The sequence below is a fragment of the Acinetobacter pseudolwoffii genome (assembly GCF_002803605.1).
GTDB classification, from domain to species: Bacteria; Pseudomonadota; Gammaproteobacteria; order Pseudomonadales; family Moraxellaceae; genus Acinetobacter; species Acinetobacter pseudolwoffii.
Genome location: NZ_PHRG01000003.1, coordinates 1 through 57671 on the forward strand (window position 1 = coordinate 1; position 57671 = coordinate 57671).

Consider the following 57671-nt stretch of genomic DNA (forward strand, 5'->3'; position numbering starts at 1 on the left):
TCACAAGCCGTGATTTCACTCACCAAAGGGATTGAAGCCAAAACTTTTAGCTTCATGAGTGATATTATTCGGGAAGTATTGCCAGAAGTGCCTTATGGAGTGCTGTCCGGGCCGAATCTCGCCAAGGAAATTGTGGCAGGTCAGCCGGCAGGAACCGTGATTGCCAGCGAATCTGAGCTGGTACGTTATGCCGTACAGCAAGCCTTACATAGTGCCTTGTTCCGTGTTTTTGCCAGTGATGATGTACATGGTGTAGAACTCGGTGGTGCCTTGAAAAATATCTATGCCGTCGCGATGGGGATGGCAGCCGCGTATAACGTGGGTGAAAATACCAAGAGTATGATCCTGACCCGTGCACTGGCCGAAATGAGCCGTTTTGCGGTAAAATTGGGCGCGAATCCGCTGACTTTCCTCGGGCTTTCCGGTGTGGGTGATTTATTTGCGACTTGTAGCAGTCCGCTGAGTCGTAATTATCAGGTTGGTTTTGCCTTGGGCAAAGGCAAGACTTTGGAGCAGGCTACTACTGAACTGGGTCAAACTGCAGAAGGGATCAATACCATCGTACAGGTCAAGGCGCGTTCCGAAGAACTGGATGTCTATATGCCAATTACTTCTGCCTTGTATGATGTGATTTTTGAAGGTGCACCACCACTCAGCATTGCATTGTCATTGATGAAAAACGGTCATCGCAGTGATGTGGAATTTGTCTTGCCACATCATCAAGTCTGATCTATAACCCAAAGAGACTGTATGTGAATTGTCATATTGGCCAGTTATCATGCAGGCAAAAGAAAATAAGGAAACCCAATGCAACTGACTTTAGTGCGACATGGTGAGGCTGCTCCACCAGTCAATGGCAATGATAGCAAGCGTCCATTGACGGAGCGTGGTCATCAGCAGGCTGAGCAAGCCGCACAGTTCTTAAAAAATATGATTAAGCCTGAAGTATTTGTGGTGAGTCCCTTATTGCGTGCACAAGAGACCCTGGCTCATCTGCAGCAGTATTTTCAAGATGTACCCGTGGTGATCTGTAATGCGATTAAACCCGATGATGATGCCAAGGTCGCGGTTGAATGGTTGTCGCAACTGCCTTATGAATCAATTGCCGTGGTGTGTCATATGAATGTGGTGGCGCACATTTCTTCTATTTTGCTGGCGGAGTCTTTTCATCCCTATGCATTGGCAGAAGCACGTATCTATGCGCAGCCAGTCATTGCCGCGGGTTTGTCGACAACAGTTAAAAGTTTTATTCCTACATTATAAAAACCAATTAAAACGGTAGTACACAATCGATGTTGTATTTATGGATGCCTGAGGCCAATGGGGTTTGGCAATGGTCAACTGGGGAATTCTGGAACACTGCGGCCACACTTGAGCAGTTGATTCAGGAGATTCAGGCTCATCATGGCGAAGAAGCAGTAGTGTTTTTCCCGAGCCGTCATGTGCAAATTTTGCAGCAGACTTTGCCCAAGAGCCAATATAAAAAAATGGGCAATGAGGGCATCAAGTATCTGCTTGAAGAGTATGTGGTGCTGCCCGTCGATGCCATGAAAGTGCTGCATCATTTTCAGCAGCCTGATCAGGTCAGTATTATGGGGGTTGCGAATTCGACCCTCGAGACCTTGCAGTATTCTCTCAACTTGATTCCCGTCAAGCTGGCGGCTTTGCTGCCAGACTTTTTGGTGCTGCCGGTTCCTGAAGCCAATCAGCGGATGATTACCCAAATTGGTGGGCGCTTGTTGGTACGAGAAGCAGAATATATCGGCCAGTCACTGGATGATCTGAGTCTGTATCTGGATTATCAGCCCAAAGATTTGCATTATAAAGTCAGTAATCTGAGTCAGGATCAGTTAAGTAGCCTAGAAGCACTGGTCACACAGGAGCAGTTAGAATCTTTTCAGTATGTCCTTCCTGTATTGAAAAAACCTAAACAGCATGCGTTTAATGTATTGCCCAAAGCCAAATCTGAAGGTGCCATTTCCGGTTACTGGAAAGCATGTGCAGCTGTATTTCTGGGCATATTAGTCTTACAGTTTGGTTATGATGCGGTGCGCTGGTATCAATACAAAAAAGTGGCAAATCAGACCGCTGCACAGGCCGTTGATCAGTTCAAGTACTGGTTTGGGCAAAATTATCCGGTCACTGAGCAGAATATCAAAAGCCAGTTTGAAGGGCAGTTGCGTCAAAGCCAGATTGCCGATACACAGGCATTGCAGCTGATTAGCCGGGTGGGGCCAGTCTTGATGCAGAACCAGATTGTGGCACAACGGATCAATTATGATGCGTCTGTGTTGAGTATGGAGCTCAAGGCCAATTCATCAGATATGCTAAATGCATTGACCAAGCAATTGAGTCAGCAAGGCTTTAAAGTGGAGCTGGGGAATATTCAGGCCAGCGGAACAGGTGCCATTGGGCTGGTGAGGGTGCAATAATGAAAGCCATCGAAGCGCTACAAAATCGCATGGATCAGTCTTTTGAAAAACTGAGGGATTATCTGGACAGTCTCTCGGCACGTGAACGGGTATTGGTGATTTTTACCACTATTTTTGTAGTTGTGGCTGCGGTCAGTTCAGCACTCTGGTATATGCATCAGGCAGCAGACACCCAGCAGAAACGTTTAAATCAGCTGAAAGATACCATTGTCTGGATGCAAAGTAATGCAGTCACCATGAAACCTGCTGGAGACATGCAGCTGGATGCCGCAGAGAAAGTACAGCGGGTGGCACAGCAACAAGGTCTTTCGGTTGCATCGCAGCAAATAGATGGGAAAATTCAATTGGCAGTCATGCATGAAAATTATGCAGTATTGGCAAACTTCCTGACTCAACTGGCACAAATGGGTCTAAGTGTTGAGAAAATGGAACTAAATAATGAAGCAGGACAGATTAAATTAACCGCGACCGTGCAATAAACGGTAAAAATAAAGATTTGCAAAGCATGGTTTTTTTGTCAGCCTATGCCTATAATATGCCGACTTAAAAAGCAGTAGACTTTTCTAGATATGTTGTATTCTCTAGCCCGCCCTTTGTTGTTTTCTTTAGCACCAGAGCGTGCACATGAGCTGACACTATCACTATTAAAATCATCCCATAAAATGGGCTTGATGCGTCAAAATGTTGCTGCGAAACCTGTGACTTGTATGGGAATCGAATTTCCCAATCCAGTAGGTCTTGCGGCAGGTTTAGACAAAAATGGTGCTTATATTGACGCCCTTGCTGGTCAAGGTTTTGGTTTTATTGAAATTGGCACCATTACCCCGCGACCGCAAGCTGGCAATCCCCATCCGCGGTTATTCCGTTTGCCACAGGCCAAAGCCATTATTAACCGTATGGGTTTTAATAATGAGGGTGTAGATCAGCTGGTGGAAAATGTCAAAGCTGCCAAATTTAAAGGCATTCTCGGCATCAATATCGGTAAAAACGCTGATACTCCGGTAGAAAAAGCAGTAGATGATTACCTTATTTGTTTAGAAAAAGTCTATAATTATGCGTCTTACATTACCGTCAATATTTCTTCTCCCAATACCAAAAATCTGCGCAGTTTACAAAGTGGTGATGCGCTGACCGAACTGCTTGAAACATTGAAAAACCGTCAACTTGAATTGGCGCAGGAATACCAGCATTATGTACCTTTGGTCCTTAAAGTAGCGCCTGATCTGGACGAAACCGATATTGCCTTTATTGCCAAGCAGTTACTGCAATTCAAGATTGATGGTCTGATCGTGACCAATACCACACTGTCACGTGAAGGGGTGGAAGGTCTGGCGCATGCAGAGGAGGCAGGTGGTCTATCTGGCGCGCCAGTCTTTGAGAAAAGTACCGCATGTCTGGCTGCATTTGCTCAGGTGTTAAAAGGACAAATTCCCTTGATTGGTGTGGGTGGTATTCTTTCAGGCGCAGATGCTGTTGCCAAGAAACAGGCAGGTGCCAGCCTTGTACAAGTTTATAGTGGCCTCATCTATACTGGACCTGAACTTGTAAAAGATTGTGTAGACGCACTTTAAATCCTATGAATGCCATTGATATCTTTCTGCTGATTATCTTGCTCATTGGAGGGCTCAACGGTTTGCGTCAAGGATTTATTAAAGCCTTTGCGAACTTAGTGGGATGGATCTTTGCCCTGATTGTTGCGGCAAAATATTCAACGCTACTTGCGCCGTCTATGGTTGCTCTGAGTACAGATCCAGTCGTACAAAAGATAGCAGCCTTCGCCTTTATCGTCCTGTTAATTGTGGTTCTGACCTGGATCGTCACTGCGCTTTTAAACCGTATTTTAAAGAGTCTTAAACTGGGTCCGCTTAACCGTCTGGCAGGTGGTGTCTTTGGTAGCCTGAAAGGCTTGCTGATTGTGCTGATTACCATGCAAGGTATTGGCCCGTGGGTAGAAAGCTCACCGCACTGGAAACAGTCCAAGTTTATTCAAGCCTTATTGCCTTATGCGCCTTGGGCGACTCAAATGTCGAAAGACGCCGCGAATGGTGCACTACAACATATCAAGCCTGAAGGGACATCGAAACCTTCAGCTGTATCATCTGAAACATCGTCCAAATCTGGAGCTGCAGATGAGTCTACAAATAATCCTTTTTATTAATCCTAGCTTGTCTGCGAGGTTGCTATGTGTGGAGTAGTTGGTATAGCTGGTAAATCACCCGTTAACCAAATGTTGTTTGATGCATTAACGATGTTACAACATCGTGGACAAGATGCAGCTGGGATCGTGACATGTGATGAAGGGCGTCTGTTCCTTCGTAAAGACAATGGGATGGTGCGTGACGTATTCCATACCCGTCATATGCGTGCCTTGAAAGGAAATTACGGTATTGGCCACGTGCGTTATCCAACAGCCGGTTCATCGAGCAGTGCAGAAGCACAGCCATTTTATGTGAACTCGCCGTATGGAATTACCTTGGCGCATAACGGTAATTTGACCAATGCCGAAGAAATTCACGATGATCTGTTCAAAACTGACTTGCGTCATATGAACACGGATTCTGATTCAGAAGTGCTGCTAAACGTGCTAGCGCATGAATTGCAAAAACATGGCAAATTGGTGCCGACTTCGGAAGATATTTTCCATGCGGTAACACGTGTGCATGAGCGTTGTAAAGGCGCTTATGGTGTGGTAGCAATGATTACCGGACAAGGTCTGGTGGGCTTCCGTGATCCGAATGGTATCCGTCCACTGATTTACGGTTCACGTGAAACTGAACAGGGCATGGAATATATCATAGCTTCTGAATCGGTTGCGATTACTGCGCTGGGCTTCAAAGTTGAGCGTGATATTCAGCCAGGTGAAGCGGTATTTATCGATTTACAAGGTAATTTCTTTACCAAGCAATGTGCGACCAATCCTGAATATCGTCCATGTATTTTTGAATATGTGTATTTTGCCCGTCCGGATGCCATTATTGATGGAATCTCGGTGTATAAAGCACGTCTGAAAATGGGTGAGAAGCTGGCGCAAAAAATTCTGCGCGAGTGGGGTGAAGAGCATGATATCGATGTGGTGATTCCGATTCCGGATACTTCACGTACTTCTGCATTGGAACTTGCCAATATGCTGGGTGTGAAATTCCGTGAAGGTTTCATGAAAAACCGTTATATCGGTCGTACTTTTATTATGCCAGGTCAGCAACTACGTAAAAAATCGGTACGTCAAAAACTGAACCCGGTTGAGCTTGAATTTAAGGGTAAAAACGTACTATTGGTCGATGACTCGATTGTGCGTGGTACGACCTGTAATGAAATTATCCAGATGGCACGTGATTCTGGTGCGAAAAAAGTCTTCTTTGCTTCCGCAGCACCGATGGTGAAATATCCAAACGTGTACGGTATCGATATGCCGGCAAAATCAGAGCTAATTGCCTCAGATCGTAGCGTCGAAGAAATTCGTGAAATTATTGGTGCAGACCGTTTGGTGTTCCAGGATCTGGAAGATTTAAAAGATGCAGTTCGAACCACCAAAGTGCCAGATCTGAAAGATTTTGACTGTTCGGTATTTGACGGCGTTTATGTCGCGGGTGGTATTGATGCGCAGTATCTGGATGATCTACAGCAAAAACGTAGTGACAGTGCCATGAAAGAAGGGAATTACATCGATGTGAATATCGATGCAGCTTCTGTAGATTTAACTGGCGTACGTGAAGTCTAAGCGCTTAAAATCATCATGAAAAAGCGGGAATTTCCCGCTTTTTTGTTTTATGATGAACCCATTGAAAATAATCTTAACTAGGGTTCTACATTGCGCAACGTAGGATATGATTTTATAAAAAACAAGAATATCGTATTGCCTGTAAGCTTCTGCTTGATTGCTGTGCTGTTAACTATTTTTATTATCAATACCGTTGTTGGTCTATTCGTTTTTTATGTTGATTCTACCCAGTCTATTTTCTGGCATATGCTCAGTCCTTATCTGATTGCTTTGCTGTTATGTGCCATGATGATCTCGGTCATCTATGAATTTTATCTTTTCCGGAATGGCGGTTATTCGCTGGCAAAACAGATGGGTGCGCGCCGTCTCAGCCCGATGGAAAGTATTCCTGAGGAAAGTGTGGCACTGCAAATTACCCAGCAGCTGGCCGATACCTTTTTAATTGAACCTCCGGCGGTGTATGTACTGCCCGATGAAGTTGGAGTTAATACGCTGACGGCGGGTTTTAGCCCGCGAGATACCGCGATTATTCTGACCTGGGGTGCGGTACAAACTCTGGATAAAGTCGAGCTATATGGTTTACTCAGTCACGAATTTAATAAAATTCTGTCGGGTGAAACTGCGGAAAATACCCGCTTAAAAATTTTGTATAGCAGTTTAACCACCTTTAGCCAGTGGGGCAGCAAAATTGCCAAATCCGGTTTCTATCGAACTGGCATTCGACGTGAAAATAAGTTTGAAACCTTTTATGTCGCAATTGGCGCAGTAATCTGGCTGATTGGCAGTTTAGGTGTATTAATCACACGCTTTATTAAATATATTTCACTGGGTGGACGCACTTTTAAGAATGACCAGAAAACTCGCCGCCTGATTCAAAATGATGCCAATATCCAGACTTTACTCAGAATTCATGTGCATCATTCCGGTTCGCAAATCTATAGTGAATATGCCGAATCCATTTCCCATATGTGTTTTGCCAATTCCTTGAGTCCGCAAAACTGGTTGAATATTCACCCAAATATTAATCAACGAATTTATGAATTAAATCCTGCCCTGATTCAGGATTTGCAGCTCGAGAACTTGAAGAAACTCAAGAATCAGCCTTTATTCAGTTTATTTCGTTCTCTGGAAGAAGTGGTGCCCGAGACTGCGATGAGCTGGAGTTCGCCACAGCCTCTGCCGTTGTTGCGTCTGTCGCCAATCAGTTTTGCGATTAAGGATGCGATTAAACCGCTGAATCCGGAGCTGCGGCTGAGTATGCCGCGTCCGGAGTTGCTCGAACGTGCATTGCAGACGGCGACCGGCTCGCGTGAAGTCATGGTCGCCATTTTGATGATTCGTCAATATCGTGAATTTATTCCGACTGAGGCTGAAGTGAGCCGCGCCATTGTAGATTCACTGCTGAATCTGGATGGGCGGGTGCATATTTCGATTTTCCAGCAAGCCTGCAAGAATATTGGCGGGATGCCCACCACAGTTGCACGTCAGTTTTTGATGAAACTGGCACGAATTATTCAGGAAGATGGTGAAATTGGCTTGCTTGATGCCTTATTGCTGGAATGTGTCAAATATGAGCTGAATCTATTGTCTGCACATATTCCAACAGCTTTGGATGAAGTTAAGCCCCAGATTGTGCGTCTGATTGATGCCTTGTTGCATGTGCAGCAGATTAATAGCGGAAACCAGCTTGAGGTTCGCGAACGCATTTTAAGCCGGATTTTGTCGGCTCGAGAATTGGACTTATACAATGAAATTTCTGATGAGCCGATTGATCTGGCGGAAATTCTGAATGATATTGCGGGACTTTTACTGCGTGAACGTCTCGGGATTTTGGGTATCGCAGAAGCCTGTTTGTGGAGCGACCGTATTGTGACTCAGGACGAACTGGATGTGATGGAACTGCTTTATTGGCGCTTGGGTTTTGAGGCAGAGCAGATTATTCAACAAATGTTGAAGAAAAACAGTTTAACCATTATGTAAAAAAGAAGACAACAATTCACAGTTTGAAACTGCATCTGTTATAACAGAGGCAGTGATTTAATTGCGTATTAAAAGTACAGTTTTTAGCAGGCAGATCGACTTTGTATTAGAATCCATCAGGATAAAAAAGAAAAGCGGAAAAAGTTCGGCAAAGTAGAGGCAATCCGGCTAAAATGTTCAGCCTGAAATTGGTGATGATGAAAAGATGATAGGGCATCAGCGTGACATACTGGCAACATTAGGAATTGATCTCTGGATTCCTAGGGACAGCGCATGTCAGCCACATCAGGTCTCGATCTGGCGTGATCAGGCTGCACCAGAATTTCACAGTGACATTGTCTTGCCTCAGTCCAAGCAGCCCGAGGTATTTACAGATCTATCAATTCCTGAGCCGGTTATTCAGCCCGAAGCTGAAGTCATGCCTGTGGTATCAGTGCCCACGCCAGTACTGGTTCAGGAACAGCGTGAAATCATACAAATTCTGCCATTTAGTTTGCAGATTTTAAGTCTGGCCCATTGCAGTATTGTGATTGATGCGACTGCAATGACTGAAGAAACCCAGAATTTATGGACGAATATCCAGCGTGCAGTGGTCAGCGAGTTTTGTGAGCTGAACTGGCCATTTCCTTGGGCCAATGTTCAGGATGGGCGCGGTGTGGACTCTTATATTCAGGGTTTTCTCGATGGGATGAGTGCCGAGAAAAATATTATTTTTTTGGGAACTGTACCTTATATTTCAAATAGTAAAATAATCCAGTTGGCTTCTTTACAGGAAATGCTAGATCAGCCAATTCTGAAAAAACGTTTATGGCAGTTTATGCAAAATAGGTCTGCCAGCTTGAAATAATATGAGTTTGGAATAAAAAATATGAAACAAAAAGTGGTTGTATTTAGTCAGATCGATGCTGATATTCAAAATAAACTTGAACAACATTATGATGTCGCTTATATACAACCCAAGTTAGGCGATGTGAACCGGCAGCTTTTGCAGGAGGTTCAGGATGCCGATGGCATGATTGGTGCAGGTCGATTGCTGAATCGTGACAATCTGGCGACTGCCACCCGGCTTAAAGTCATTTCCAGTGTCAGTGTCGGTTATGACAACTATGAACTTGATTATTTAAATGAAAAAAATATCTATCTCAGCCATACCCCGCATGTACTGACTGAAACCACGGCAGATCTGGCTTTTACATTGCTGATGTCTGCGGCACGTAAAGTGGCCTATCTGGATCACTGGACCAAACAAGGACAATGGCAGCGTACTGTTGGTGAAGCACAATTTGGTCTGGATATTTTTGGAAAAACTTTAGGTATTATCGGTCTGGGTCATATTGGAGCTGCAGTTGCACGTCGTGGTTTTTATGGTTTCAATATGAATATTTTGTACCATAACCGCCGTGAAAAACCAGAATTGGCCCAAGGCCTGAATGCACAGTATTCTGACTTAGATGAACTATTACAGCGTTCCGACTTTGTCGTTATTGCGGTTGACTTAAATGCTGATTCCAAAGCGCTGATTACAGCGGTTGAGTTGGCAAAAATGCAACCACATGCGGTATTGGTGAATATTTCACGTGGCTCAGTCATTGATGAGCAGGCTTTAATTGACGCTTTAAAAGCCAAGCAGATTTTTGCTGCCGGTCTCGATGTCTATCAGAAAGAGCCTTTAAAAGAATCTGAATTATTTCAGTTGGACAATGTGGTTACATTGCCACACGTGGGTTCTGCGACGACTGCCACCCGTAAAAAAATGGCCGAATTGGCCTATCAGAATCTGGTGGATGCTTTAGAAGGGCGAGTGCCACGCTATGTGGTTAATCCTGAGTTTCAATAATATTAAATAACATTTTCTTGCGTATATGCCCATTTTTCAATGCTATATTCAAGGCAGCTTAGAACAATAGATTTAGAGATTTTTCATTGAAACGATTGGCGTTGGCGTGTGGCTTAACGATGTGCATGGTGACAGGGCATAGCTCTAGCCATGATTCTAATCAAGCGACTGCACACTTTTCTGTGCCTGATATTGGTACAGGCGTGGGTTTACTCGATCAGCAAAAAGAAAGAATGATCGGTGAAAAAGTCTATCGCGAAGTGCATAAGCAAATGCCAGTCATGCAGAATCCATGGCTGGAAGACCAGCTGCTGTCGGTATTTTCTCATATTCTCAGTCAGACTCAGTTACAACAGCCCATTGGTTTGCTGGTGATTAATGATCCACAAATTAATGCTTTTGCTGTGCCGGGAGGGCTGTTTGCTCTTAATGCTGGTTTAATCAATTCAGCCCGAAATATGGATGAAGTGGCGGGGGTGATGGCGCATGAAATTGCACATGTCACACAACGTCATTACAGTCGCTCTCAAGATGCTTTTAAAGGGCAGGGTTTACTGGCATTGGCCGGAATTTTGGTCGGGGCATTGGTGGCCTCTCAGGCGGATGGTGATGCGGGTGCTGCGGTGATGATGGGTTCGCAAGCCGCGTTGATGGATAAACAGCTGACTTATAGTCGTAATCAGGAGCGTGAAGCAGACCGAATTGGCATGCAATATATGTATCGTTCGGGCTATAACCCGCATAGTATGGCTGACTTCTTCGAAGTCATGCATCGCTCGACCAGTCGCTTAAGCTTCCTGCCGGATTTCTGGTTCACCCATCCACTGACGACTGAGCGTATGAGTGAAGCACGTTTGCGTGCCAATCAGCTGCCTGCGGTCAAACCTAAGCTGAATGATCAGGACTTTGAGATTATCAAATGGTATAGCAGGGTGCTGTCTCGCCAGACCAGTGAGGAGCAGCTCAGTTTGATGAATCGGCAGAATAATTTTGCCGGTCAGCTTGCTTTGGCTGCCTACCAGATACAGCAAAGTGATTTTCAGGCCGCACAGGCTGCTTTAGATCAGGCGAAAAAGCATAACCAGATGCATCCTTTATTGGTCTTGTTTCAGACTGATATTTACTTAGGTCAGAACCAGTTGAATGCAGCGCTGAAAAGTGTGGCTTCGGCAGCGCGGATCATGCCGGAAAATCGTGCGCTCAATTATAAATATGCAGAAGTCTTGATTCGTGCCCAGCAACCTGATCAAGCTAAACAGATTGTACAAAAGTTTTTGAATGCCAATTCCCGCGATGTGAGCGGCTGGCGACTGATGCAACTGGCGACCAATGCAGAGCCTGCATCGGCAATCAAGGCCGCCAATGTGCTGCGTTATCGTGCAGAAGTAGAATACTGGTCCGGTTATGAGGAAACTGCCATCAAGTCATTATTACATGCACAGCGTACAGCGAAAAATAATCAATCTTTATCGGCAACCATTAACCAACGCCTGAAACAGATGCAGCAGGCACGTCAATATAAAATTTAAGCCTTAGTCAGATTTTAAGCTTTTATATCAGGATGATATGGTCAGGATATACTGAATCGGGCTACAATCTTTTTTTAATGATCAGTGCGATTAAATCTGAAGCATGCTATGAAGAAAATATTATTGGGCATCTGTCTATTGGGGGGGAGTTATGCGGTATTTGCTGCGAGTGCAGTTGAATATGTAGAAGCGGTAGAGCGAATTAATGCGGATTATAAAAAGGAATCGCGTCAATTTTTAAGTGGTTTAAATCCACAGCAACAGGGATTTAGTCCTGAGCAGAATGCAAAATTTTGTGGAATTGTAGGACGTTATGTTGATCGTTTATATCAGGCCGCTGATCAGAATCGTGCTTATCTGGATCGTCAGTTTCAAAATATGAGTAAACAGGAGGTAATTGTAGACGTGAAATCGTCTAAAGAGATGCAATTACTCAAGCGTTATCAGGTCGATTGTAATTTGCAATAAGAATACGTCAAGAACTGTCTTTGATTAAAGGCAGTTCAACGTTAAAGAGGAAATGCTAGAGAGTAGGGATTAAGCAAGTTGCGCTTTGATTTTGGCGGAAACTTGTGCAGGATCGGCGCGCCCGGCTATGAGCGGACGCAGAGAATTCATCACCTTACCCATATCTTTCATGCTAGTAGCTTGTTGCGCTGCAATAGCTTGCGCAATCATGGAATCAAGTTCTTCCTCAGTCATAGCTTCTGGTAGAAACTGAGACAAAATCTCAATTTCGGCTTGTTCCTTACTAGCTAAATCATCTCGGCCAGCGCCTGCAAAGGCTTTAACCGATTCTTTACGTTGTTTAATTTGTTTTTCAATGACCGCAAGAACCTGAGCATCGTCAAGTTCTTTGCGCTCATCGACTTCGATTTGCTTAATTGCTGCCTGTAGACTACGAATGACCGTCAGCTTGGACATTTCTTTGGCACGCATTGTTGCTTTCAAAACATCCGTGATTTGGTCTTTTAAAGTCGTCATTATTTATTCCAGGCAATCAATCACAAATTAATCTTAGTAAAGGCGAGTCGTACGTACTGATTCACGCGCCAATTTCTTTTGGTAGCGTTTAACAGCAGCAGCTTTTTTGCGCTTACGTTCTTGAGTTGGTTTCTCGTAGAATTCACGCTTACGTACGTCAGCAAGAACACCTGCTTTTTCGCATGAACGTTTGAAACGACGGATAGCTACGTCTACTGGTTCGCCTTCTTTCAATTTAACTTGTGGCATGAAGAATCCTCATATCAGTTAGGGTAAGATCTCGGGCTGAATTGCCCTCAATCACAAGTGAAGGTCAGTATTTTACTCATTTACATCTCATACCACAAGTCTATAATAGTTGCTGCAATAGAATTGATACAGGTTATAGGCAGTTTAATGATCGTTTTAGGCTTGGAAACGTCGTGTGATGAAACAGGACTTGCGCTGTATGACAGCGAGTTGGGTTTGCGCGGACAGGTGCTTTATAGCCAGATTAAACTGCATGCAGAATATGGCGGTGTAGTTCCAGAGCTGGCGTCACGTGATCATGTGCGTAAATTGATTCCACTCATCAATGAGCTACTTGAACAAAGTGGCGTGAAAAAATCAGAAATTGATGCAGTCGCATATACCCGTGGCCCAGGTCTGATGGGCGCACTCATGACAGGTGCATTGTTTGGTCGTACTTTGGCCTTTGCGCTGAATAAACCCGCAATTGGTGTGCATCATATGGAAGGTCATATGCTGGCACCTTTGTTGTCAGAAACTCCGCCTGAGTTTCCATTTGTCGCATTGTTGGTATCGGGTGGGCATTCTCAGCTCATGGCGGCTTATGGCATTGGCCAGTATGAACTCTTGGGTGAATCTATTGATGATGCAGCCGGCGAAGCCTTCGATAAAGTCGCGAAAATGATGGGCTTGCCATATCCGGGCGGTCCGAATATTTCAAAACTAGCGGAGCAGGGCGATCCAAATGCATTTGCATTCCCACGTCCAATGCTGCATCAAGGCTTGGAATTTTCATTCAGTGGTCTAAAAACGGCTGTTTCTGTACAGATGAAAAAGCTCGGTGATGAAAACCGCGATGCCGATATTGCGGCCAGTTTCCAGGAAGCCATTGTCGATACTTTGGTGAAAAAGTCGGTGAAAGCACTGAAACAAACGGGGCTTAAACGTCTGGTGATTGCGGGCGGTGTCAGTGCCAACAAGCGTTTACGTGAGCGTTTAGAAACAGATTTAGCCAAGATTCGTGCTTCGGTTTATTATGCGGAACCTGCACTCTGTACAGACAATGGTGCCATGATTGCTTTTGCGGGCTATCAGCGTCTAAAAGCAGGACAGCATGATGGCTTGGCGGTAACAACCACACCACGCTGGCCAATGACGGAATTGACTAATCCGACAGAGGCATAGATTTCAGGCTTGAAAAAAAGAGGCTTAGGCCTCTTTTTTTATGGTTAATTCTTTAATGAAAACTTATGAAACGATGTGTTGTGAATATTTATTTTTATAGCTGTTATAAGATAAATACACGCTATTAAATACAGAAAAATAGTTTAATACTTCCAATTTTATATTACTCATATTTTGGCAAATGTGGAGCAGGGGTTACTTCGGATGGAGAATATAAATTTTAAAAGTTTTCAGGATGCTGGGCAGGCAGTATTACAGTTTCTGCATCAGCATTTTGGCTTTAATTTATGGATGATCACCCGAGTAGAAGCTAAGGACTGGATTGTGCTGCAAAGTGAAGATCATGGCTACAATGTACAAGCTGGACAGGTTTTTCAATGGGCCGACTCTTTCTGTTCTCATATGGTGGCAGGTAAAGCACCTAAAATTGCCCCTCGTTCTGAAGATATTCCGCTTTATGCGACTGCACCGATTAACCAGCAGGTGAGTATCAAGGCTTATATTGGTCAGCCTTTAATCAATGAAGATGGTAGTCTGTTTGGAACACTGTGTGCGATTGATCCGGAAATCAAATCCGAAGCGATTCTTCAGGATATGGGAATGGTCGAGTTATTTGGCCAACTACTGAGTTCGATTTTGCAGGCGGAACTGCGTCAAAGCGAGCAGATCAGACAACATGAATTATTGCAGGAAGAAGCCAGTAAAGATGAGTTAACAGGATTATATAACCGGCGTGCCTGGAAAAAACTGCTATGGGCAGAAGAAGAGCGCTGCAAACGATATGGTCATCCTGCTGCTGTATTATTTATTGACCTGAATGACCTCAAAAAAGTCAATGACAGCCTAGGGCATGATGAAGGAGATAAGCTGCTTCAGAAAGCGGCTCAGGTGCTCCGGGAAAATGTACGGATTAATGATATTGTCGCCCGTCTGGGTGGAGATGAGTTCGTAATTCTGAGCATTGAAAATGATGAGTCTAGTAATGTGAGTCTGCTTGAACGTTTGATCGAAGCGTTTAGCACGGCAAACATCGGAGCAGCAATTGGTATGGCAATGCGCCATCTAGCGCATGGTTTATTTGAAGCACTCGCACAAGCGGATAGGAATATGTTTGAGTATAAACGTCTGAATAAAGTAACATAATTTTTCAAGATATTGAAATATAATGGGTAAAATTATTTTTTAGATTGTAAACGGGTTAAGTAGAGTAATAAAAACACAGCCATTTATGGCTATATAAATAGCCCAACATCAAAATTATTGTTCTCTTTGTTGTTAGGCTATAGGTATTTATTTGAATAGGCCTTGGCTTAAATTGTTAAGCATGCCATTCATGACTGCCATGCTGGCATTGGTACAGTTTTCTACAAACTTATCTTTTAGTTCTTTGTTTTTGCGGGCTTCAATCTCACACTTTTGTACGACTTTTTGTGCTTCTTCAAGATGTCCAGCATAATATTCTTGTGTCTTAACTTGGCTGCATGCTGTCATTAGTGTTATCACGCAAGTGATTAATAATGTTGTTTGGATTTTCATTGCCTAAACCGTTAATTTAAATATAAAAAATGAAAAGCTAGTCTAAAGTAAAAGTTGCTTAAAAAAACAATCCTTTACACTAAAGTCTAGCTTTTTAAGTATATTTAAATAATTGTAATACATTGTTTTTTTATATATTTAACAACACAATTACTTTTGCCGGAAAATCGCTTTTCTAGGAGGATGATACATTTTAATGGTTTGCCATATAGAGCTGATTTTAACGCTTAGTTTACAAATATGATGCATTTTGTTACAGATAATGTTTCTTATTTATTCGACTAAAAAATTACTCAAGCCTAAGACTGATCAGCAAGAACAGCAGGCTAGCCGCTCATTTTTTCATGATCTATGTCATTTAATATTTACATTAAATTTACAGAAATAACAGTTCCTTTAATGAATGATGAAACGTGCCAAACAGAAGCAGTGCCAAGAAAAAATATCAATCGGCAGTTATAGCGTTTGGCTGTTCACTTTTGAGATGGTTAATCTTTAGTCATAATCAAATAAAAATGCATAGAAATTTAGGGAATAAATTTTATGAAAAAGCCGATTTCTCTATTCGGATTCGCTGTTGTCTCGGGTTTACTTAGTGCCTGTGGCGGCGGAAGTGGCAGTGATTCAGATCGTGCTGCAGTGACCACGCCTCCAAATGTTCCTAAGGAAAGCATTTCCCCTGAACTTTCAGAAGAGTTTATCCCTTTTGAAAATCAGAAAATCTTAGATAAAATTCGCGATAAAATTTCTGGAAATAGCAGTAATGATACCGACTATAACGTTGCCTTGGGTCACATGATTGGTGAGGTATTTGGAGATTATCCCTATGGCCGCACTGGCCGTATCATCAAGATCTATAATCTGGGTATAAACAGTATTAAATATCCAAATCTGATCTGTTCGGAAGTAAATACCAATGGTGCGGTTAAGACGCTGAAATTAAAAGATAATAAAGACAATTGTGTGGTTCTGGATAAAACCTATCGTAAAGGTTCGAGCATCACTCAGACCGTAAATGGCGACACTACGACTTTAACTTTCACCAATGTCCGCTATGGCTCAAATGTAGATTTTAATCTCAAGGATGATTATCTGATTTCTGGCACGATTGTGCATCGTAAAAGTAAAGATGCATTAGGGCAATCCGAGTTTTATCAAATCGATCAGTTAGAATTTCAGCGTATAGCAGAGACGGATCAGGCCGGCGCTTCGGGTACGGAATTTAACAGCAAGAGTAAGGAGTATTTGCAGGTAAGAAATTATCGTTATAGCCTAGTCGATGATTATGGTCGTGAGAGCAAAGGTATCCGTACCTTAAGCAGTCGTGGCACGATTATCGGTCAGCCTGCTCTGGCAGATTATCGTTACAGTTTTGACTTTGATACCACCACACCATTCAAGATGGATGAAACTGTATTAAATAATTATAAGCATTTGTCAAAAGAGGGTGTACTGAAAATTACTGACCGTTATGATCAGGTGATTGAAGTGAAACAGAAGCAGCCTGAATCGTTAAAGGCCACCGTTTATTTTAATGGTAGCGAGATTGATGACTTGTTCTGGTCTACGATTATTGGTGATAAAAACTAAGATTGAGGTGAGTAAAAAGCTCCGTACTGGCGGAGCTTTTTATTTTTTGAGTAGTAATAATTTACAAAGAGTTTAACTGCTGCGACCCAATCCAGTGCTTGGAAAACTGATACGCGGCACGTCCCGAACGTTGACCGCGTGCCTGACACCAGCGCAAGGCTTCGGCTCGGGTTTCCGGGGTCAATTCCATCTCAGCTTTTTTAAGATAATGCTCTACAATTTCCAGATATAAATTCTGATCCATTGGATAAAAAGACAGCCATAAGCCGAAACGGTCAGATAGCGAAATCTTCTCTTCAATTGCTTCCTGAGGATGTAGCTCAGTATATTGCGGAACATCGACCCGGGTGACAGGCGTATTTTCATGCATAAATTCTGGCAGTAAATGGCGGCGGTTACTGGTCGCATAAATCACAAAATTACTCGAACCCGATTGCAATGAACCATCTAATACACTTTTTAAACTGCGATAATTTTCATCTTCTGCATTAAAGGCCAGATCATCACAATAGACAATAAACTTTTCAGGACGGTCTGCAATCAGTTTCTGAATTTCCGGAAGTTCTGACAAGTCATCGCGTTCAATCTCAATCAGGCGTAAACCTTGCGCTGCGTATTCGGTCAGCAGAGCACGAACGATAGAGGATTTACCGGTACCACGCGAACCAGTCAGCAAGACATCATTGGCAGGCAAGCCATTTAAGAACTGTAAAGTATTCTGGATGACTTTTTCTTTTTGTCGCTCAATCCCTTTTAAATCGGCCAGTTCCATCTGTCTAAGCTGATGAATGGGCTTGAGTTCACCCTGTTGCCATTTATAGGCATGTGCAGAAAAATCAGGAGCATGTTTCAGCTCGGGCAGGCTTTGCTGAAGTTGCAGCAGAACAGTCGAAAGGGTATTCAAGATATTGTCAGGTAACTCAATTTTCGCCATGATCTCAGCATTACAGATTTAAAATTATGTCTAGGATACTATCACCCTAAAATTCACAGTCAAAGCCTGAAAAGTGTGATAATTTGCTTAAAGCAGAGAATTTTCGCTATTGTTGTTATGAACAGATCGGTGCATATTTTCTACGCAGTGCAAGATGAATGAAAAATACAATATAGGGAAGAAGGCAGATGCTGTTTAAAGATTTTACTCAGGACATTAATCCACATCAGGCCTATCGTATTAAAAAGCTCAAGCAGCAGCTGCAACAAGCTGAGTCCTATGAAGAATGGAAATATATTGCGCTAAAAATAGATGAAGAATCCGGGGCGCAAGAATGGAAATTCGACAATAGCTCTCCCTATTTTGATGCAGAAGTTATTGCGCATCGTTTGGGTAAATTAAGACGCTATAGACAACAGAAACGTACCCACGACCTGATGTATATTCTGCGTGAAGGTCTAAGCTACGATATCGCCAATATTGCTCATCCTTTATTGTTCACCGAAGCCTATGTCGGCACCAAAAGAATTATTGAAGATTATGTGGAGCAGGTTAGTCAGGGGCTGGCACATATCGCTTCAACAGACTGTAGCTGCTTAAATATGGAAGAAAAAATTGAATTTTTTAAAGGCTGTCAGCGTGCCTATGGTCAGCCGGCCCTGATGTTTTCCGGTGGCTCGACCTTGGGTCTGTTTCATACCGGCGTTTGTAAGGCTCTGATGGAGCAGGATTTATTGCCAAAGGTCATGTCAGGTTCTAGTGCAGGTGCCATCATGACGGCAATGTTGGGTGTATCCAAACCCTCGCAGTATGTCGATCTTTTGAAGGGGCATAATTTTTTTCATGAGGCTTTTCATTTCCGAACCATGGGTGAATTGCTGAAAGGCAATGGAGGTCTGGCAGATGTCAAATACCTGAAAAAATTTCTGGTCGAAAATTTAGGCGATCTGACCTTTGAAGAAGCACTCAAAACCTCAGGTCTGCATATCAATATTGCTGTTGCCCCCTATGATTCGGCGCAGGATGCCCGTATTTTAAATGCCTATACTTCTCCGGATGTGCTGGTCTGGAGTGCGGTATTGGCCTCTTGTGCAGTCCCTATTCTGTTTCCGCCAGTACGCCTGACCAGTAAGCGTTATGATGGTGAATATACCCCTTATATGGGAGCAACACGTTGGGTCGATGGCAGTGTACGCAGTGATTTTCCACAGGAAAAAATGGCCCGGCTGTACAATATCAATTACACCATCGCCAGCCAGGTCAATCCGCATATCGTGCCATTTATGCAAGATGATGTCGCACGTTTCCGCAAAGGTACCTTAAGCTGGCCACAACGGATTGTACGCCGTCAGGGTGCGGTGATTACCAAAGGAATGATGGATTTTGCCCGGGAACATGCCGGAAGCTTGCCACCTGTACGCCGCATACTCGATCACGGCTATGGGGTGGTCGATCAGCGTTATTATGGCGATGTGAATATTGTCGGTAAATATAGCCTGCGCCACTATAGCTATATGCTGCAAAATCCACGGCCCTACCTCTTTAAAATCTTGCAGCGCGAAGGCGAACGGGCCACTTGGCCAAAAATTTCCTTAATCGAGACTCAGGAACGGGTGGGGAAAACTATTCAGCATTGTCTGGAACTGCTAAATTATCAATATACTGCTGATCCAAAGCCTGAATATATTGCAACCACTTAATTTAGATCATCTTGATACTTTCGATTTTCAACCAAGAACCAAAACCCGCAGTCTGGGTTTTGGCCGGCGCCTGTATTATGCTGCGGGTCAGCCCGCATTCTGGCTAAAAACTCAAGTGTCGACTAAATCTGACAGCTCAATATCATCTCCGCATGCAGAGCTGGGCTGGCAGCAGGAGCTGAATTTTTATCAAACGCATAGCCGTTCGAGTGATCTGAACTTTTTCCTTCCGCATCAAATCATTCAACAGCCATTCACCATTCAACATGAACAATTTGAACAGGCTTTGATTCTGGTCGATGCACCAGCACATTTTCAGATCATGCCAGATCAACTTTCTGTAACGCAGATTCGACAACATTTGCTGCAAGCGGTAGAACCTTTAATCTGCCTGCAACAGCTGGGTTATTTGCATGCGGATTTAAAGCGGGAGCATTTTTTTGATGATCAGGGTAGGGTATGTCTACTTGATTTTGAACACGTCCAGCCTCTGGATCAGCTTGAAGTTCATAAGCTTAATGCGACACCACGTTATATGGCACCGGAATTATTCCAAGGAAAAGCCAAAAGCTTGCAGAGCGAAGTTTATGCTTTGGGCGTGATTTTTTATGAATGGCTGAGTGGACAGCGCTTGCAGGCAACTGACTATCTGGATTGGGCGTTTTTACATTGTCAGCGCCTAAAAGTTGAGTTGCCTGAACAAATTCAGATTTTTGAAAAGTTGTTAGCGCTGATGCTAGGCAAGCAAAAACAGCATCGGTTGGCAGATTTTAAAGCGGTTAAACACTACTTAGTGACTGAAATCGAATGAGAAAAATACAATAAAATCGGGATTGTTTCTTATTTAATCAAACGAGTGTTTTTTTCTTATAAACGGCTTGTCAGCTGGAAATGATCTCTATAATATACACAGCCATTGGGGACGTGGCGAAATTGGTAGACGCACTGGATTTAGGTTCCAGCGCCGCGAGGTGTGAGAGTTCGAGTCTCTCCGTCCCCACCAATTTACTTGAGTAATTGAGTAAACTGGCCGAGTAGAGGATTGGTGTAATGGTAGCATGACGGTCTCCAAAACCGTTCGTCAAGGTTCGAGTCCTTGATCCTCTGCCAAAGTTTGAAAAAATCCAACGCTAAGTTGGTACCCCGATGGGGACGTGGCGAAATTGGTAGACGCACTGGATTTAGGTTCCAGCGCCGCGAGGTGTGAGAGTTCGAGTCTCTCCGTCCCCACCATCATATTAAAGCAAGGCTGATGCCTTGCTTTTTTATTGCCTGAAATTTATACCAGCTTTTTTAAGCTGTAAAATTTTGCTGTCTTTTACGCATAGGTTTAGTCTGTTAAAGAACGTTAGAAAACGGGTCAATGCTCAGGAAAGGGCAGAACTTCAGGAAACTTTGTTTTATTAGATGCAATAATTGATATTATCCAAGTCAGCTAAAGTCTAAATTTGAATATGTGATTCTCCTGTGGTGCGTATTGATTTGATCTGTCTCGATGAAACTAGGCGACAACAGTGCAAATAGGTCAGTATTTACACAATACTGAATTAATTGCTTAAATTTTGATATAAAAGTATTTTCCTGCTACAGAATTGCTTGTGAATCGGGTCTGATCGCTATAATATACACAGCCATGGGGATATGGCGGAATTGGTAGACGCACTGTGTTCAGGTCGCAGCGCCTTCTGGGCGTGAGAGTTCGAGTCTCTCTATCCCCACCATTATATTGAAGCAAGGCTGATGCCTTGCTTTTTTATTGCCTGAAATTTTATACAGCAATTTTCATTGATCTTATTCTTAAATCCTTATTTTGCTTGATAGAACGTGTGTGACGGAAGTTATATAAAAAGCATGGTTGCATTATTTTGAATGCCGAGGCCATACAATATAAGGCTTGATCTGTAGTTTGTTTTTTATACATTTTGGTTTTTATGACACAAAATAAAGCTCAGACCTTTTAAAATACTGAATTTGTGGTTTCGTCTTCAAAGAGTCAAATTGTCTTGATAAATTTTATCAAAAGTAAAAAAATATAATTAACTGTTTAATTTCTAGCGGAATAGAATGTGATTGCTTGTAAAATCGCTTGTCAATGACGGTCTATCTCTATAATATACACAGCCATTGGGGACGTGGCGAAATTGGTAGACGCACTGGATTTAGGTTCCAGCGCCGCGAGGTGTGAGAGTTCGAGTCTCTCCGTCCCCACCAATTTACTTGAGTAATTGAGTAAACTGGCCGAGTAGAGGATTGGTGTAATGGTAGCATGACGGTCTCCAAAACCGTTCGTCAAGGTTCGAGTCCTTGATCCTCTGCCAAAGTTTGAAAAAATCCAACGCTAAGTTGGTACCCCGATGGGGACGTGGCGAAATTGGTAGACGCACTGGATTTAGGTTCCAGCGCCGCGAGGTGTGAGAGTTCGAGTCTCTCCGTCCCCACCATCATATTAAAGCAAGGCTGATGCCTTGCTTTTTTATTGCCTGAAATTTATTTAATCAAGATAAAAAGAAAAGTCCGTCGAAACGGACTAAAGATTGGAGAATAGAGTTGCTGAATCAGTGGAATAATTTATTTATTTTTCTGATTGAAAATAACCTGAATCAGGCTTTTAAATGATCTTCAAATTCCTCACCCAGCTGGATCGCGAGTGCATTGCCGGCCAGATCACAGGTGACCAGACCGTATTCTTTTTTGAAACTGAAACTGAAACCACGATCATCAGCCAGGGTGCGTACGGAATATCCTAATTTTTCTAACCATAGTCGAAATGCAATCAGATTTTTAGCTTTAACCACTTTTTTCACGAGATCACTCCTTCATCATTGTTCTATCTTAAATAAGGGTGAGAAATTTTGTTTTAAAGGGCAAATTCCCATATTTAATTAATTTAATCTAATTTGAATGTTTAGTGAACATCGTATGCTCGCTAAAGAAGCAGTTTATGACTTAAGTAAATGATTTTTATCATATTGAATAGGTTGTAACTAAATATTAAGTTTTTATAGCATGTAAATAAATTTAATTATAGTTTAATTTCAAAGGCTTATTTTGCTATTGATCTAAATTTAAACTTTATCAACACCATAAAATGTAAGAATAGGGAATGCCGAAGCATCGGCATATTAAAGTTGCATTGATTATTTAATCGGATCATTAGCAGCTGCTGGTTTTCTGAGCTATCGTTTGAGATGCATACGCTATACTATCAAAAATGTAATTCTTGAATTAAATACGATTGCCATGACTGAACTGACGATTGAACACAATGTGAATCAGCAAATTGAATGGATGCAGCAACAGGGCTTAGATCCGGTTGCTGTGATGCTGGGACATGAGGACTGGTTGAATTTTACAGTGCAATCGAAAGTAGCCTATACGCCGTTTGGTAGTGCACGTCGTTATCAACCGGCCTTAGCTGGTTTGCTGCTGGTACGTGTTGACGAAATGCAGGCAGTGCGTGTCGTCACTCAAGACGAACTGGATGCTTATGCGCAAAGTCACCAGATTCTTTAACATGGATCTTTAACTCTAGAACTGATCTTTCAGGGTTCTCAAGCGCTGAAACTCTTCCACACTATCCGCACGCAGGAAAGGATTGGTTTGTAATTCATCTTCAATGCTGCTTGGCAGCGTGCACTGGCCTAACATACGCAAGCATTCGATATGCTCAAAGCGTTCCAGAATTGCCTGATTGTCCGGTTCGACGTGTTTGGCAAACTGGGCATTCGAGAGGGTGTATTCATGCGTGCAATAGACCTGGGTGCGTGGTGGTAAGGCAGCCAGACGTGACAGTGAATGATACATCTGTGAATAAGTACCTTCAAAAACCCGGCCACAGCCCATGGCAAATAAAGTATCGCCACAGAACAGCATATCAATCGCATCAATGAAGTAAACGATATGGCCTAATGTATGGCCTGGTACTGCGATCACTTGAATATCTGCCCCATGAAAGCTGAACTGTTCTTCATGCTCAAGTGGATGCGTGATCAACGGAATTTTACTGAGTTCTGCACGTGGGCCATAAACAGGCAGATTTTGTCCCTGAATTAAGCCGGGCACACCGCCAATATGGTCTTTATGCCAGTGCGTTAACCAGATTTGACTTAAGGTTAAACCGTGTTCGGCACAATAATCTTGCACCAATCCTGCTTCGGTCGGGTCAATGACTGCGACCTGATGAGAAGCCGTATGTTCCAGCAACCAGATATAATTTTGCAGCGAGTTCTGGACATCAATACAGTGAATTTTAAAAGGCATCATAGCGCATTAGACCAAATGAAGATTGAGAATAAAGTAGCATAATTTCAGATGCTCTGGGCTTGCAGATATTATCTGCTCATCCGGGATAATTTTTGTTTATGTCCCATTTAAAAAATTATACGTCCGAATCATCAACGCTTACCGCCCTGCCAATGCTATAAAATTGTCCACCAGTCACATGATGAGTACTTTTCCATTCTTCACTCACTACATGATAATGTCAGTGACTGTCGCGGAAGACTGATCATTGGCATCGGCTGCAATCAGCTTGCCAATAAACAGATCATGCATTTGCTGGTTATGCGGCCCGGGAATCAGCTCGCAGAGTATCCATGCAGCACAGCCTTGCCCAGAGAAATATCAAAACCAGAGAATTTAAATAACCTTAGGCCAGATGGTGCCAATTTTTCAGGTACATCATGTAGGCTCAGCCTACCTAGCCGATAGGATTTTTCTAGGAGAATACTTTGAAGATGGGGGTTGGTCATACCGCATCATTCACTATATTGGTGTATTTAAGTGGCTAGATTAGTTAGATTATTAGCATATTCAAGTTCACTCTTGCAAAAAAGCTTTTAAACTAGAGATTGTGATATTGAGGACTTCAGAAAATGAAAATGTACCAGGTCGATGCGTTTACCACGGAACTGTTTAAAGGAAATCCAGCTGCGGTGATTGTGCTGGAGGACTGGCTCGAAGATGGCCTGATGCAAAATATCGCCTTGGAAAATAATCTGTCTGAAACAGCTTTTGTGAAAATAATTGATGCAGAAAATTATGCTATTCGCTGGTTTACCCCGACCAAGGAGGTGGATTTTTGTGGTCATGCAACCTTGGCCAGCAGCTTTGTATTATTCAATCAATTTGGTACGGCAAAAACGATCCAGTTTCATGTGAAAGATCTGGGGATCTTTGTGGTTGATCAGGATACAGATGGCAAGATCAGAATGAACTTTCCAATTCGCCGCGCAGTAGCCGTCACAGAATATCCTGAGGCCTTAAGACAGGCATTGAGCAAACCGTTTAAGCAGGTTTATCTGAATGCACAAGGTTATATTGTCGAATATGAATCGGTACAGGATGTGCTAGATGAATCACCTGATTTTGAATTATTAAAACAATTAAATGGCAAGCGTACCGCGATTACTGCTCAGAATAGCTTTTTAGATGTCGCGATTACCTCGCAAGATACACAATATGATTGTATTTCACGTTATTTTGCACCGAGTAACGGAATCAATGAAGACCCGGTCACAGGGTCTATTCACACCGGAATTGCGCCACTTTGGGCAGACAAACTGGGTAAAAATGAACTGGTCGCTTATCAGGCATCAGCGCGCGGTGGTGTACTTTATTGTGCTTTGCAAGATCAGGAACGAATTGAAATTTCGGGTTATGGCAAATTATATATGCAGGCTGAACTTTATCTTTAATCTCTGATTACATAGATATGCATGTTGTCAGGCAAGGCGGCATGTTATTTTAATGATTCAATTTAGAAAAGACTATTCAGAATAAGAATCATTCTCTAAAATGAGCGCGAATAAAAATTTACATTGAAAATCTGGATGAATAATGTTGGTACGTTATAAGAATTTAAGCTTGGCGATTTTGTTGTCGGGTTGTAGTGCGCTGAGTTTTGCACAACCTGTTTTGGTGAAAACTGAACAGAATGTGGAGGAATATCGTCTTGATAATGGTTTACGAATTATCCTGGCACCGAATGATAAAGAAAATAAAATTTTTATGAATACGGTGTATTTGACCGGTTCACTGAATGATCCTAAAGGAAAAGGTGGTCTGGCGCATCTGCTGGAACACTTGGCTTTTAAAGGCACTAAAAATGTCAAAGGTGATGAATTTCAGCGTCGGCTCGATCAATATACCTTAATGACCAATGCCAGTACCGATTATTATTCAACCAAATATACCAATGTCATTCGTCCTGAAAAAACGGCGCTCAGTGAAGTAATTTTCCTTGAAGCCGAGCGTATGGATCAGCTGGTTCTTCAGGAAAAATATGTACCGACCGAAATTGATATTGTAAAGCGCGAACGCGAAATTCGTCTGGATCAGCCATTTTCAGTACTCATGGATCAGGTGTTTAAGTCGGCTTATGGCAATCAGTATTTGGGCCGTTTACCGATTGGTGATCTGAATGAGCTGCAATCCATCAATATGCAGGAATTGAACCAGTTTTACCGGAGCTGGTATGCACCGAATAATGCCTTTATGGTGATTTCAGGCAAGTTTGATAAGGCAGAAGTATTAAAGCAGATTGATAGCCATTTCAGTCCGATTCAATCGCGAAGTGTACCGGCGCAAGTGAAAGTTCCGGCTTTAAAACCTGAGCAGATTCAACAGCGTGAATTTACTGTGCAAAAGGGCAGTGATCTGGCCAAATTCAATATTTACCTGAATGGCCCGGATGAAAAGATCAAGACTGCTTTGGCTGTTTCACCGACGCTCTATACCTTGCAACCGAGCGGGCATTTATATCAGAGCATGGTGGAAAGTGGAAAGTCGACCATGGTGCAATCTAGCACCTGGTTAGATAAAGACTTTAATCTGGTGTTTATGGGCGCGATCTATGCACCCAATCATCAGCCAAAAACTGTGGAACAAAGTTTGATTCAAGGCGTAGAGCAAAGCCAGCCATTTACCGAGGCCGAATTAAACCGAGTTAAAAATCTGACCCGCAATCAGGCTGATAATATTAAAAATAGCGCGACTGCTTTAGGTTCACGTTTAAGTGATTATGCCGTGGCTTATTCGGGTGACTGGAGCCAGTATTTTAAAGATCTGAATGCGATTGAAAACCTGAATGTGAGTCAGGTTAATCAGGTCTATAAAGGCTTTCTAAAACCTGAATATCGTATTTCTGGCAATATCCTGCCAACACCGGAAGATCAGAAAAAAGCGCAGGAAGTGACACAGACGGAAGCACCGAAAAAAACACTGGACCAACAGGCTGAGACAGAAGAGCCTTTAAAGGATGTCAGTGTTTATCAGGCGGAAGTGAAGCAGTATGTAGCGCAATCCAAGCAGTATTTATCTGCCAAGGACAAGCAGATTCAGCGTGGTAAGTTAAAAAATGGCATTAAATACGCGCTATTCCCAACCAATATTCGCGATGACAAGGTGTATGCCACAATTTCTCTGGATTTTGGGACTGCGCAAAGCCTGATGAATAAAGGCGAGATTCTGGATCTGACCGCGTATTTAATGCTGCGCTCATCGGAAAGCCAGAGCTTGCAGCAGATTGCTGACAAAATTATCGAAGTAGGCGGTTCAGCGACTGCCAGCCCATCGAGTAATGGCCTTAACATACAGATCAGTGCCAAAAAAGAGAAGTTTGCAGAGTTTTTCCAATATGTGGTTGATGTACTGAAAAAACCTGCATTTGAGCAAAGCCAGTTTGACTTGATCAAGGGTCAGACCTTATCCAGTCTGGATCGTCCTTATACCGAGCCAGATACGGTGTCGAGCCTGACTATGGCGCGAACCATTGAAGTGTATCAACCCGGTGACATTCGTTTCCATTTTGAACCTGAACTGGCCACCAGGCAGTTTAAAGCAGCCACTCGTGAGCAAGTGGTCGCTTTGTATCAGCAATTCTTTAAAACGCATCATGCACACATTGCAGTGACTGGGGAATTTCAGCCAAAATCTATACAGAAAATGCTGAAAAATAGTTTCGCGGACTGGAAAGCGGTACAGCCTTATGAACGCCTGAAATCAGAATATCGAAGCTATCCAGCCCAAAAAATTCATGCATTATCTGAACAACGTGAGTTCGGTAGTTATCAGGCATTGCTGACCTTCCCGGTGGGGGCAGACCATGCAGATGTACCTGCTTTACAAGTCTTCCGTCATATTCTGGGTGACTCTCAACTGTCTTCCCGTTTGGCTCAGGAATTACGTGAAAAAAATGCGCTGGTCTACGGTTTTAGTGCCCATGTTCAGTTTAATGAATGGGCCGATTCAGGTGCTTTGGCACTGGGTGCCAATTATACCGCAGGTAAATCTGCACAGGTTTCTCAAACGGTGCATCAGGTACTCAATGAGCTGTTAACACGTGGTGTAACTGAACAGGAAGTGGAAGCGGCCAAAGCCAGCATTTTGAAAAAACGTGTCAATGCACTGGAAGATGATCGCCGTATTCACAGTATGTTGGTTCCTCAACTGGAAAAAGATCGTAAGCTGATTTACCGTGAAAAACGTGATCAGGCGATTGCCCAACTGACGAAAGCCGACATTGATGCCGTGATTAAAAAATACATCAAGCTGGATCAGTTGGTCGAAGTGATGGCTGATCAGTACGGTAAGCAAGTTAAAACATCATAGTGTTAATAAATAAAAAATCCTCTTACTTAAGGGGATTTTTTATTCTTCAATATAATTAAAAGCTCTAATTTAAGTTGCTTTTCTGGTAAGCAGGATTCTACTTAAAACGCCAGATAGCACAGCACTGGGTAAGTTCCACCAGAAAGTGGCAAAAAGAAACAGGAAAATCCCAGCTGATACTAATATTGCTTCAACAGCGATATCTTTCTTAAAAGCGAAGTGAATAATATGTTGGTAATAATATGATGCGATTAAACTAGAAAAGATTGCTCAGCAAGTATAGAAAAGCTTATCTGATCGGGGACTCGCGATCATTTCTTCCCAGAGCATACGTATTTTCCTACTTTTTTTAAGGATTCAGACTCTTATTTTTATAATTTATAAAATGCTTTCGCATTCTCATAAAAGATCGGCTTTAATGCGTTTTCATCATAGTCCTGAACAATATCGCTAAAAGCATCAATGATATTCACGAGTGAGCTGCTGACACTGTCCATTGGAAAGTTGGAAGCAAACATCAGGCGTTCAGAACCAAAGCAATCTAAGGCATGCTGAATCAGGGGAGCTGCATGTTCCAATAATTCCTGTTTAGTTGCCAGCCGTTTCTGCTGATGAAAATCATGACCTAAAACGGGCATAAACAGGCCAGACATTTTAGTCGATACATTTTTGCACTCGGACAGTTCAGCCAGTTGATCTTGCCAACTTGAAAATATCTGGGCGCGTTCTTGTTCAGTCTTGCCTGTAGCTTTGCCCACCTTGCCAAATAAGCCGGCAGGCGTACCGAGGTGATCTAGTGCGATGGGTGTTTTAGGAAAGGCTTTGGCCAGTGCAGTCACATCCGCAATCTGGCTCGAATAGACCCAGGCATCAAAACTTAAGTCTTGCTTGGCCAGTTCTTCAAATCCTTTCAGGAAGTTTTTATTACGGTAGAGATGTGGCTCATCGGTCCAGGCATGAATCCCTTTGTCTGGATGTACCGCAGCCATTTTACGAATCCCGCGAAATTTGGGAGAAGCTTCGCGATGCAATTCAATCAACTGTTTAAAGTTTTTCTGCCGCGGATCCGCCGTAGCGACAATGCCACCGAGCTGGATATTATGCTGATCAAAAGGAAGTCCGGCCACAAAACGGGTTTCATCAACCACGCCTGTACCTTTCTGATCATGCCAGCTGGCTTCAACATGCACAATTTGTTCGACTTCATAATGCCCTAGATCTTTGTTGTAGTTCGCAGGCAGATAAGGGGCGGTCAGATGCTCGGTCAGGCCAATGGTCTCAATCACATCTTTAGGTTTGAGCAGCCGCACCATTTTGTCCAGTAATTTAGGATATTTGCCAAACAGTTTTACGGCAAATGCTGCCGCGTGTGGGGTGTTGTACGGATCCCATTGGTGAATATGTGGGTCAATGATCGGGAAGGGAAGTTGCTGCATGCTATGCCTTGTTTTAGTGTATTTATTATTCAATTTATATGGGGCTAAAATCAGTTCGAAGTCAAGATGATAAATTAAGGCAAATAAAAAAGCCCCGCGGGGCTTTTCATATTTTAATCAATGATCGTGCTTGTGATCATGGTTATGCTTGTTGGCATGAAACTCTTCATTGTGACGGAAACGTAAATAGTTTTCGAACTGTTCACAGTATTCATCATAGTTATCTTCCAGCATCATTTGGAATTGCTGCATAATATAAGACATCACCTGATCTTTGGCATCGCGCATTTCGTTGCCATCTTTAAAGTTATTCGCTGCCACCCAGGTATTGAAACGGGCAGTACCAAATAACATGGCTGCACTGACTTGACCGCGCTTATCACTCGGTTTTTCCTGCGAGCCTTTTTCTACGCGACAAAACTCGTTGGCTTGTTGAATAAATTCATCAGCACGTTCAAAGAATGCCGCATTTAACGCTTCTTCTTCGGTTACATCGGTTGCTTCAATCTTTTGAACCATGAATTTTTCCTGACCATCATAAAATCTTAATGGCTAATTATAGGCAAAGCCTTGCAGAAACTAAACCTTTGCCTTAATCTAAAAATAGCCTAAGCATATAAAAGTGAATGCCATGCAGGATGCGATTGCGGTACAAAGTCTGAAAAGTGATATTGCCTTATTGCGCCAGAATATCTGGCCACCGGCAAATCTGGCCAATGTCGAAGGTCTGCCGATTTATTATGGAACCAAATCGCAGGTCGAAGAATATTACACCCAGTGGCTTGGTCTGATTGAAAGGGCGCAGGATCTGTTCCAACCTTTCATGGACGATGAAACCCTAGATGCTATCCATCTTCCCAGTCATTTAAACTTGCCGCTGTTTTATTTTCATGTTGACCGAATCAGGCTAAATAAAACCCGGGCCAAAGAATCTAAAACTTTTCGTGGTGTGGCCAGCCTGATTGAAAAATGCGGGCAGTTTGAACCCGAACAGATCGCAGCCATGCGACACTGGCTCGACAGTGACGATACCGCGGCTTTGGTGGCACACCGCGAATTTGTAGACTTACGTACTTATGTGTTTCAGCATGGTCAAAGTGAATATACACGTACCCGTTTTTATGTGAATGGTATCGTGCTGAGTGTCGAGCCACATTTTGAGCTGGTCGATGCCCGTGATAAACCACGTAAGCAACGCAGTGATAGTTATAATGACCCTCTGGCCGATAATAATACCTGGAAAGTGTTTGGTAAATATCGCTAGCCCGGTTTTACCAGAAGGGTTTGGTATTTTCAGCAAACTGCTGTAAACGCTCGGCTGCTTCACTCGACAAACGCTGCTGTTCTGCGCTTATCCAGCCCAGCACAAACCAGGCTTTGCTATTTTGCTTGACATACGGTCTAAACAGTTCGTCTGCCACAAACAGGTCGTTATAATGCCCCAAGCTTTCCTGTAAGGGTTTTAGGGCTTTCAGATAAGTTTTCACATCCTTTTCAGGAAATAAGCTCTGTAAAAATTCTACGTTATAGCGCAAGCGTTTCACCCGTTTACGCGTGCGATGCCGCGATTCAATATCCAGTTCCTGATAGTTTTCGGCATCCTGACAAATTTGCTGATGTAACTTGCTCAAACCTTTACACAAAATTTTATGCGAAGATTTGGCTTTGCTATGCATTTTTTCCTGACTAAAGCTGAGTAGTTGCAGTATCAAGTCCACTGTAGCTGAATGTCTGAACAGCGCGCTAATATCTGGCTGTTTTTGTCGATGTGGTGGTAATTTTAATAAGGGTGAGCCGGCTTTTTCCAGTTGCGGAATCAGACTTTCTGCAAGGGCATCGCGATCTCGGGTAGAACCCAGTTGCTGAAAAATATCTCGCAGCTGTTCCGGCCATTCTGGCTGTACATGTTCAGTCACAGACTGGAAAATTTTAAAGGCACTGCGTAAGCGCCGGATCGCGACACGTGCCTGATGCACATGATCGCTGTTATAATGATCAGCGGCAATCGCAGTTGCATTCGGAAAAAGATGAGCCAGACAGTTGGCTACGATTTTCTTTAAAATAGTAGCAATCTGATCTTTCTGCTCAAGTTCTAATGGCAGCTGATGCTGCACAGGCAGACTTTCTTCACCCTGTAATAGGGCATAACCGCGTTCCGATTTACTCCGCGTATCCAGCCATAAATCATAACGTTGAATCCATGGCCGAATGAAATCAATCAATTCGCTCAATTGACCGGATTTTAGCTCAAATTCGACTTCATAAATATCAATGGCTTGATCCTTATGGCGAATTTCCCCTACATCAAAGGCAATCTCAATCTGGCTATTTTGATGTGTTTCGGTCAGCACATAACGCGCGACATCTGTTTCAAATTGCAGAATAAGCGGTATATCCAAATCGCCAAGCGCCTGTTTCAGGATTTTTTTTGCCGGTTTGTGATTGCGATATAACTGAAAATCACAGCTTTCAGGTGGGCTTTTTAATGTATGTTCAAGTTCAAAACGTTCAAATTGCTGCTCAGTAGGTGCTTTCAGGGTTTGAATCCATTGCTGGTCTTCTAGACGTTGTCGCAAGGCGATTTGATGTTGTTGGAGTTGTTGTGCTTCAGTATCGAAGTAGCGCGCACATAAACGATGCCGAGTCGGCTGAAGCTTCTGGAAGTCCTGTTCAAATTGTGCACGTGACTGTGACGGAATCTGGAATTTGAGTTCTATTTCTGCCATCGGGTCATTCCTTCTCGATGTAGGTTATACAGATCAATATAGCTCAAAGATTAGCCACAGTGTGATGTGCTTCTGCAACAAAAAAAGCACGCCGTAGAGGGAGCGTGCTTTGAAATGTTCTTAAAGATATTTATTTGAGGAATTTACGGCTCACCAGGAACTGTTCTGTCGCTTCAAGCAGTTTCTGCGCATAGACTTCCTGCTTGGCAGTCAGCCAGCCTAATACAAACCAGTCACTCGCTTCCAGTTCAGTTTGCTGAATATACACTGCCGAAGAGGCCAAGGTTTGATATTCACCGGCTGCAAGTTGTGCATCATTCAGCGCTTTGCTGTACTTCTGCAAGTTTTTGACGTCATAGATTGTGGTTAAAATCGGGAAGCTGAATTTGAGTTCCTGAATCCGGCCCGACAATTGATCCAGACTTTCAAAATCAGTGATATCCGTCTGGTTCATTTGTTCCTGCAAGGCTTTATATTGCTGTTGCAAGGTGGTTTGTGCAGCAGTTTTCAAGTCCAGCGAAGCATGCTCATTTTCATTTAAACTGAACATCAGCAATTCCAGATAATGATGCACATTCTGTGTAGACTTGACCAGATTACCGAGTTTCTCCTGCGCATACAGAATATCTTTGCTCAGATTTTCCGCAGTGGTCGGATTTTGCAGGAAGCTGGCCAAGCTGTTTTGCATATGCTGCAAATGTTGTAAATGCTCGAACTGCTGCTTAAAGGCAGCCATTTGATGTGCCCATTTGTCCGAAAGCTGCGGATGCCAGTCTTTAAACAGCAGCAAGGTCAGATACAGCTGATCCAGTGCCAGTTGAGCCTGCTGAATATGTTCCTGCTGTGCAACCTGAGCTGAAATCGCGGTGATATTTGGCAATAAATGTTGCATCTGCTGCGCAATCAGACTGCATAGGGTTTTACCAGCGCTGTCTTTTTTACTGATCTGGAACTCTTTGGCGAAGGTGGCCGGGCTCACGCGTTGTGAGGTGGCCAATAAATTACCAATTTCTGCCTTGCTGCGTACATCGAGCCAGAGCTGATATTTCTTGACCCATTCAAAACTGAATGCCAATAAATTGTGTATCAACCCACTTTTTAGCTCAAACTCGACTTCATGTACCTCTTGTTCAGCATTTCGGGTACGGATCTGCCCAATATCCAGACTGACTTCGATTTGTGTGTCTTGGTATTCAATTACACGCAAGGTGCGGGCAATATCGGTTTCGAATTGCAGTTGTAGCTGATCAGACTGATTGCCGAGCGCATGGCTCAGAATCGCCTGTGCTTCTGGGAACTGGGTATAAATACTTAAATCCAGTTCAGGAGATTCAGTTAATTCCCCCAGATCATGATTATGTTCAAAGCGTTCAATATGGCTTTTACCGGCAGCTTTCAGGGTTTGCACCCAGCGCGTACCTTCCAGACGCTGACGTAGTGCTACCCCGTGCTGGGCCAGTTGACGGTCGGCAGTATCATAATATTTGGCTTGAAGCTGGATCTGTTGAGACTTTTTCGGATCAAGTGCCTTGAGCAGCGCAGTGCGTCGTGCCGCAGGAATCTGGAACTTGAGTTCAACTTCAACCATAATGATTTTCCTATCTGTTTAGTACACGCCAGCATGTACTGATATTTTTCGCTTTAATGAGATGCTGAAAATTCGGCGGGCAATCGCCGCAATTATATTTTTAGATGTATGCGTGGCAGATTGTAACCAAAATCAAAATGCATGTAAGACTTGACCTGCATATAAAAATATTGAACAGGAATTTAAATATTGGCTTTGAGCTGTTAATAGGGTTGCAAAGCGAGAGGAATTGCGGCTTTGCTTGGAAAATATCTAAGAATATTCGAGCAAATCAAGAGACTGTTAATTGGCCAAAATATACGCTAAGGTAAAACAAAAACGTCAGGATGATGAAAGATGAATGTACAAGTACAACCAAAAATTAATAATGAGGGGGTGGTTCAGCCCCAGATGCCGATTAAGAATTATCATGAATTTTATCGCTTCTATTTGACTGAGCATCGGCAGATTATCAGCCGCCGTCTGCACGTGGCCGGCAGTAGCATCGGTTTATACTGTTTTGCCAAAGCCATTCGTCAAGGCAAGCCGCGATATTTTACCTATGGTTTGCTTTCGGGTTATGCCTGTGCCTGGGTCGGTCATTTTATCTTTGAGCGCAATAAACCGGCCAGCTTTAAACAGCCTGTATATAGCTTTATCTCGGACTGGCGCATGTTTGCCGATGTCCTGCGTGGTAATATCAGCCTGATCGATCGTAAATACGATAAAATTTCCAGTTGAGCGAGAATGACTTTTATCGGAATGTGCTCACTTAAAGCATGAAATTTCGATAAAAGCCTTGCAAGTCTAGAATTATTATTCTAATAATTAGGTTATTGCCAATTTAGTTTTTTGATCAACCATTATATTTTAATCAATATATCAGTTTTCCAAGCCTGGAGCGACCTTCTCCGGGCTTTTTTTATGCCTGTTTGCTATCAATAAATGTTTAAAATTTTGCTGATGCTATTGTGTAAATATTCATAGAAGAATTCATGTGGATTTGTGCTGAAAGTAAAGGATCCTTTCTGGCTTTGAAACGTCTCCCCACAAACGTATTATTCAAAACTAGAAAGGATCGGGTGTCACCAACACAGGTATTTATTTTTCTGGTTATTTTCTGTGTCTAACGCTATTTAAGTCTTTTCGCGCTAATTGGGCCATCCCTGAAATTGGGTATTTTTTAATCTTTTTGAGTTTAATCTTAAAGAGGCTTAACAATATTGAAAATTTAAAGGCAAAAAAAACCGCTCTTAGAATTTTGCAACTTCTCCACCAAGTTATCTGCAAAATCCTAAAAGCGTTTGTCGGAGGGCGTAAGCATTAACACTTTATTATTTTTGTTATAAGGCCATTAAAACCCATATTTTATAGTCGGTATATCCCTGAAAATGGTGATATTTTAGATTTAACTGGAAAATTGCGCTAAAAAACTGCAAATCTGTTGCTACCCGGTCGCGGAAACAGCAGGACTGCGGCAATTAAACCGAGTTATGCCTATAATAGAGCCATCCTAGCAAGTGGCGAGCAAGATGCGCGGTTTATATTTAATTACCAATGATGATCCCGTAGAACTTTTATTGGCAAAACTGGAAGGCGCAATGGCCAATGGCGGCATTGCAGTATTGCAATATCGCCGTAAAAAAGTCGCCAAACAAGATCAAATTTACGAAATCGAGTATATGAAAGCCATGTGTGCTGAATATGGTGTGCTTTTTGTGATTAATGATGATCTTGAAATGGCCGTTAAATACGGGGTGGGTGTGCATTTGGGTCAGGATGACGGGTCTATTGTCGAGGCAGTTGCACGCTTGCCGAAAAATGTCTTGATTGGTCGTAGCTGTAATAACTCGCTTGAGCTGGCTGAACAGGCCATTGCCGATGGTGCAAACTATGTGGCATTTGGTGCCATCTATGCTACTGACAGTAAACCTGAAGCCGGTAATATTGGTTTGGAAACCTTAAAACTGGCCAAAGAGAAATTGAACGTGCCTTTATGTGCCATTGGCGGTTTAACGGTTGAAAATTCCAAAGAAGTCATTGAGTCAGGTGCGGATTATTGCGCCGTGATTAGTGATATATTGGGCTTACCGATGAATGCCATTCCTGAACGTTTAGATGAATGGTCTGCGCTTTTTCAAGCTACAGCATAAAATTTTTTGATTGATTTAATTTTGAGTCGAGTGCCTTCATGAGCTTATCTCCAAAGCAAGAACAATTGTTCAAACAAGCCAATAAACATATTCCGGGTGGCGTCAATTCACCTGTACGCGCATTTAACGGCGTCGGTGGTACACCGGTCTTTATCGAAAAAGCCCAAGGTGCCTATCTCTATGATGTAGATGGCAAGCGTTATGTGGACTATGTGGGTTCATGGGGGCCGATGATTCTGGGCCATGCGCATCCAGCAATTATTAAAGCGGTTCAGGATGCCGCAGTAGACGGTTTGAGCTTTGGTGCGCCCACAGTTCATGAAACCACGCTTGCAGATATTATTTGCGAGATCATGCCATCGATTGAACTGGTGCGTATGACCAACTCAGGTACAGAAGCGACCATGACCGCGATTCGTTTAGCGCGTGGTTATACTGGCCGTGACAAGATTGTAAAATTTGAAGGCTGTTATCACGGTCACTCCGATTCATTATTGGTAAAAGCCGGTTCAGGTTTATTGACCAGTGGAGAAGGGGAAGCGACGTCTGCAGGCGTGCCAGCGGATTTTGCCAAACATACCTTAACACTTCCGTATAACGACATCGCGACTTTAAAAGAATGCTTTGCCAAATTCGGTTCAGAAATTGCCGGTGTGATTGTTGAGCCAGTCGCAGGCAACATGAACCTGGTGAAACCAATTGACGGTTTCCTGCAAGCAATTCGTGATGTCTGTGATGAGCATGGTTCAGTGTTTATCATTGATGAAGTGATGACCGGTTTCCGTGTCGGTCTTGGCGGTGCACAGGCTCATTATGGCGTAACTCCGGATTTAACCACTTTAGGTAAAATCATTGGTGCAGGCCTGCCAGTGGGCGCTTTCGGTGGTAAGCGTGAAGTGATGGAATGCATTGCGCCTTTAGGTAAGGTGTATCAAGCAGGTACGCTATCAGGTAATCCGCTGGCAATGCGTGCAGGTATCGAGATGTTTAAACATCTCCGTGCTGAAGGTTTCTACGAGAAATTATCTGCGCAACTTGAGAAACTGTTAGTTGGCTTACAAGCTGCTGCGGATGAAGCAGGTATTCCGTTTAAGACACAACAGGTCGGTGGTATGTTTGGTCTTTACTTTACAGATCAAGAAGACATCACCAGCTTTGATTCGATGTTGAAATGTGATGTCGATGCTTTCCGTAAATTCTTCCATGGCATGTTAAGTCGTGGCGTAAACCTTGCGCCATCTGCTTTTGAAGCAGGATTTATTTCAGCTGCGCATTCTGATGAAGATATTGCTTTCACGATTCAAGCAGCGAAAGAAACTTTTGCTGAGATGAAAGCGTAATTTATACCTCTCCCAAACCCTCTCCTTAAAGGAGAGGGCTTTCATCTATCGAATAGAAATGAAAATTTAAAGACTTCTTACTGTATTCTTGCGCCATATAGGGCTCAGGCTTAGGGAAAATTACATTTAAAATTAGGGATATTTATTCATGCAAACCAAACATTATTTGACTTTAAGTGATGCTGAATTTTTATTAGATCAAGCTCATCAATATGCGATTCAGAACAGTTTTAATGTCAGTATTGCTGTGGTGGATGAAACGGGTAATTTACTTGTGATGAAGCGTATGGATGGTGCAGCACCAATGACTGCAAATCTGGCCATCGAAAAAGCTAAATGTTCTGCCATGAGTCGCCATCCATCCAAACTTTTTGAAGACATTATCAAAGGTGGGCAGATGGGCTTTCTGACTATGGAATCATTTTCAGGAATGCTGGAGGGTGGTGAGCCAATTATGTACCAAGGGCAGCTCGTCGGTGCGATGGGTGTGTCGGGTGTGAAGTCGTTTGAAGATGCGGAGATTGCACAGGTAGCGATTGAGAAGTTTTTAGAACATGTGGTTTAGATTGATTTACAGTAGGAAATCAAAATATAACAGCCTAGACTGATAGTTCTAGGCGAATCAGTTTAAACAAAGCTCTATCTAAGATTTGAATATTACTTGAGCTGATACCAACTAAATAAGAATAAATTTTGGGAATAATGGATGATCAAAAAAATAATTTTCATTTTGCTTAATAGTATCTTTATTAGCGCCTGTAGTGATTCAGTAGAAGTGGATCATAGCTATGATGATGTACAATATTATGAAGATAATTCCCAAACTGGCGATTTAATTATGTGGGGAATTTCGCCTGAATTAATCATTAAAACTTATGTTGGCGCGAAACAGAATATTGCTGAAAATACAGTGTTGAGTAGTCCTTTTCTAGGCCAGTTTCCAATAAATTTTGAGCCAACCACATATATTTCGAATAGTCTAGATAATATCGAAAATGTTGCGGATTTTGAAAATCCAATGCAATTTAATTTATTACTCAATCAAGCTAAAGATATACCAATAAATAATTTTTATGATAAAAATCATAAAAACCAAGTTAAAGTACATGTGCAAAATTTTAGTAAAGCTGATCCCTTATATTTTAAATATAAACAGACACCACGAGAATGGATAAATTATTTAATATCGCATCAATATGTAAAATATGAAGACTCATTTAAAAAGTTTGATCTAGATTGCTATTCATTAAATTTTGACTCTTCGATCGCTTATCATTGTATTGGTCGTGCATCAGACCAATACCAAACAGAATTTTTAATGAAAATTACCAAAAATATTGAGAATCAACAGATCATTACAACAACAGTTGAAACACCCTTATATCCGAATGTGCGAGTCGAGTGGAGAATGACTCGTGACTCCTTGAATGACTGGAAAGTTGTAGATCGAAATATTTGGCATTTATTAAGTATTTGGAATGTAAGTCAGTACAGAAAATAATATGTGCTTTTGATGTTGTGAGTTAGCATATTCTCATTTATTAAATTATCTTATGAAGTTTTTTAAATGCTTTACCCCGTGCCCAAAAAAATCCAACTTGCGCCATCACAAGCCAAATGGCAGCTTGCATCAAATGAATCCGTTTTGGTTTTAGTCGGATTGCAAAACTTACGTATGCAGCAGGGGATACAAGAGAGTGGACTCATGGCAAATTTGATTCAACTGACCAATAAAGCCAAAGCGCTGGATATTCCGATTGTTGACTTATATGGTGATGACCTGATGCAAGGCATGCAGCAATTGGGAGAATATGCCTCAACCCATCCGCAGCTGATTTTTGCCGGGCAGGTCACACCAATGCTGAAACAGATTTTACCGCATCTGCAAAGTGTCACCGAGCAAATCTGTGTAGTTGATGATGCGATTTTATTGTCAAATCAAGATCAGCATATTCAGTGGATTGAAAATATTTCGGCACAGGGGATACATCACTTAAATATCTATAGCCTGACTCGCTTATGGGATTTAAGCGCGCCGTCAGAATATGTATTGTCGACCAAAGGCATTATGTTGGCCGTCGCAGAACAGCTGGATATGGATCCCTTGGAAATTGATCCCTATGTCGATTTAAGAAATTATGGATTGGACTCTGTAGCTGTGGTGAGTTTGGTCGGTGTATGGCGTGCACATGGTGCCAATATTCGTTATGAAGATGTACGACAGCATCCGTCTTTGCATGAATTGGCAGGCTTCATTTTACAATCCTCAGGTTGATACGCTGCGATTGAGCATTTTTATGACCTAAATCGGAAATTTCATCAGCATTTACATAAAAGCGCATTGTAATTATGGGCGAAGCTTTCTATCATGGCCGCCTTGTTTTTCGCGATCAGCCTGGGATTGAACTTTGAGTAATTTTCTAACCGAACATCTGATACATCGTGATGACGATTTTATAGTCATCCACAAACCTGCAGGTTTACTCACAGTTCCCGGTAAAACAGAAGATTTACAAGATTGCCTGATTAACCGATTATTAAAAATAGAACCAAAAACCTTACTGATCCATCGACTGGATCGCGATACTTCCGGCATTCTCGTGTTTGGTCTAACAAAATGGGGACAAAAAAACATTTCCCGCCAGTTTCAGGAACGCCAGACCGACAAAACCTATCAGGCCGTGGTTGCCGGTACACTCGAAGGTGAAGGTAGCATTGAGGTGCCAGTGGTATATGACCCAAGCCGTCCGCCCTTACATATCGCAGATCCCGCACATAACAAGCCGGCCATCACGCATTGGCAGGCGATCGAACACTTTAATATTCAGGAACAAGCCGTGACTCGGGTGAAACTTACGCCAATTACCGGCCGTTCGCATCAGTTGCGTGTGCATATGCAATATCTGGGGCATCCGATTATCGGCGATACCTTATATGCGACACCTGAACAGCAACAGCTCAGCTCGCGTCTACATTTACATGCTGAACGTTTGAGTTTTTATCATCCTCAAACAGATCAGCTGGTCGAATTTTATTGTCCGGCGCCGTTCTAGGAAATACTTCTTGAATCGGCGTGAATTATGCTCACTTTTTAGTGGGCTTTATGTCAAAATACATTGCTTGAAGGTGTGAAATTTTGCTCCAATGACGTTTCGTGATTGAGCCTAATATTCATAATCTTGTACTTAAGATAAAGGTGGAAAAATTGCAGCAATTTGCTATTGGTCAACGTTGGTTATCAGATACTGAAACAGAACTCGGTTTAGGCGTTCTTATTGATGTTGATGAGCGGTCGGTTAGCATTTTATTCCCGAAAAGCGATGAAACTCGCGTCTATGCACGTAGCAATGCACCCTTATCTCGTATCGTATTTAATGTGAAAGATGAATTACAGGATCAGGAAGGGACCAAATGGATTGTAGAATCCGTGGAAGACCGCAATGGCGTGGTGCGTTATCACGTCATTCGTACCCTGGAAGATGGGACTGAAGAACGTAAATCGCTGAATGAAACCCGCATTGGTGCCACCATCCAGTTGTCCAAGCCTCTAGACCGTTTATTGGCCAGTCAGGTCGATTATAAAGAATGGTATGACCTGCGTATTGAAGCGCTGCTGATGCAGGCCAATATGCAAAGCAGTCCACTGCGTGGTCTGGTCGGTTCACGTGTCGGCCTGATTCCACACCAGTTGTATATTGCGCATGAAGTCGGTCAGCGTTTTGCTCCGCGTGTATTACTGGCCGATGAAGTCGGTCTGGGTAAAACTATCGAAGCGGGTTTGATTATCCATCAACAGCTGAAAACTGGCCGTTCTGAACGCATCCTGATTTTAGTACCGGATTCGCTGCAATATCAGTGGATGATTGAGATGCGCCGTCGTTTCAATCTTGAGTTCTCGTTATTTGATTTGACCCGTACTGCATCAATCAAAGAGCATGATCCTGAACAAAACCCATTCCTGACCGAACAAAAAATTATTGCCTCTGTCGATTTGATGGTCGACCATGAAGATCTGCGTGAACAGGCGCTCGAAGCCGGTTTCGACTTGCTGGTGGTCGATGAAGCACATCATTTGATGTGGAGCGAAGAAGATGGCGGTAATGACCGTTATGATCTGGTCGAAGAACTGGCTGAACATACGCCGGGCGTATTGTTATTGACGGCAACACCGGAACAGCTCGGGGTAGAAAGTCACTTTGCACGCCTGCGTTTACTCGATCCGCAGCGCTTTAACTCGCTGGATCGTTTCCTGGATGAAGAAGCGCAATATCAGCACACCGCTAAAATTGCAGAAGTGTTGATGTCAAATCTGCCACTTGAAGCAGAACATTTGACTGCGATTGAGGCCTTGTTGGGTCATTCAATTGAAGATCATCCTGAGCAGCGTTTCCGTGCCATTCACGAACTTTTAGACCGTCATGGTACCGGTCGTATCCTGTTTCGTAATACGCGTGAAGCCATTCAGGGCTTCCCGGGTCGTGACTGTCAGCCGGCACCATTACCGGCACCGGAACACTGGTCGAAAGATGGTAAGTTGCGTGAGCAAATGTGGCCTGAAGAAGCCCAGCTCGATGGTGCATGGATGGAAGCCGATCCACGCGTGATGTGGCTGATGGAGCGTTTACGTACCGATCTTAAACACAAGAAAGTCTTACTGATTGCGCGTAGCGGGCCAGTGGTTGAAGCGCTGGAAAATGTACTTCGCTTACATGCCGGTATTCGTACCGCGATGTTCCATGAAGGCATGAGCTTGTTAGAGCGTGATCAGGCTGCCGCTTATTTTGCTGAAGATTCGTATGGCGCGCAGATTCTGCTTTGTTCGGAAATTGGTTCAGAAGGGCGTAACTTCCAGTTTGCATCTGATCTGATTCTGTTCGATCTTCCTGCCAACCCGGACGTTTTAGAGCAGCGTATTGGCCGTTTAGATCGTATCGGTCAGGAAAACCGGATTCAGATTCATGTGCCTTATCTGGTGGGAACTGCGCAAGAACGTATGTTCCGCTGGTATAACGAAGCCTTGAATATTTTCGGCAATATTTCCCCAACTGCACAAACCTTGCAAGAAAACTTTATTGTTCGCTTGAAAGACTGTCTATTGGCAGACAAAGGTCAAGCGTTTGAAGACCTGCTGGAAGAAGTCAGCGTGCAACGTGAAGCGCTGGAAGCTGAATTGCAGGAAGGCCGTGACCGTTTGCTAGAGTACAACTCTTGCCGTCCGGTGGTAGCACAGGAAATTGTCAACGCACTTGAAGACTATGATGACAATACTACTTTGCCGATCTTCATGAAACGCTTTATGGCGTCCACGAATATTGACTTTGACGAGCAAAGTAACGGTACCGTGATCATCAAGCCAACAGATCAAATGCAGGTTCAAGGTTTGACGCTGGATGAAGAAGGCATCACTGCCACTTTCTATCGTGATCAGGCACAAATCCGCGAAGATGCGCAATACCTGACCCTGGAACATCCATTCACTGAAAGTGTGATGGAAATGATCAATACTCAAGGCTTTGGTAGCACCAACGTTGCGGTATTAAAATCTGCGGCACTGCCACAAGGTTCGGTATTGCTGGAAGTCTGGTTCAAGGTCGATGTGGTTGCACCGAAAGCATTGAACTTGCCATCAAGCCTGCCGCAACAATTGGTTCGTGTGTTATTAAGCGAGAAAGGTCAGGATCTTTCACAAAAAATTGCGCCTGAAATTTTAAAACCGTATCTGCATCATTTAGATGGCAACAGCTGCCGTCAGGTGGTGAAAGCACGTCGTGATGTGATTGAGGCACGTTATCAGCAAGCACTTGAATTGGCACGCAGTGCATTGCCAAACTTCAAGCAGCAAGCCAAAGAAGTGTATGGTAATAAATGGCAATATGAAATTGACCGTCTGACCTATCTGAAACAGTTTAATCCAAGTATCCGTGAAGATGAAATTTCACGTTTACAGAAGTTGCAGAAAGAAGGTCTCGGCCTACTGGATGGTTTATCTGTGACGCCAGAAGCCATTCAGGTGATGGTAGTCGTCAAGCCTTAAGTTTTAAGCAATTAAAAAATGCAGCTTTCGGGCTGCTTTTTTTTATGGCCGAAATTCGGCTTTTATATTGTTTTGGTCGGGGAATACTGGCCTGTCATTTTTCTTGTGTTTAAAATCAGTCTAACTAATAACCAGAAATAATAAACATGTCCAAAGCCTTTATTGGTCTCGGTGCCAAAACCACTCACGGTGGTATTGTGGTGGAAAGTGAGCCGTCTTTTATTATGAAAGGCATCGCCGTACATTTAAATGGCATGACGCATTATTGTCCCAAATGCCAGACCATGGTCACCGCAATCTCCAGCGATTTATCTATTACTGTCAAAGGACGGGCAATGCTTATCGCAGGGGATAAGACCAGTTGCGGCGCGACTTTTCTAGCCATGCAGCATTTGACGGTATCGCAGAAATAAATCTTAAATTCGTTTAATAAAATAAGAAGAGCTGACTTCAAGGTCATGCTTTGAGCGTTTTGGCACTATCACATGACTTTTCAGATCAGTAAGCTCATCCGATGATTTCAGGATGAATACGCGCTGCGTTTGGAAAATAATGAAACAAGCCCTACATTTTACCCATGCCAATGGCATCCCTGCGGCAACCTATCAGAAATTTCTGGACTGTTTCCAGCCAGAATATGAGGTCAAAGCGATTCCCTTGATTGGCATGAAGTCGCAATATCCGATTACGCCAGACTGGCGCTATCTGGTCGATGAAGTCATTGCAGATATCGAGCAGCAATTTCCTCAGCAGCAGGTGGTGGGTCTCGGACATTCCTTTGGTGGTCTGGTGACTTTGATGGCAGCGTATCGACGTCCGGAACTGTTTTCCAAACTGTTAATTATGGATCCGCCATTTATTATTGGAAAAAACAGCGCCATGTTTGAACTGGTTAAAAAGCTGAATCTGAAAAGTATCGATCGCTATACACCTGCAGGAATTACGCTAAAACGCAAGGATCACTGGCCATCGAAACAGGCCGCAGTTGATGCACTCAGATCAAACCGCTTATTTAGCAATTTTGATGAGCAATGTTTTGCTGATTATATCGAGAGTGGCATTCAGCCAGAACCTGAACGCGGTGGGGTGACTTTGAGCATTCCAAAACAGGTAGAAGCGGAGATTTTCCGGACTGTACCGGCATGGTGGTGGCGTACGCCAAGACGACCACCTGAAGTGCCGATTCATCTGATGACTGCAGAGCAGAGCCAGTTTTATCAGCAGGGTTTGCCTCAAGGCATGCACAAGATTTATCGGATCAATTATTCAGTGGTCGAGGGCGGACATATGTTTCCGCTTGAGTATCCGGAAGCGACTGCAAAGGCGGTCAAAGCTCAACTTGTACTGTTGTAATCGTCATAAAAAAGAGACGACTGGTACCACTACTGTTGCACAATTTTAACTAGGCTATAGTTTGAATTGTATGGAGTAATAAAAGCAATTCGATAGTGTTTTTAAATATCTGATATTTATACTTGGATATTGCGCAGCCTCATCTTTCCTTTAAAAGTTTCAATGGATTTGTGCAGGCGCAACCCTACTTTGGAAAGCCCCAAAGTAGGCAAAAGTCTCTTATTACCCATACACGACGTCCTGTCGTGATAGGTAGTGTGTGGCATCCCTGCCACACGCGCGTAACTTAAAGCTAATCACTTTAACTTTGGGACAGTAATCCGTCTAGTACGTCTCTTTTTATATCATTTTACGCAAATTGGAAAATTAACGCAGCTGCGAATCTTCCAGATGGCGAGCGCCTTCCAGAATCATCCGAATCATGAGCATGGTCTGTTCGGCAATTTCCTGGCGGTCTTCAGCCGGCATGTCAATGACATTGGCCCCCATGTTAAACACCAGTTGAGTAATGGCTTTGGCGGCAATATCGGCATGTAATAACTTTCTATTATTCAGGCGTTCCAGACGAATCAAATCATCCTGCAATTCCTGCTGAAAATAATTTAACTGGCGTTCTACAGCCTGTTTATACGATTTTGAACCGGTATAACCTTCACGCAATAACAGGCTTAAATTGCCTTCATCTGCATCCAGCTGGGCAATAAAAATTTCGACCGAACTACGAATAATACTGCTTTGTCGGGAGGCTTTTAAGCGTGCTTCATGCAAAATCTGACGTAATACAATCCCGGCACGATCAATCAGCTCAATGGCCAGCTCATCAATATCTTTAAAATGACGATAGAAACTGTTTGGCGCAATACCGGCCTCACGTGCGACTTCGCGCAGGCTCAACGATGCAATACTTTTTTGTGGACCAATCAGGTTTAATGCTGCCTGAAACAGTTCTTCTTTGGTAATGGTGGCCTTGCGACCGACACTCCGTACGATAATCGGCTCATCAATGCTTTTCGATTGTAGTAGAGATGCGTCACTGCTTATTTTCATTGAAGGCTCGTTCATCAATAGGTTCATGCATGAATCGTTTGATTATAACCGAGCACGACAGGCTTGTGAAATGAATGGAAACAATACACATGTATATACAAATATATATACATGTGTATAATAATTCAAAACCTCAAGATGATGTCGATAACGATGCATGTACTCCAAAAACTTAAAATGCCGTTGAATGCACTGTCTGACAGTGTCGTCGATCAGCATGCGATTAATTTCTGGATTCAGAAACTCAATCCGATATGGTCGTTGAATCAGCCATTGGGCAAGATTGTGCACAAGGAAAATGCTGCACAGGATATGCTGAGTCTGAAAATTCAGGTGAATCGTTTATTTAAGTTTGGTAAAGCGGGGCAACACCATCCGGTCTATGTGGTGGTGAAGGGCATCCGTTATGAACGTAGCTATAGTTTGACCCATGTAGATGCCCAGCATGTGTTATTGACTGTGAAAAAAGTCCATGCCGGTAAAGTCAGCACCTGGTTTGCAGAGCAGGCGCAAGTGGGTGATGTCATCGAATTTGGTCAGCCTTATGGCGATATGACTGTGCCTCAGCAGGCGAGTCCACTGATCTTGCTTGCAGCAGGCAGCGGGATTACCCCAATGCTGAGCATGCTGGAAAGCCTGAGCAAAAAGGGTGAATTATCAACACCAGTGAGCTTGTGGTACTGGGTTAAAAAACATCAGGATGCAGCATTTAAAGCACGTTTCGAAGAACTTGCTCAGAAACATGCAAATTTCTCATTTCATGTTTATGCCACGCAAGAACAAGCTGCGGCAGCTCGTCTGAATGAAACTTATCTGACAGATTTGCAAAATCTGGAAAATAGCACGGTCTATTGCTGCGGCCCGTCAGGTTTTGTATCGACTGCAGAGCAGCTGTTTGCTTCAGCCAAAGAGTTTAAGGGTGAAGCCTTTAGCATGAGTCTGGCGGATCAATCCGATATCGGCTTTATTAATGTCACCCTGACTCAGTCGAAAAAAATTGTCAGTATTCCAAAAGGCCAGTCCATTTTGGTGAGTCTGGAACAACAAAATATCAAACCGACACATGGTTGCCGTATGGGCATTTGTAATAAATGCGCCTGCAATAAAGTGGAAGGTTCGACCAAGAATTTGGTAAACGGCGCACGAAATACTGAGCCAGGTAATCTGCTCAAAATTTGTGTTAACTCAGCGCAGACTGATCTAGTCATCGACCTATAAGCGAGTTTTATCCTATGAATATGCCAGTAAAATTTCAATATTTTAAAAATCCTAAAAACCGTGAATTATCACAAGTAGAACTCGATGAACTTGCACGTGAACTTGATGCGATCAAGCAAGAAGTGCTGGATGATTTAGGTGAAAAAGACGCGAAATATATCCGTCGTGTCTATTCAACCATCCGTTATTCATCAATTGCCGGTCGTGCGCTATTGTTTGCAGGCTGGTTCCCACCAGCATGGTTGCTAGGCACAGGTCTATTAGGCTTTGCCAAAATCATGGAAAACATGGAACTGGGTCACAATGTCATGCATGGTCAGTATGACTGGATGAATGATCCTAAAATGAATGGTCAGACCTATGAATGGGATATCGTAGGTACTTCGGATAACTGGCGTCAAACCCATAACTTTAAACATCATACTTATACCAATATTAAAGGTATGGATGATGATATCGGTTATGGTCTATTGCGTCTGTTCCCGGAACAGCGCTGGAAACCGGGTTATTTACTACAACCAATTTATGCAGTGCCATTCTGTTTGCTGTTCCAGTGGGGTGTTGCGATTCAGAATCTTGAATTGGGTAAATACTTCAAAGGCCGTAAAAGCAAAGAGCAGACCAAAGAAGAATGGCGTCCAATGCAGAGCAAAATCGGTAAACAGCTGTTTAAAGATTATGTATTCTTCCCACTCATCGCGGGTCCTGCGGCTTTACCGGTTTTAACCGGCAATATGGTGGCCAATGGTCTGCGTAATATCTGGACGTTCAGTATTATTTTCTGTGGCCACTTTACCAAAGATGTAGAGGTGTTCCCGAAATCGGTACTGCAAAATGAGAGCCGTGGTCACTGGTATATGCGCCAGATTCGTGGTTCATCTAACCTGACCGGTTCTGAAGCATTCCATATCTTGACGGGTCATTTAAGTCACCAGATTGAACATCATCTGTATCCTGATGTGCCTGCCCGTCGTTATCGCCAAATGGCGCCAAAAGTTCAGGCGGTGTGTGAAAAATATGGTTTGAACTACAACAATGCCAGTCTGGTAAAACAGTACGGCAGTGTGATCAAACGTATTGTGAAATATGCATTTCCGTTTAAGAAATAATTTTTCTTAAAGCTAAAAAACCACTTCATTTGAAGTGGTTTTTTTATTTAGGAGGCTAATACTTACAGGAAGTAAAAGCCCTGATTGCGAAGCTATTTAAGATGATTTCAAGGCATAAAGTAAAAAAGTTAATCTGCCATTTATAGCGTTGTCTAAAGGCATTTAGTTGGTTAACCCTATAGAATGGAAAGGACTAATATGGCATCGAATGAGCTGAAATATTAATTTTTGGAAGCTGTTGATCTTGACCCTCAAAATAGCTTTGCTGCGCCAGACTGAGCATTTCTATATCTTCCTTGCTATTCCCATAAGCATAAATTTCAGCATAATCTTCCAGACGATATTTTTCTAGAATTCTCAGTTTCTTCTGCGCATTACTACAATCTGGAGTCTGATAAAATCCTGTTATTTTTCCAGCTTTGATTTCAACTTCGCTACACAGTAAATCGATATTTAAATAGGTACAGACCGGTTTCAAGTATAAATCCAGTGATGCTGAAACCAGCGCGATCTCATGACCCAGTTGCTGATGTTGCCGAAGTTGCTGCAACAGTTTTGGATTAAACTTAAAGACCAGCTGCTGGGCATAGTCCTGCGCCAGTTGTAAAATTTCTTCTGCATCGCTGTCCTTAAACATGTTGCCATACAATTTTGGACGCATCGCATGGGCAGGGTACAGCTTCAGATAATAGGCCTGAATCCAGGGCAGGAGACGAATGCCGCGTCTTAAAATATGCCGTTTTTTCAAGGCATAGAAAATGAACCCGGTAAAACTGTCGTCTGTATACAGGGTGCCATCAAAATCAAATAAGGCTAGAGTTTTAGGTGTTTGATTTTGCGCATGCATGTTTGATATCGACCATCGACACGGGTGGCAAACCAGTTGGTATTGTAATCACGACTCAGTTTTGGTCCGGAAATGACCACTTCCGGCATGATTGCATACATCGGATCTTTGCCTGTTTTTTCCTGATAGAGCTTGCTGATCCCACGATAGGTCATGGTATCTTCAAAATCTTTCTCTTTTTCTTTCTTTAAATCGGCGCGGATTTGACGTTCGGTAATAATAAAATTATTTTTCGCAAATACACTAATCAGCTCGCGCTCGGATTGACTCTTCTGCGAACGGATCGCGCCATCTTTGTTATAGAGTAATAAATCGCCATCCAGATCGAGTTCAGCTTCAGTTAAATCATTGAGCATGCTCTGAAAAGCGGCATTCCGGCTGGAATACATGCCCGAGTTATAGTCTGCAAAACGGTAGATCGGTTTGTCATAATCTGCAGGATACATCATTAGACGATGAATCCCGTAATATAGGCCGCCATATTGCGTATAGACATCGGAGCGTAAGGCTGCGATGTTGCCACCTTGACGTTTATATTCCTTGACATAACTAATATGCACTTGCATTGAACCCAAAGTGGTAATCGGATTCATTTTCTCGCCAATGTTCTGGCCGACCAGTTTTGCAGCACCGGTCAGTGCGCTGACATGGTAATGCTTCGACATATAGTCAAATATTTCACGATATAACTCATCCAGTTCCCGTTCGGTTTTTACCCGGCGCATCTGGCTTAAATAGTTATCTTCTGGGCTTGGATGGTTCTTGAGTACTTCCTGGAAATATCCCGCAACTGTTCCACCGATTGCTTGTCCGAGTTTATCTTTAAATTTTTCTTCAAGACGATCCTGAACTTCTTTAACCGCTTTTTCTCCCAGACCTGGTACTGTAGGGTCTGCCACAAAATTGGATTCCTGATCGACCACGGCCACAATCGTGCAGACATTTTCCTTGGTTTGAGGAATACCCAGCTGTTCGGTGATGTCGTAAATATCTTGTGCCCAGGACTCACGCTGATTTACCCGACTCGGAATTGCTTTACGAATATGTTCAACTTCAAGTGTCGGTTCATCATCTTTTGACCACCATGAACCGTTGCCACAGCCGGCAAGACCCAGAGAAAGTGCAAGTACAGACAATGACTTAACAGAAAAACAATCAGCAAAAGTTTTATTCATGGTGTGGTAAATTAATTGAAAAGATGAGCGAATAAGGCAGATGCAGTATACTATGCCCATCAAAAAAGTGATGAATTTATATGTATATTGGTCCATATCAACTGTCAAACAATTTGATTGTCGCCCCCATGGCAGGTGTGACTGACCGTCCGTTTAGAACCTTGTGCAAGTATTTTGGTGCAGGTCATGCGGTCAGTGAAATGATGACCTCAGACAAAACTTTGCGTATGAGCAAAAAAAGTCTCTACCGTGCCAATTTTGATGGGGAGCTGGCACCCATCTCAGCCCAGATTGCCGGTTCAGATCCACAAGATCTGGCCGAGGCTGCGCGTTATCAGGTGGCCAATGGTGCACAAATTGTTGATATTAATATGGGCTGTCCAGCCAAAAAGGTCTGTAATCGATTAGCCGGTTCAGCCTTGCTACAGGATGAAGATTTAGTTGCCCGTATCTTGGATACCGTCGTGGCTGCGGTCGATGTGCCGGTGACTTTAAAAACCCGTCTGGGGTATTTAAATGGTCATGAAAATATCATGCGGGTGGCAAAACGTGCGGAAGATGCCGGAATTGCGGCGCTGGCTTTACATGGCCGTACCCGTGAAGATATGTATTTAAATACCGCCCGTTATTCACTCATTAAAGATGTAAAAGACATGTTGAATATTCCCGTGATTGCCAACGGAGATATTGACAGTCCTGAAAAAGCCAAATACGTACTGGATTATACCGGTGCAGATGCCATCATGATCGGACGTGCAGCACAAGGTCGTCCCTGGATTTTTCGTGAAATTGCCCATTATTTAAAAACTGGCCAATATCTGGATGCGCCGAGTATTACAGAAGTTAAGGATGTTCTATTGGGACATTTGGCTGAGCTATATGAGTTTTATGGCGAGTATTCCGGTTGCCGAATTTCCCGGAAACATATTGCCTGGTATACCAAAGGTCTGCGTTCAAGCAACGAGTTTCGTCAGGGCATGTATCAGGTAGAAAATACAGCTGATCAATATCGTGTAGTAGAAGATTATTTTAATACTTTACTTGAACATGGCTCAACCATGAGTGATGTTCAGGTCGAACAGGTCAATTTATTAGAGACCAAATGATGGCAGGCTAGTAGGACGCAATCAAGAAATATATTTTGTGTGAAAACACTACCTTTTTTATCTTGAGCGCGTCGATTTTAGCACGCTGTTTACACTTCAGCCGGTCAAATACATAGCACAACATTTTGTTGACTTAAACCGGACAGGACTTGGACATTGCTTACTTAAACTTGTTCTATGATGGATTCATCTAATATGAACAGGAGGTGATCCTTCTTGTTTGTAGTCATCGTCAAGGGAGATCTGTAATGACAAATACCAATCGTCCAGTCACAGAATTTAGCCATAAAACGTCAACGGAATTGCCACAAGAACGCAGTGAAGGCTTAAATATAGATCCTACTGATGCCAATGCACGTCCGGATTTAAATACTCCTGAAAAAGATAATCCGAATGTGCCAGATATGAATGAAGGCAAAGATAATCTGGCCGCGACCGGTGCGGGTACAGTAGGTGGTGCTGCTGTAGGGGCCGTTGCAGGTCTGGTCGGTGGTCCTCCAGGTGCAGTGGTGGGCGGCATTATCGGTGGTGTGGTTGGTGGCATTGCCGGTAATGATATTGCAACATCAGATCGCCAAAAACAGGCAGATAACTACCAGCATCCAGAAGTTCGAAGTGAGGCAGATAATTATCAGCATCCCGACCAGTTGATTGCCGAAGATAATTACTGGCGCGATGAGTATCATAATCGCCCGTATTTTAATGAAACGCGGAATACCTACAGCGATCTAGACTATGATCGTGACTATCGCGGCGCTTATCGCGTAGGTTATGAAAACCGTGCCATGTATGATCGTGATACAGATTTTGATCATGCGGAACCTGAACTACGGACCAAGTGGGAACAGGTGAAAGGTGAATCCCGCTTAAATTGGGAAGAAGCCAAGTTTGCAGTCAAAGATGCCTGGCATCGACTTACCCGCTAAGTCCGACTGAATAAAAAACCTCTCTAATTAGAGAGGTTTTTTATGCTGATAAATTTTAGAGATGTTTCATTTCCAGCACCAGCTGATTGATCAGATCAGACGCTTCCATTTCACGAATTTGTGCCACATTTGAGCCTGCCCAGAACGCGCCATAACCCTGATCGTCTTGTTTGGCTGCAGCAGCATGTAATTGCTTGGCCAGATCATAGGTATAAGGATAAGCCGGCACATCCAGACGATCGGGTGTGTCGACATCTATATGCCAGTGGTTGATGATTCCGCGAGCAGGGCGACCGGAAATACTGGCACTGACTTGAGTGAGTGGCTTGGAAAGCAGGGCTTTACGATAAGCCTCGTTGGCATTGGACGATTTGCACTGTACAAATGCAGTGCCAAGTTGCACGGCATCGGCACCGAAATCCAGCATTTGTCTTGCCTGTTGGCCGTCCATAATCCCGCCTGCCGCTACAATCGGCAGGGAACAATGCTGTTTGATCAGTTTCACCAGATTAGAGGTTTTGACCGAAGCATCGAATTTGGTACTGAAAATTCCACGATGACCGCCGGCTTCAATGCCTTGGGCAATAATAATATCAATTCCGGCAGCTTCGATGGCTTTGGCTTCGGCAAAATTGGTCGCAGAAACCATGGTTAAAATTCCTGCCTGTTTTAAGGCTTGAATCTGATGCGGATGCGGAATGCCAAAATGAAAACTGACCGCCCGTGGTTTGGTTTCCAGCACCAGATTCAGGAAGTCATCATTGTCTTTAAAGCTCGGATAAATACAGTTTAAATGCTCGGGTGGCTGCGCCCCATATTCAATAAATTTATTTTTAAACTGTGCGATCCATGCCTGCGCGACAGCTTCATCTAGGGGCACACTGTCATGACAGAAAAAATTCACCTGAAAAGGGCAGTCTGTCAATTCTTGAGTTTTTAAAATCTGTTGTCGTGCTGCCTCGATACTGCTGGCTCCCAAACCGAGTGAACCCAAGCCGCCTTGATTGGACACTTCAGCTGCAAGTTCAGCTGTAGAGACACCTGCCATCGGCGCCAAGAAAATAGGATGTTTAATTCCGAGATTTTCTAATAAAGACATAGATTTGCTCCTTGTTATGTTTTTACTTTGCCCTTGAGTTCAAAATTAAGCAAATCATATTGGTTATTTTATTTTGAAATACTTAAACTTTGCTTAGCTGTCATTTACATTTCTCACGACACGCTATGTCGCTAGCCAGACAGATCAACTATAGCGCTGCAATTGAAGACTTTATAATAACATTTTGGTCAAATCTTTCTGAGCTCATGTCTGATCGTATCCGTGAAAAACTGCAAATTTTAGCCGATGCTGCCAAGTATGATGTGTCCTGTTCATCCAGTGGAAGTAATCGTAAAAATAAAGACAAAGGGGTAGGAAATACCGGCAATGGTATTTGTCATAGCTATACCGAAGATGGCCGCTGCGTTTCCTTGCTGAAAATTCTATTTTCCAATGTCTGTATTTTTGATTGCTCTTATTGTGTTTCGCGCCGTTCCAATGACGTCAAGCGAGCAGCATTTACCGTGCAGGAAGTGGTGGATTTGACCATGAACTTTTACCGCCGTAATTATATTGAAGGTCTGTTTTTAAGCTCGGGCATTTTCAAATCGGCGGATCACACCATGGAGCGGATGCTACAGGTGGTGAAAAAACTGCGACTAGAAGAAAACTTTAATGGCTATATTCATTTGAAAACCATTCCGGGTGCATCTCAGGAAATCATTACCGAAGCCGGACTATACGTAGACCGCATGAGTATTAATCTGGAAATGCCGACTGAAGCCGGATTACAGAAATTTGCGCCTGAAAAAACCCATACCGAAGTACAAAAAGATTTGGGGATTGTGCGGGATCGACTGATCCAGCTCAAAGATGAACGCAAATTGATTAAATCGGTGCCAAAATTTGTACCTGCCGGACAAACCACACAGATGGTGGTAGGCGCACATAGCGAAACTGACCAAGACATTATTTTAATGGCCGATCGGCATTACAAGGAATTTAAGCTGAAACGGGTGTATTTTTCCGGCTATATTCCGATTAACCCTGAAGAAAAAGCCTTACCGGCTGTTGGTTCAGCGCCGCCTTTGTTAAGAGAAAACCGTCTATATCAATCCGACTGGTTAATGCGTTTTTATGAATTTTCTGCCGATGAAATTGTCGATGACCAGCATCCGAATCTGGATCTGGATATTGATCCCAAACTCAGCTGGGCCTTGCGACATCCTGAAGCTTTTCCAGTTGATATTAACCGTGCCGACTATAAAATAATTTTGCGTGTACCGGGTATTGGGGTACGTTCGGCCAAAAAAATTGTACAGGCACGCCGTTTTGGTCAGATTCATATCGATCAGCTAAAACGCATGGGTGTGGCATATAACCGCGCACAGCATTTTATCCGCTGTGCTGATACGCCAAAATTTAAGAAAGATCAGCAATCGCATCAGATCCGTCAGCAAATTTTACAGTCTGGCCAATCTAAATATCAGCAGCAGCTTTCACCACAGCTTGGACTGGCATTCTGATGGCCTGTTACTGTTTTGATGGCAGCATGACCGGCTTGCTCAGTTGTGTATTTCGGGCTTTTGAGTTTAAGGAACTGAATGCCCGCATCACTGCCAATCCACAAGCACAAAATGGCCTGTTTGATGAATTTATTTATGTTAGCTCTAATGATGAGCATGGACAGCGGGTCTGGCAGGGGCTCAAGCAAAAAGTCTCCTCCAGCAGCTTGCGTACTTTTTACTATACTTTTCTGTCGGAACAAGAAGCAGCGTTTCAGATTCTATTTGATTTCGCGGTTTATGTATTTAAAAACCAGCGACCTGTCGATAAAGATTATGGTCATCATGCGGTTATCGGTATGTCGCAATGGGCCAAGCAAGTCGGACGGGAAAAGCACCGTATGGAGGCTTTTGTACGCTTTAAAAAGGCCAAGGATGGACTATTCCTGAGTCTGGTTAAGCCAGACTTTAATGTTCTACCGATTATTTCCCGACATTTTCAGGAGCGCTATCAGGATCAATCCTGGCTGATTTATGATGAGCTGCGCAATTATGGGATTTATTATGATTTAGAGCAGGTACATCAGGTCGAGATGAATGCTGAAGCAATTGATTCACAAATCCAGATTGGGCACAGTCAGTCATTCAGTATCGAACTGGATGATGATGAATGGCTGTATGATCAGCTCTGGAAAGATTATTTTAATAGTGTGAATATTCAGACACGTAACAATATGAAACTGCATATTCAATATGTGCCGAAACGCTACTGGCGTTATATGAATGAGAAAACACTTTAAACAGTACATCTGGCATCTTTCAGGCATAATAAGCGTTTATATTTAGATTGAGTGCATAGATATGAAGGTATGGCTAACGTCATTGGCGCTGCTCATTGGATTAACCGCATGCTCGAAAGAGCCACAAAAACCGGTCGTCGATCCAGTCAAATATCAGGTTCAGACAGCGCAGGAATTGCAGCAACGTTTTGATGCACTCAATAGCCAATTGGCTCAGGATTTTCAGAAATTTAAAAAACTAGAAAGTATTGCTTTCTCACACCAGTTTCCTTTAGATGTGAACAATCTGCAAACTTTAAACCGTCATTTGGTCAGCAGTACGGCATTAAAACCAAGTAAAATTGCCTATTGCGATATGATGAATGCTTATTTTGCCGATATGTATCGTTTGGGGCATTATAATCTGGAACTGGTCGATGACATCCAATTGCCGAATGCTGCCAATGAAAATCTAAAAGACAATTTTTCGAATGCCGATCACTTCTATACTTTTATTCTGGATCGCTATACCACTTATCGTCAGGTTCAGCAGACCATGGGTTATGGTTGTAATTTAAAAGCCGCGCTTTAAATCTTAAAGATAAAAAAGCCCATCATTAAGATGGGCTTTTTAGTTTAAATAATTAACAACCTGTAATTTTTTCAGCTTGTGGTTTTTCTTCCGGGAAGAAAATTGGACGAAGTTTCACCCCAATACCATTACCGATAAAGGCAAACACCAGCCATAACCAGCCATGTAAACTGCCTGAAGCGATGCCACTGAAATACGCACCAATATTACAGCCATAAGCCAGGCGTGCACCATAGCCGAGCATGATGCCACCGACAACAGCAGCAATGAGCGAGCGTTTCGGAATGTTGAAATTCGGGGCAAATTTACCAGCCAGACTGGCTGCCAGCAAAGCACCGAGCATGATGCCAAAGTTCATCATCGAGGTAATATCAAACCACAACGACTCTGTAAGTGCTTTGGCATTGCCAGCTTTCTGCCAATAATCCCATGCAGTTACATCAACACCCACTAAAGTGGCGCCTTTTGCACCCCAAACTGCCAGGGCAGAAGTCACGCCCCAAGGACGACCTGCAAGTGCCAACGTCGCAAAGTTGAGCAGGGTCAGAATAATCCCGCCCCAAATCAGAGGCCATGGACCACGAATAAAGCGTTTCCAGCCTTGATGCTCACTGCTTGGTTCTACTTCCAGACGACCATGACGTTTCTTTTCGAAATAAACAGTCGCCGCAGCAATCAGTGCAAAAATAACAAAGCTCAGCAGCAATCCAGGCATCACCCCTAAACTCTGTACCAGAGAAATAGGTTCCAGATGCGGCAAAGCAAACCACCAGTCTAAGTGTGAGGTTGCAATCACAGAGCCGATACAGAAGAACAAGAGTGTTACCAGCATACGTGCACTACCACCACCCACGGTATACAGCGTACCCGATGCACAACCGCCACCGAGCTGCATGCCGATGCCGAAAATAAAGGCACCAATCATGACTGACATGGAAACAGGACTGACGTTACCTGTGACCGGGTTGCCAAACAATTCACCCGCACCTAAAGCGGGGAAGAATAACAATACTGCTAGAGCGAGCATAATCATTTGTGCACGAAGACCACGACCGCGACGTTCCTTGATAAAGACGCGCCAACTCGAGGTAAAACCAAATGAGGCATGGTACAGGGTCATGCCTAGCGCACCACCGATTAAAAATAACAGAGCCTGATTTAAGCCAACGATCTGATAGGCACCGATTGTACCGATTACAAGTAAAATAAAAGCCACCCAGACCGAAATATTCGACCGTTGGGAAGCAGCAGCAATGACTGACATGGGAGATTAAATTTTAAAAATAAAGGCTGGTATTCTACTGAATTTCAGCTTAAATGCAGCCCATTTTGGCCAATGAGTGAGTATTAAGTCATTCTTATAGTTGATAAGTTTTATCACTTTATCTGATTTTTGGGAGTGAATTATAAAAATAAATCTAATGGAACATCTCATTATTCTGTAATTCTCTACACT

At 43.1% G+C, this 57671-nt stretch carries 53 protein-coding genes and 7 tRNA genes; 45 read left to right on the forward strand and 15 right to left on the reverse strand.

Annotated features, from left to right (window positions below; genetic code table 11):
* From CWI32_RS06850 to CWI32_RS06905, 12 genes are all read left to right on the forward strand, one after another.
* A partial coding sequence (locus tag CWI32_RS06850; protein ID WP_100534936.1) for an NAD(P)H-dependent glycerol-3-phosphate dehydrogenase occupies positions 1–729 on the forward strand: 729 nt, incomplete at its 5' end.
* A 78-nt stretch (positions 730–807) separates the two neighbouring features.
* Entirely contained in the window at positions 808–1263 is a 456-nt protein-coding gene (sixA, locus tag CWI32_RS06855) for a phosphohistidine phosphatase SixA (RefSeq protein ID WP_100358070.1), read from the forward strand.
* Between the two features lie 29 nt (positions 1264–1292).
* A complete protein-coding gene (gene gspL, locus CWI32_RS06860; RefSeq protein ID WP_100534937.1) occupies positions 1293–2432 on the forward strand; it encodes a type II secretion system protein GspL in 1140 nt (379 codons plus the stop codon).
* Complete coding sequence (locus tag CWI32_RS06865) at positions 2432–2911, forward strand: type II secretion system protein M (protein WP_005096579.1); 480 nt, start codon at positions 2432–2434, stop codon at positions 2909–2911. The genes gspL and CWI32_RS06865 overlap by 1 nt, the downstream gene beginning before the upstream one ends.
* A 90-nt stretch (positions 2912–3001) precedes the next feature.
* Positions 3002–4003 carry a quinone-dependent dihydroorotate dehydrogenase gene (locus CWI32_RS06870; RefSeq protein ID WP_005096580.1) on the forward strand — a complete coding sequence of 334 codons (1002 nt, stop codon included), beginning with the start codon at positions 3002–3004 and terminating at the stop codon, positions 4001–4003.
* A 5-nt stretch (positions 4004–4008) separates the two neighbouring features.
* Positions 4009–4590: a CvpA family protein gene (locus CWI32_RS06875; protein ID WP_005096581.1), complete on the forward strand. Its 582-nt coding sequence runs from the start codon at positions 4009–4011 to the stop codon at positions 4588–4590.
* A 24-nt stretch (positions 4591–4614) separates the two neighbouring features.
* On the forward strand, positions 4615–6150 hold the full coding sequence (gene purF, locus CWI32_RS06880) for an amidophosphoribosyltransferase (protein ID WP_100534938.1): 1536 nt from the start codon (positions 4615–4617) through the stop codon (positions 6148–6150).
* Between the two features lie 90 nt (positions 6151–6240).
* Positions 6241–8130, forward strand: coding sequence for a M48 family metalloprotease (locus CWI32_RS06885; RefSeq protein ID WP_100534939.1), 1890 nt, complete (start codon positions 6241–6243; stop codon positions 8128–8130).
* A 205-nt stretch (positions 8131–8335) separates the two neighbouring features.
* Positions 8336–8977: a hypothetical protein gene (locus CWI32_RS06890; RefSeq protein ID WP_100329781.1), complete on the forward strand. Its 642-nt coding sequence runs from the start codon at positions 8336–8338 to the stop codon at positions 8975–8977.
* A gap of 21 nt (positions 8978–8998) precedes the next feature.
* Positions 8999–9967, forward strand: coding sequence for a 2-hydroxyacid dehydrogenase (locus CWI32_RS06895; protein ID WP_100534940.1), 969 nt, complete (start codon positions 8999–9001; stop codon positions 9965–9967).
* A gap of 86 nt (positions 9968–10053) precedes the next feature.
* Positions 10054–11496: a M48 family metalloprotease gene (locus CWI32_RS06900; RefSeq protein WP_213064369.1), complete on the forward strand. Its 1443-nt coding sequence runs from the start codon at positions 10054–10056 to the stop codon at positions 11494–11496.
* A 108-nt stretch (positions 11497–11604) separates the two neighbouring features.
* Positions 11605–11964: a hypothetical protein gene (locus CWI32_RS06905; protein WP_100534942.1), complete on the forward strand. Its 360-nt coding sequence runs from the start codon at positions 11605–11607 to the stop codon at positions 11962–11964.
* Positions 11965–12033: 69 nt separating this feature from the next.
* On the opposite strand, the gene CWI32_RS06910 is transcribed toward CWI32_RS06905, so the two are convergent.
* The gene (locus tag CWI32_RS06910) at positions 12034–12480 is read right to left on the reverse strand and encodes a GatB/YqeY domain-containing protein (RefSeq protein ID WP_004280076.1); all 447 of its coding nucleotides are present in this window, start codon (positions 12478–12480) and stop codon (positions 12034–12036) included.
* Between the two features lie 33 nt (positions 12481–12513).
* Positions 12514–12729, reverse strand: coding sequence for a 30S ribosomal protein S21 (rpsU, locus tag CWI32_RS06915; RefSeq protein WP_001136722.1), 216 nt, complete (start codon positions 12727–12729; stop codon positions 12514–12516).
* 147 nt (positions 12730–12876) lie between these two features.
* On the opposite strand from rpsU, the gene tsaD reads away from it, so the two are divergent.
* On the forward strand, positions 12877–13893 hold the full coding sequence (gene tsaD / locus CWI32_RS06920) for a tRNA (adenosine(37)-N6)-threonylcarbamoyltransferase complex transferase subunit TsaD (RefSeq protein WP_100534943.1): 1017 nt from the start codon (positions 12877–12879) through the stop codon (positions 13891–13893).
* Between the two features lie 204 nt (positions 13894–14097).
* Entirely contained in the window at positions 14098–15036 is a 939-nt protein-coding gene (locus CWI32_RS06925) for a sensor domain-containing diguanylate cyclase (RefSeq protein ID WP_100534944.1), read from the forward strand.
* A 147-nt stretch (positions 15037–15183) separates the two neighbouring features.
* Here the strand turns inward: CWI32_RS06925 and CWI32_RS06930 are convergent, their stop codons facing one another.
* Positions 15184–15429 (reverse strand): EexN family lipoprotein, encoded by a 246-nt coding sequence (locus CWI32_RS06930; RefSeq protein WP_005171538.1) that lies wholly within the window; start codon positions 15427–15429, stop codon positions 15184–15186.
* 543 nt (positions 15430–15972) lie between these two features.
* On the opposite strand from CWI32_RS06930, the gene CWI32_RS06935 reads away from it, so the two are divergent.
* On the forward strand, positions 15973–17019 hold the full coding sequence (locus CWI32_RS06935; RefSeq protein ID WP_100534945.1) for a hypothetical protein: 1047 nt from the start codon (positions 15973–15975) through the stop codon (positions 17017–17019).
* Between the two features lie 61 nt (positions 17020–17080).
* Here CWI32_RS06935 and CWI32_RS06940 read toward each other — a convergent pair whose 3' ends face one another.
* Positions 17081–17953, reverse strand: coding sequence for an ATP-binding protein (locus CWI32_RS06940; RefSeq protein ID WP_100358063.1), 873 nt, complete (start codon positions 17951–17953; stop codon positions 17081–17083).
* 188 nt (positions 17954–18141) lie between these two features.
* Here CWI32_RS06940 and CWI32_RS06945 point away from each other — a divergent pair, with 188 nt between their 5' ends.
* The 9 genes from CWI32_RS06945 (at position 18142) to CWI32_RS06985 (ending at position 22094) form a co-directional block, all read left to right on the forward strand.
* Positions 18142–19653 carry a DUF3336 domain-containing protein gene (locus CWI32_RS06945; RefSeq protein ID WP_100358062.1) on the forward strand — a complete coding sequence of 504 codons (1512 nt, stop codon included), beginning with the start codon at positions 18142–18144 and terminating at the stop codon, positions 19651–19653.
* Complete coding sequence (locus CWI32_RS06950; RefSeq protein ID WP_100534946.1) at positions 19640–20464, forward strand: protein kinase domain-containing protein; 825 nt, start codon at positions 19640–19642, stop codon at positions 20462–20464. Before CWI32_RS06945 ends, CWI32_RS06950 begins: the two co-directional genes overlap by 14 nt.
* A gap of 107 nt (positions 20465–20571) precedes the next feature.
* Positions 20572–20656, forward strand: a tRNA-Leu gene (locus CWI32_RS06955).
* A 33-nt stretch (positions 20657–20689) separates the two neighbouring features.
* Positions 20690–20763: transfer RNA gene (locus CWI32_RS06960), tRNA-Trp, on the forward strand.
* A gap of 38 nt (positions 20764–20801) precedes the next feature.
* Positions 20802–20886, forward strand: a tRNA-Leu gene (locus tag CWI32_RS06965).
* 402 nt (positions 20887–21288) lie between these two features.
* Positions 21289–21374: transfer RNA gene (locus CWI32_RS06970), tRNA-Leu, on the forward strand.
* Between the two features lie 405 nt (positions 21375–21779).
* A tRNA-Leu gene (locus CWI32_RS06975) sits at positions 21780–21864 on the forward strand.
* A gap of 33 nt (positions 21865–21897) precedes the next feature.
* A tRNA-Trp gene (locus tag CWI32_RS06980) sits at positions 21898–21971 on the forward strand.
* A 38-nt stretch (positions 21972–22009) separates the two neighbouring features.
* A tRNA-Leu gene (locus CWI32_RS06985) sits at positions 22010–22094 on the forward strand.
* Between the two features lie 159 nt (positions 22095–22253).
* On the opposite strand, the gene CWI32_RS06990 is transcribed toward CWI32_RS06985, so the two are convergent.
* Positions 22254–22457, reverse strand: coding sequence for a hypothetical protein (locus CWI32_RS06990; RefSeq protein ID WP_005096596.1), 204 nt, complete (start codon positions 22455–22457; stop codon positions 22254–22256).
* Positions 22458–22893: 436 nt separating this feature from the next.
* Here CWI32_RS06990 and CWI32_RS06995 point away from each other — a divergent pair, with 436 nt between their 5' ends.
* Positions 22894–23166 carry a hypothetical protein gene (locus CWI32_RS06995; RefSeq protein WP_034609047.1) on the forward strand — a complete coding sequence of 91 codons (273 nt, stop codon included), beginning with the start codon at positions 22894–22896 and terminating at the stop codon, positions 23164–23166.
* Positions 23167–23181: 15 nt separating this feature from the next.
* On the opposite strand, the gene gloB is transcribed toward CWI32_RS06995, so the two are convergent.
* On the reverse strand, positions 23182–23916 hold the full coding sequence (gene gloB, locus CWI32_RS07000; RefSeq protein WP_005171524.1) for a hydroxyacylglutathione hydrolase: 735 nt from the start codon (positions 23914–23916) through the stop codon (positions 23182–23184).
* Positions 23917–24527: 611 nt separating this feature from the next.
* Here gloB and CWI32_RS07010 point away from each other — a divergent pair.
* Complete coding sequence (locus CWI32_RS07010; protein ID WP_100329731.1) at positions 24528–25349, forward strand: PhzF family phenazine biosynthesis protein; 822 nt, start codon at positions 24528–24530, stop codon at positions 25347–25349.
* A 142-nt stretch (positions 25350–25491) separates the two neighbouring features.
* Complete coding sequence (locus CWI32_RS07015; RefSeq protein ID WP_100534947.1) at positions 25492–28263, forward strand: M16 family metallopeptidase; 2772 nt, start codon at positions 25492–25494, stop codon at positions 28261–28263.
* 371 nt (positions 28264–28634) lie between these two features.
* On the opposite strand, the gene CWI32_RS07020 is transcribed toward CWI32_RS07015, so the two are convergent.
* Entirely contained in the window at positions 28635–29699 is a 1065-nt protein-coding gene (locus tag CWI32_RS07020) for an amidohydrolase family protein (RefSeq protein ID WP_100534948.1), read from the reverse strand.
* 117 nt (positions 29700–29816) lie between these two features.
* Entirely contained in the window at positions 29817–30218 is a 402-nt protein-coding gene (locus CWI32_RS07025; RefSeq protein ID WP_005096603.1) for a DUF3144 domain-containing protein, read from the reverse strand.
* A 112-nt stretch (positions 30219–30330) separates the two neighbouring features.
* Here CWI32_RS07025 and CWI32_RS07030 point away from each other — a divergent pair, with 112 nt between their 5' ends.
* Positions 30331–30963, forward strand: coding sequence for a hypothetical protein (locus CWI32_RS07030; protein ID WP_100535158.1), 633 nt, complete (start codon positions 30331–30333; stop codon positions 30961–30963).
* A 7-nt stretch (positions 30964–30970) separates the two neighbouring features.
* Here the strand turns inward: CWI32_RS07030 and CWI32_RS07035 are convergent, their stop codons facing one another.
* Both CWI32_RS07035 and CWI32_RS07040 read right to left on the reverse strand, forming a co-directional pair.
* Complete coding sequence (locus tag CWI32_RS07035; RefSeq protein ID WP_100534949.1) at positions 30971–32425, reverse strand: CYTH and CHAD domain-containing protein; 1455 nt, start codon at positions 32423–32425, stop codon at positions 30971–30973.
* Positions 32426–32555: 130 nt separating this feature from the next.
* Entirely contained in the window at positions 32556–34013 is a 1458-nt protein-coding gene (locus tag CWI32_RS07040) for a CYTH domain-containing protein (RefSeq protein WP_100534950.1), read from the reverse strand.
* 336 nt (positions 34014–34349) lie between these two features.
* Here CWI32_RS07040 and CWI32_RS07045 point away from each other — a divergent pair, with 336 nt between their 5' ends.
* From CWI32_RS07045 to CWI32_RS07090, 10 genes are all read left to right on the forward strand, one after another.
* Positions 34350–34733 (forward strand): Mpo1-like protein, encoded by a 384-nt coding sequence (locus CWI32_RS07045; RefSeq protein ID WP_100534951.1) that lies wholly within the window; start codon positions 34350–34352, stop codon positions 34731–34733.
* A gap of 791 nt (positions 34734–35524) precedes the next feature.
* The gene (gene thiE, locus CWI32_RS07050; protein WP_005171511.1) at positions 35525–36145 is read left to right on the forward strand and encodes a thiamine phosphate synthase; all 621 of its coding nucleotides are present in this window, start codon (positions 35525–35527) and stop codon (positions 36143–36145) included.
* Between the two features lie 38 nt (positions 36146–36183).
* Entirely contained in the window at positions 36184–37485 is a 1302-nt protein-coding gene (gene hemL, locus CWI32_RS07055) for a glutamate-1-semialdehyde 2,1-aminomutase (RefSeq protein WP_100534952.1), read from the forward strand.
* A gap of 148 nt (positions 37486–37633) precedes the next feature.
* Complete coding sequence (locus CWI32_RS07060; protein ID WP_100534953.1) at positions 37634–38050, forward strand: GlcG/HbpS family heme-binding protein; 417 nt, start codon at positions 37634–37636, stop codon at positions 38048–38050.
* A 141-nt stretch (positions 38051–38191) separates the two neighbouring features.
* Entirely contained in the window at positions 38192–38986 is a 795-nt protein-coding gene (locus CWI32_RS07065) for a hypothetical protein (RefSeq protein WP_100534954.1), read from the forward strand.
* Positions 38987–39052: 66 nt separating this feature from the next.
* Positions 39053–39760 carry a phosphopantetheine-binding protein gene (locus CWI32_RS07070; protein ID WP_100534955.1) on the forward strand — a complete coding sequence of 236 codons (708 nt, stop codon included), beginning with the start codon at positions 39053–39055 and terminating at the stop codon, positions 39758–39760.
* A 133-nt stretch (positions 39761–39893) separates the two neighbouring features.
* Positions 39894–40538 carry an RluA family pseudouridine synthase gene (locus CWI32_RS07075; RefSeq protein ID WP_100534956.1) on the forward strand — a complete coding sequence of 215 codons (645 nt, stop codon included), beginning with the start codon at positions 39894–39896 and terminating at the stop codon, positions 40536–40538.
* A gap of 143 nt (positions 40539–40681) precedes the next feature.
* A complete protein-coding gene (gene rapA / locus CWI32_RS07080; RefSeq protein WP_100534957.1) occupies positions 40682–43519 on the forward strand; it encodes an RNA polymerase-associated protein RapA in 2838 nt (945 codons plus the stop codon).
* Between the two features lie 146 nt (positions 43520–43665).
* Entirely contained in the window at positions 43666–43932 is a 267-nt protein-coding gene (locus CWI32_RS07085) for a PAAR domain-containing protein (protein WP_100534958.1), read from the forward strand.
* Between the two features lie 139 nt (positions 43933–44071).
* On the forward strand, positions 44072–44872 hold the full coding sequence (locus CWI32_RS07090) for an alpha/beta fold hydrolase (protein ID WP_005096624.1): 801 nt from the start codon (positions 44072–44074) through the stop codon (positions 44870–44872).
* 366 nt (positions 44873–45238) lie between these two features.
* Here CWI32_RS07090 and fabR read toward each other — a convergent pair whose 3' ends face one another.
* Positions 45239–45919: an HTH-type transcriptional repressor FabR gene (gene fabR, locus CWI32_RS07095; RefSeq protein WP_005096625.1), complete on the reverse strand. Its 681-nt coding sequence runs from the start codon at positions 45917–45919 to the stop codon at positions 45239–45241.
* A gap of 153 nt (positions 45920–46072) precedes the next feature.
* Between fabR and CWI32_RS07100 the strand changes: the two genes are divergently transcribed.
* Positions 46073–47137, forward strand: coding sequence for a flavin reductase family protein (locus tag CWI32_RS07100; RefSeq protein WP_034608544.1), 1065 nt, complete (start codon positions 46073–46075; stop codon positions 47135–47137).
* Between the two features lie 14 nt (positions 47138–47151).
* A complete protein-coding gene (locus CWI32_RS07105) occupies positions 47152–48246 on the forward strand; it encodes a fatty acid desaturase family protein (protein WP_100534959.1) in 1095 nt (364 codons plus the stop codon).
* Positions 48247–48439: 193 nt separating this feature from the next.
* On the opposite strand, the gene CWI32_RS07110 is transcribed toward CWI32_RS07105, so the two are convergent.
* Together CWI32_RS07110 and CWI32_RS07115 are read right to left on the reverse strand one after the other, a co-directional pair.
* A complete protein-coding gene (locus CWI32_RS07110) occupies positions 48440–49093 on the reverse strand; it encodes an HAD family hydrolase (protein ID WP_100534960.1) in 654 nt (217 codons plus the stop codon).
* On the reverse strand, positions 49060–50268 hold the full coding sequence (locus CWI32_RS07115; protein WP_005096631.1) for a DUF1615 family protein: 1209 nt from the start codon (positions 50266–50268) through the stop codon (positions 49060–49062). The genes CWI32_RS07110 and CWI32_RS07115 overlap by 34 nt, the downstream gene beginning before the upstream one ends.
* An 80-nt stretch (positions 50269–50348) precedes the next feature.
* Between CWI32_RS07115 and dusB the strand changes: the two genes are divergently transcribed.
* On the forward strand, positions 50349–51374 hold the full coding sequence (dusB, locus tag CWI32_RS07120; RefSeq protein ID WP_100328724.1) for a tRNA dihydrouridine synthase DusB: 1026 nt from the start codon (positions 50349–50351) through the stop codon (positions 51372–51374).
* 248 nt (positions 51375–51622) lie between these two features.
* Positions 51623–52300, forward strand: a complete 678-nt coding sequence (locus CWI32_RS07125) for a hypothetical protein (RefSeq protein ID WP_100357098.1) — start codon at positions 51623–51625, stop codon at positions 52298–52300.
* Positions 52301–52355: 55 nt separating this feature from the next.
* Here CWI32_RS07125 and CWI32_RS07130 read toward each other — a convergent pair whose 3' ends face one another.
* Complete coding sequence (locus CWI32_RS07130; RefSeq protein WP_100534961.1) at positions 52356–53399, reverse strand: NAD(P)H-dependent flavin oxidoreductase; 1044 nt, start codon at positions 53397–53399, stop codon at positions 52356–52358.
* Between the two features lie 206 nt (positions 53400–53605).
* Between CWI32_RS07130 and CWI32_RS07135 the strand changes: the two genes are divergently transcribed.
* The 3 genes from CWI32_RS07135 to CWI32_RS07145 all read left to right on the forward strand — a co-directional run bounded on the left by CWI32_RS07135 (position 53606) and on the right by CWI32_RS07145 (position 56215).
* On the forward strand, positions 53606–54865 hold the full coding sequence (locus CWI32_RS07135) for a putative DNA modification/repair radical SAM protein (RefSeq protein WP_100534962.1): 1260 nt from the start codon (positions 53606–53608) through the stop codon (positions 54863–54865).
* The gene (locus CWI32_RS07140; protein WP_074382888.1) at positions 54865–55644 is read left to right on the forward strand and encodes a TIGR03915 family putative DNA repair protein; all 780 of its coding nucleotides are present in this window, start codon (positions 54865–54867) and stop codon (positions 55642–55644) included. Before CWI32_RS07135 ends, CWI32_RS07140 begins: the two co-directional genes overlap by 1 nt.
* A gap of 61 nt (positions 55645–55705) precedes the next feature.
* The gene (locus tag CWI32_RS07145) at positions 55706–56215 is read left to right on the forward strand and encodes a hypothetical protein (RefSeq protein ID WP_005096639.1); all 510 of its coding nucleotides are present in this window, start codon (positions 55706–55708) and stop codon (positions 56213–56215) included.
* Positions 56216–56267: 52 nt separating this feature from the next.
* On the opposite strand, the gene CWI32_RS07150 is transcribed toward CWI32_RS07145, so the two are convergent.
* A complete protein-coding gene (locus CWI32_RS07150; protein ID WP_074382887.1) occupies positions 56268–57479 on the reverse strand; it encodes a YeeE/YedE family protein in 1212 nt (403 codons plus the stop codon).
* Positions 57480–57671: the final 192 nt, after the last annotated feature.

Coding starts and splice junctions, on each gene's coding strand:
- gspL (WP_100534937.1), top strand. CDS start 1,293: ATGTTGTATTTATGGATGCCTGAGGCCAATGGGGTTTGGCAATGGTCA.
- CWI32_RS07035 (WP_100534949.1), bottom strand. CDS start 32,425: ATGGCAGAAATAGAACTCAAATTCCAGATTCCGTCACAGTCACGTGCA.
- CWI32_RS06930 (WP_005171538.1), bottom strand. CDS start 15,429: ATGAAAATCCAAACAACATTATTAATCACTTGCGTGATAACACTAATG.
- CWI32_RS07025 (WP_005096603.1), bottom strand. CDS start 30,218: ATGGTTCAAAAGATTGAAGCAACCGATGTAACCGAAGAAGAAGCGTTA.
- CWI32_RS06865 (WP_005096579.1), top strand. CDS start 2,432: ATGAAAGCCATCGAAGCGCTACAAAATCGCATGGATCAGTCTTTTGAA.
- rpsU (WP_001136722.1), bottom strand. CDS start 12,729: ATGCCACAAGTTAAATTGAAAGAAGGCGAACCAGTAGACGTAGCTATC.
- sixA (WP_100358070.1), top strand. CDS start 808: ATGCAACTGACTTTAGTGCGACATGGTGAGGCTGCTCCACCAGTCAAT.
- CWI32_RS06875 (WP_005096581.1), top strand. CDS start 4,009: ATGAATGCCATTGATATCTTTCTGCTGATTATCTTGCTCATTGGAGGG.
- CWI32_RS07030 (WP_100535158.1), top strand. CDS start 30,331: ATGCAGGATGCGATTGCGGTACAAAGTCTGAAAAGTGATATTGCCTTA.
- hemL (WP_100534952.1), top strand. CDS start 36,184: ATGAGCTTATCTCCAAAGCAAGAACAATTGTTCAAACAAGCCAATAAA.
- CWI32_RS07130 (WP_100534961.1), bottom strand. CDS start 53,399: ATGTCTTTATTAGAAAATCTCGGAATTAAACATCCTATTTTCTTGGCG.
- CWI32_RS07060 (WP_100534953.1), top strand. CDS start 37,634: ATGCAAACCAAACATTATTTGACTTTAAGTGATGCTGAATTTTTATTA.
- CWI32_RS07140 (WP_074382888.1), top strand. CDS start 54,865: ATGGCCTGTTACTGTTTTGATGGCAGCATGACCGGCTTGCTCAGTTGT.
- CWI32_RS07040 (WP_100534950.1), bottom strand. CDS start 34,013: ATGGTTGAAGTTGAACTCAAGTTCCAGATTCCTGCGGCACGACGCACT.
- CWI32_RS07115 (WP_005096631.1), bottom strand. CDS start 50,268: ATGAATAAAACTTTTGCTGATTGTTTTTCTGTTAAGTCATTGTCTGTA.
- CWI32_RS07125 (WP_100357098.1), top strand. CDS start 51,623: ATGACAAATACCAATCGTCCAGTCACAGAATTTAGCCATAAAACGTCA.
- CWI32_RS06870 (WP_005096580.1), top strand. CDS start 3,002: ATGTTGTATTCTCTAGCCCGCCCTTTGTTGTTTTCTTTAGCACCAGAG.
- CWI32_RS06895 (WP_100534940.1), top strand. CDS start 8,999: ATGAAACAAAAAGTGGTTGTATTTAGTCAGATCGATGCTGATATTCAA.
- CWI32_RS07150 (WP_074382887.1), bottom strand. CDS start 57,479: ATGTCAGTCATTGCTGCTGCTTCCCAACGGTCGAATATTTCGGTCTGG.
- CWI32_RS07110 (WP_100534960.1), bottom strand. CDS start 49,093: ATGCATGCGCAAAATCAAACACCTAAAACTCTAGCCTTATTTGATTTT.
- fabR (WP_005096625.1), bottom strand. CDS start 45,919: ATGAAAATAAGCAGTGACGCATCTCTACTACAATCGAAAAGCATTGAT.
- tsaD (WP_100534943.1), top strand. CDS start 12,877: ATGATCGTTTTAGGCTTGGAAACGTCGTGTGATGAAACAGGACTTGCG.
- CWI32_RS07065 (WP_100534954.1), top strand. CDS start 38,192: ATGATCAAAAAAATAATTTTCATTTTGCTTAATAGTATCTTTATTAGC.
- CWI32_RS07090 (WP_005096624.1), top strand. CDS start 44,072: ATGAAACAAGCCCTACATTTTACCCATGCCAATGGCATCCCTGCGGCA.
- CWI32_RS07145 (WP_005096639.1), top strand. CDS start 55,706: ATGAAGGTATGGCTAACGTCATTGGCGCTGCTCATTGGATTAACCGCA.
- gloB (WP_005171524.1), bottom strand. CDS start 23,916: ATGATGCCTTTTAAAATTCACTGTATTGATGTCCAGAACTCGCTGCAA.
- CWI32_RS07020 (WP_100534948.1), bottom strand. CDS start 29,699: ATGCAGCAACTTCCCTTCCCGATCATTGACCCACATATTCACCAATGG.
- CWI32_RS06945 (WP_100358062.1), top strand. CDS start 18,142: ATGCTGTTTAAAGATTTTACTCAGGACATTAATCCACATCAGGCCTAT.
- CWI32_RS07045 (WP_100534951.1), top strand. CDS start 34,350: ATGAATGTACAAGTACAACCAAAAATTAATAATGAGGGGGTGGTTCAG.
- CWI32_RS07015 (WP_100534947.1), top strand. CDS start 25,492: ATGTTGGTACGTTATAAGAATTTAAGCTTGGCGATTTTGTTGTCGGGT.
- CWI32_RS06910 (WP_004280076.1), bottom strand. CDS start 12,480: ATGACGACTTTAAAAGACCAAATCACGGATGTTTTGAAAGCAACAATG.
- CWI32_RS06905 (WP_100534942.1), top strand. CDS start 11,605: ATGAAGAAAATATTATTGGGCATCTGTCTATTGGGGGGGAGTTATGCG.
- CWI32_RS06940 (WP_100358063.1), bottom strand. CDS start 17,953: ATGGCGAAAATTGAGTTACCTGACAATATCTTGAATACCCTTTCGACT.
- CWI32_RS07100 (WP_034608544.1), top strand. CDS start 46,073: ATGCATGTACTCCAAAAACTTAAAATGCCGTTGAATGCACTGTCTGAC.
- thiE (WP_005171511.1), top strand. CDS start 35,525: ATGCGCGGTTTATATTTAATTACCAATGATGATCCCGTAGAACTTTTA.
- CWI32_RS06925 (WP_100534944.1), top strand. CDS start 14,098: ATGGAGAATATAAATTTTAAAAGTTTTCAGGATGCTGGGCAGGCAGTA.
- CWI32_RS07085 (WP_100534958.1), top strand. CDS start 43,666: ATGTCCAAAGCCTTTATTGGTCTCGGTGCCAAAACCACTCACGGTGGT.
- CWI32_RS06890 (WP_100329781.1), top strand. CDS start 8,336: ATGATAGGGCATCAGCGTGACATACTGGCAACATTAGGAATTGATCTC.
- CWI32_RS06935 (WP_100534945.1), top strand. CDS start 15,973: ATGAAAAAGCCGATTTCTCTATTCGGATTCGCTGTTGTCTCGGGTTTA.
- CWI32_RS07010 (WP_100329731.1), top strand. CDS start 24,528: ATGAAAATGTACCAGGTCGATGCGTTTACCACGGAACTGTTTAAAGGA.
- CWI32_RS07135 (WP_100534962.1), top strand. CDS start 53,606: ATGTCTGATCGTATCCGTGAAAAACTGCAAATTTTAGCCGATGCTGCC.
- purF (WP_100534938.1), top strand. CDS start 4,615: ATGTGTGGAGTAGTTGGTATAGCTGGTAAATCACCCGTTAACCAAATG.
- CWI32_RS07070 (WP_100534955.1), top strand. CDS start 39,053: ATGCTTTACCCCGTGCCCAAAAAAATCCAACTTGCGCCATCACAAGCC.
- CWI32_RS06995 (WP_034609047.1), top strand. CDS start 22,894: ATGACTGAACTGACGATTGAACACAATGTGAATCAGCAAATTGAATGG.
- dusB (WP_100328724.1), top strand. CDS start 50,349: ATGTATATTGGTCCATATCAACTGTCAAACAATTTGATTGTCGCCCCC.
- CWI32_RS07105 (WP_100534959.1), top strand. CDS start 47,152: ATGAATATGCCAGTAAAATTTCAATATTTTAAAAATCCTAAAAACCGT.